Below are 56,334 nucleotides of genomic sequence, written 5' to 3'. Positions count from 1 at the left end.
CGCCGCAGGCTGCTGGGCTGGCTGTTGATCTCAACTGCCGTCATCGGCGTCGTGGCGCTGACCGATACCTACCGCGAGGCGGTGACAACAGCCAATGTTGTGTCGGATCGCGTTCTCGCCGGTTCGGCGCTCGCCATCGCCGAGCGCGTAGTTGTTGCAGAGGATGGGTCGCTTGAAGTCGATATCCCCTATGTGGCGCTGGAGATGCTGACATCTGCGGCGCAGGATCGCGTCTTCTACCGGGTCGATGGTCCTCCAGGACAATTTATTACCGGTTACCAGACCCTTCCTTCCCTCGATGAAGTCCCCGGCAGTTCGACGACCTTTGCCGACTCCTCGTTCCGCGGCGAGCCCATCCGGATCGCGGCACTGCGCCGCTCGGCCTCGACAGGCATCAACTCGGTTCCTTTTGTCGTGACGGTTGCCGAAACGACCATCGCGCGCCGACAGCTGGCGCAGACGATTCTCGTTCGTTCCGCCTTGCGCCTCGGCCTGATGATCGCCGGTGCCGCGGTCATCGTCTGGATTGCCGTTACCTTCTCGCTACGGCCGCTCTATCGCTTAGGCGATGCGATCGCCGAGCGCAGTCCCGACGATTTGCATCCAATCGGCGAGCGCGTGCCCAACGAAGTCCAGGGGCTTGTCGACACGGTCAATTCGTTCATGGGGCGTCTTCAGTCGGCGCTCGACGCGCTGCGCAATTTTACCGGCAACGCCAGCCATCAGCTGCGCACCCCGCTCGCAATCATCCGAACGCAGCTGGCTTTGGCACTGCGCGCAGACTCGATCGAGGACACCAAGAAGGCGGTGAAGAAGGCCGACGAGGCCGTTGCGAACGCCGAGCGCATTCTGACGCAGTTGCTTTTGATGGCAAAGATCGACGCTGCTGGCAAGGACGAGGCGCGCAAGCTGGAGCGGATCGACCTGGTTGAGTTGGCACGCGGTATCACCGCCGAACATGTGCCGGCCGCCGGAGACGCCGGCATCGATCTGGGTTTCGACGGCGAGGGCGAAGCCTTCGTTCGTGCAGAGCCTTTGCTGGTCGGCGAGATGCTGAAGAACCTGATCGGCAACGCGCTGCTCTATGCCGGGCGAGGGGCGGAGGTCACGACGCGGGTGAGCGAAAAGGAAGGCGCCGTATCCCTGGAGGTCGAAGACAGTGGACCCGGGATCAGGCCGGAATTGCGCGAGGGCGTGCTCAGGCGGTTTCAGCGCGGCGCGAGCGAAGCGCCTGGAACGGGGCTCGGTCTGCCGATCGTCGAGGAAATTGCTGCCCTCTACGGTGCGAGAACCAGCCTGACCGATGGAGCAGGAGGACGCGGGCTTAGGGTTGCCATCCTGTTTCCCGCCGGCTGAACAGGGCGGGCCGCTCGGTCTTCATCCAGCACCGACAAATAGAGCGATTCAACAGTTGTAGACCACCGATCCATAGATCGGTGCTCGATCCAGCGAACGGAACGTATCCATCCCAGGATCTGCATCGGCACATCATTCGAGAACCCGCTTCGAGGCTGCGAAGCGAGCTGGCGTTGCGCCATAGTCCCGACCACGAGCAAAGGAGGCGCTATTCAAAGCGGTTCGGAGAGCGCGCCATCAAGTTTTCCCGCGCAACGTGCGGTGCTTGGGGAGGCGCGCTGCATGCGCATAATTTTTGCCTGCACGAAACTGCTTGACATTGCACGAAAATGCACGAATGTTGCCTTACACAAGGATGGCGACTTCTGCTGACCTTGCCACAATGAAGGAGGTCACGATGAGCATTGCACACCGCGTTCGCGTAGAGGATGTCACCATCCTCTCGGACGACTGGTATGTCCTAAAGAAGACGACTTTTTCCTTCCTGCGCGCCGACGGCAATTGGCAGCGACAGTCGCGAGAGACCTACGACCGGGGAAACGGTGCGACGATCCTTCTCTACGATCCGAAACGCCGCACGGTGATACTCACCCGTCAGTTTCGCTATCCAGCCTTCGTCAACGGTCATGACGACCTTCTCATCGAAGCGCCGGCCGGATTGCTCGACAATGCCGAGCCGGAAGCACGCATCCGTGCAGAAACGGAAGAGGAGACAGGCTTTCGTGTGCGCGACGTACGCCTGGCGTTCGACGCATTCATGAGCCCTGGCTCCGTAACGGAGCGGCTGCATTTCTTCGTTGGCGAGTACCAGCCAGGCGACCAGGCTTCGGCGGGAGGTGGCAACGAGGCCGAAGGGGAGGATATTGCCGTCCTGGAAATTGGTATCGACGAGGCGCTTGCGATGGTCGGCTCGGGGGCGATTCGGGATGGAAAAACGATTATGCTGCTGCAGTACGCCGCCTTGAACCTCTTCTCCAATCGCGCGCCAATAGACGTTGGTGCAGCAAGCCCTTCCTGAGGCGGTAGCAGTCACCGGCCGTCGCGGCAGTCTTCAACTATTTGCGATAAAAGTACGACGCAGTCTTCCGTCCGGATTTGCGTCCGACCTGGTGCATCAGCCCAGAGGCTGCACCTTATTTTGCTGGGCGCACGAAACCGCAAACTTGGCCAACACCCCGCGCCGGTATTCGGCCTTAGCTGAAAAAGGGTCCGACGCCGAGGATCTCCTTTTCCGGAAGGTCGAGCTGCAAAAACTGGCATGAGCGTCGATGACGCCGCCGTCTTTGAAGAGCGCGACACGCTCATGCGCTGGAACTACGTCGCCTGAACGGCCCCAGCATGCCGCAAGCGGACAAGGATTGGAGGTGTCCGTCTCTCCGCCGCTTTTACGGACCTTATGGTCCGCATCTTCGCTGATAGGTATAGTATATTCCATATAGTCTCAAAATCCTAGTTGTTTGACAAATGCGTCAAGTAATTTATTTCGGTGCTAAGCAAATAAGTTCGTTGGGGAAAATGTAAAACGGTACTATATAGTTCATACAGATGCATTTGTGGTGGATGCGTCTTTGTTGCGGGGTGGTGCCCGCGAGACCGGAGTAATCCGGAGTAAATTGCAGCTCCTGCTGCAGGCAATGGGTCTTCCGCCTAGACCGGCGCCTGAGGCGTCAAGCAATGTCAACCCGGCCATGGCGCGCCGGTCACCGAACCTTCTCAACATCAACTCTATTGAAATGACGCCGGGATTCCGTGTCCGTGCGTCCGAAAGAGGAGCATCGGGCGAGAAAACAGGATTCTTCGCGCTCGGCGTGGACGTGAAGCAAGGCAAGCACGGTGGCGTCAATCTCGCCGCCCTTGAGGCCGAGCACGCGCCGCTGCCGTCGACCGTTGTTGTGCAGACGGCAACGGGAGGATCCCACTTCCTCTTCAAGCACATCGCCGACGCATCAGCACTGGTCGACGACGTCCGCTTGGCCTACGCAATTTGGCCGGCCGATGATGCGAGGGCGAAGCGAATTTGCAGGGACATCGCCAGGAATACATTGCCAACAAAGTCGTGTTCGGTGGTGTTGTTAAGACCAACGGCCCTGCCAAGAATAATAAGCACGCTTGTTCGCAACGAGTTTGGTCTCCCTGTCGATCGGACTTCGAGCATCGGCGGGCAGCCGCACCTACCCAAAAGGGTCTTCTTGGCGCGCCTGTCGTGGCCGTCGAAGGGGCGGCCGCGTCTGGGCAACCGTTCACAAAGACGGGTGCGACAGGTCTCTATGCCATGTGGGAGCGTCTTCCAGAGGAACTTCGGGCGGTATCGCGCCACCGCCTAGAGGCGCTCGCTGCGAGTGTGATCGAGCGTGGTGCAATCATGTTTTGCCTTGCAAAAGGAACGACGGCGAAGTTTTCGACGTGCCGGGCGGGCGTTTGCAATCGGCCCTGGCGAGTTCAGGAAAGGCGGCGGCAAGGTAGCCATTCCGGCCCGCGTATGCATTTCCACTAATGTCGGAATTCCGGAAATGGTGGAAGTAATTGAAAAAAATGGCATTTCATCCATTTGTTACCCCCTAAAGGGGGGATGGTTATTAGCAACATTCCCCCGCTGGGTGTGGGGATCAACCGAGGAGAACACCATGATCAAGTCGGAAGCATTGAACTCGTGAGTAGGCGGCTGCGATCTGCCGAAGAATCCGCCCGGCGAGAAAGCGCCCTAGCCAAGTCGGCAATGTACACGCTCGCGGCTGACAGCACCGCGCCGCGGGATTCGAGAAGGCGGGGCGATCACTACCGCTCGCGCCTGGCCTATGCACACCGAATAATCGAGGTGCTTCAAATCAGGGTGAAGGAACTGGAGGCCGAGCGCAGGACGCCGAATATTCCCTAAGTCTGTGCGTTACCCGCAGAGAAGCTGAGGAAGAGAGGCTTGCCGCCTTTCGACTTGCCAGAGGCAAGGCCTCGCTCCTCGCGGAACGGCCGCGCGGCATACCAACCATGATGTCTGAGGATATCGACAAGATCCCCGACCCGAAACCCAGGTGGAGCAAGTAAATGGCCAATCCTCAGAAGCATCGCGATCTGTCGGAATTATCCGCACTTCTCGCGTCGCACACCGTCCCGGCATCAGCAAAGCCCAAGGCACGTGTTATCGCGCCAGCGAACGACAACAAACCTGCGCCATCTGTTTTGGCGTGGCCGGCATTTGAGCGTCTTGCCTACAGGGGAGACTATGCCCGCCTTTTCGCACTTCGCCACTGGAAGAACATGTGCTTCCCAGGCTCCGAAGTAGTGGCGTCAGAGGAAGATGGCTTGGCGACTGCGACCAAGTCGGAGATGAGGCCCACTGAAGGAGAACTTCTTACCGCCGCCGGTTGGACTATCATCGGCCGCGAACCATGGCATTGGACGGGCAAGGAGGAGAATGTCTACGAGGCTTGCGAAGTCGCCGGAACACGTCGGAAAAGCAAGAATGGCGGCGAGGATAGCCAACTCGGGGATCTTCTTTTCCGCGACGGTAGGCTCATTGAATGGGGACGAACATCGAAGGGTGCCGCTCTCCGGCCCGTTGAGCGGCCGCGCGGCTCCAAAGTGGGACCACTTCGACTAGGTATGATGCTGCAATCTGGGCGTACTTGAAGCTGCGGGGAGCGTCTCCCTTGACGCCCAAACCCTATTCGAAGCCCCTTTCGGGCGAACCGGCTATCGGCGACATGAATGTGCACCTGCCGCGCGAAGAACCGAACGCGAAAGACAAGCACGGCCGATTTGGCGCGGTCGAGGGACGAGAGCTCCTGCAGAGTTTCGGAGTCGATGGTTCGGTGCCATTTGAGAACTTGCCGGTTCCGGCGACCCGTTGCCCGGATGTGCTTGTTTCAGGTCCACAGTGGGTGGGTGGAGTGAAAAAGCCGAAACCATTGTGCGAAATTTCGACAGCCGCCGGACAAGAGCCAGAGTCAGTGCGGAAGGTCGAAGCTCTCAACTACGTTGAATATCTCCGTCACCATCTCGGGCGGCATGCGCTAGTGCTCGATATGGCGATAACCGACGCAGCAGCCAAAACGATTGGCATCGCAATGGGGCAGGCGCCCGCGTACGCAGAAAAGCGTGGTCTGTCACTCATTGACGCTGCGATCGATGCGCTGATCAATCTTGATGAGACGGCACGAGTGGAAATTGCGCCATTGGAGGAGAAAATCGCGGCCTGATGTCCGGTCAGGCGCATGTTCAAATCGTATTTAATTGAATGGTTGAATTTCCCAAAGGCCGCCATCGTGCGGCCTTCTTACTTTGAGGCGCTGTCGGGCCGCGGACGTTGTAAACTCGCGAGCATTGCCGGGCCTGCCTCAATACCCCATTGCCTCGGTTATCCTCTCGCTGCCTTAGTGATCGAGCGGCTACCTCCCTTCGGGTCGAGGTAGCCGCTCTTTGTTATTGCGCCGGCGTCGTTGTCGACGGCTGAGTAGTGGATGGCTGTGTGGTGGATGGCTGGGTAGACGGCGCCGTCGTCGTCGGCTCTGTGGTCGACGGGGTCGTAGTTGACGGTGCGGTAGTGGTGGTCGATGGGGCGGTGGTAGTCGGCTCTGTCGTCGACGGTTGAGTGGTCGTGGACGGAGTTGTTGTCGGCTCAGTAGTGGTCGCCGGCGGGGTTGCCGTTTCTGTTGTCGCTTCCTTCTTTGGCATTAGAACGACGACGAGGATGATGACAACCACGGCAAGAATTATTCCGAGGATGGTATTTCGGCTCATGCTTCACTCCTCTTGGATGCATCCGACTCGCGAATTGTACCACGGCAACCAGAACCGGAGATGAACAGGCTATCGGCGCTTAAGCCACGGCTCTCGTGTGCGCCTGGCTCCCTTAAGTGGTTGAGCTCGGCGCTTTCCGTTTCATTACAGAGATGAAATTGGCACTCGGTCCTGAAACACGACGCAGAGCTGGCCCTTCGTCTGTTCTGGTAGCGCTTCGAGATCACGCAGGAGAGCGACGTATATGCCTTGGGCATAGCCAGGGATAAGTCCAGCCGCCGCGATGTTATTCTTTAGGTTTTGCATCGCGAGATAGGCTTGATAGGTACCGGGGGCAAATTTCCCGAAGCAAACCACGTTCATTGGTGAGCGCAACGAATGGCCCACGGCTTTTGTGATTGACGGAATAGGTTTCTGGTGCTCGGTCAGAACTTCTGCTTTGCCCGCTTCGGCATAAAGTAGGTTCGGATATTGACGAGTGCCTCGGCGACGTCAGCAGCATCTTGGCTGGTAGCTTTCCGTTTTGCCTCGCCGAGCTTGCGGATGGGTGCGATGATATCCCCAGTGACGGCATGACCTTGAAGGACGGGCCTCCAAAGCTTAGGCGCGTACCCTGTTGCCAGCAGAAAGCAGAGGTCCCAATCGAAGATATCAAAGGTCTGATCATCGATCCTGGTGAACCTTGGCCGGTGGTTTTTCGGTGTTTCGGAAAGGCTCGCCGAGATGCGGTTGTACTCTGCAACGATCGTCTGCACGGCTTGATGTTCGGTCGTTTCCATCGGCAGGTTCAGGGCATCCGGACCGGTCAATTCCGGGATCCATTGGCGTGGGTCGATGAACTTCGGACCGATGATGAGCGCCGTAAGGTAGCCATCGAGACCGCTCATTGACCAAATTGGCGATGCCGGACGACGTCCCCTGATAAAGGCTTCGAACGCCTCGTCGCCGAGCTTTGGTCGTTCCGTCGTCTGCTGACTGTTCAGTGTCATGCCGCCCGTCTCTCCTGCTGTGTCATCGCTTCACGCTCAGTCTTCCAGGTCCAAGGCAGGAGACTTTCCATCTCGTTGGCTTTCACTTTGCCGGAGATGATCCGCTCCAGCACATCGGCAAGCCAGACCTCGGGATCCACGCCGTTCAGTTTACAGGTGTTGACGAGGGATGCGATGACCGCGAAGGTCTTGCCGCCGCCGGGACTGCCTACGAACAGCGAGTTCTTTCTCGTCAGAGCCACCGACTTCATCGAACGCTCGACTACATTGGAGTCTACCTCGACGCGGCCATCATCGAGGAAGGCAGTCAGCCCGCCCCAGTGGTTGAGTGTGTAGGAGACCGCCTTGCCAAGCGCCGACTTCGCCGACACCTCGTTGCTCAATTCCGTGAGCTTGGCCTTCAGCACTTTCATGACGGGAGCGGTATCGCGACGCCTAACGATAAGCCGGGTATCGGCATTTTCCCCGCGCAAGTCCGCTTCGATGCGATAGATTTCGGCGATCCTGGCGAGGATCGACAAAGCCTCCGAAGAGCCGGTCAGTTTGACGACATCGACGAACTTGCGTCGTGCATGGGCAAGACAGAAGGCCAGTCGCATGGGGACGACATTGCTCTTTCCACGACGCTTGACCATGGTTTTATAGGCTTGGTACCCGTCTACCTGAAGCACGCCGGCAAACGACGACAGTTGCCCCTCGACCTCGCGAGCGCTACGGCTTTCGGCAAAAGTGTAGGCCACCGCCGGCGGCGCCGGACCATTCCATGGGCGATCGTCGACCGCTTGCGCCCATAACTGGCAGACCTTGGTTCGTTTGCGCCCCGGATCGAGCCGCGGAAGCGGCGTCTCATCACAGAACACCCTCGGCTGCGAGCGGATGAAGGCGGTGAGCGCATCGTAGAGAAGCTCGAGCCACCAGGCGACCCGCGTGACCCAGGCGCCGAGCGTGCCTCGATCAATGGTCACGCCGCAGGAGGCCATCATCTGCGCCTGGCGATGGAGCGGGAGATGCCAGGCGAACTTCGAAACCGCGATATGAGCTGCGAATGCCGTGGTCACCATGCCGCCATCCATCACGCGTGCTGGTGCGGGCGCTTGGACAATGGCATTCTCGCATGCCCGGCAGGCATAGCGTGGTCGGGTCGTCCGTTTCACCCGGACAACGGCAGGCACGATGTCGAGCGCCTCGCTGACGTCCGTTCCGATGCAATGAAGCTCGAACGAACAGCAGGGGCAGACCTTGCTCTCCGGCTCGATGAGCTCGTCATAACGCGGAAGGTGCTTGGGCAAGTGGCCGATATTGCGAGCTGGCGATCGCCGTGCCTGCGTTTTGTATTCACCGACCGGCGCGACATCGTCATTGGCAGCAACGGGAATGTCGCTCAGATCGCCAAGGTCAAGGATCGCCTGTGTCGGATCGATGGTCGTCATCTTCTCCGATTTCGTCCCAAAAAGCTGGCCCTCAAGGAAGGCCACGCGCGCCTTAAGGTCGGCATTCTCTTCGTTGAGCGAGAGAATGATCCGGGTCAATCGCGCAGCGTCCTGGGGCAAGGAATCGTGTCGAAGCGGCATGACGGATCCTACCACGAAGGCCGGAATCATCAAGCAAAACCAATAGGATCAACCTACTTTCAAGGGGCGTTTTACCGGGTTCTGCTTCACCCTTGTCCAGTCAATGCCGGCCAGCAGAAGCGAGAACTCTTCGCGCGTCATCTGCATGGCGCCACCGCGGATCGGCGGCCAAACAAACTTGCCCGCCTCAAGCCACTTCGTCGCCAGGATCATACCGGATCCGTCCCAATAAATGCAGCGAAGTCGATCGAGACGCTTGGCGCGGAACACGAACACGTCGCCGCAATACGGATCAGCCGCAAGCGCCGATGCCACCAATGCCACCAGGCCATTCATGCCGCGCCGGAAGTCGACAGGCTGCGTCGCAACCATGATCTTCACTCCACCAGGGGAAAGTCCGATCACCGGCGACCCCGCAACGCCGCCACGATCGCTTGCGCCAACTCGGGCGCCACCGTACCGATCACGGTCATGCGCGCGCCAGCAATCTCGATCTCAATCCGACCTGCGGCGAAGTGGGCGGCATCCGATTGAGAGCCCTGGTGGGCCGCTTGATCGCCGACCACCGTTACCGGCACGAACATCGCCTGCTGCGCGCAGACCTTGGCCGAGGGACGAGTGGTCAGCCCAGCATCCCGACGCCAAACATTCAGCAAGCCGCGATTGACGCCCCAGCGCCGAGCAACGGCCGAGATGTTCACATCAGGTTCCGCGCTTTCCGCAAGGATGCGCGCCTTCTCCTCGTCAGTCCAGTTCCGCCGCTGGCGACGACCGGTGATCACCTCGATCCGACGATATTTTCCCTCATGCCTGGCTTCATGCATGTCTTCATCCATGACTCCAAGCATGGCATCAGCGCGATCTCCAACCATCCCGTTCCGCTCCTATCGGTGAAGGAGCTTATCTCGCGGCCTCGATCACAAAAGGAAAGGTGGGCTGTTCGTAGCGCTCACGTTCATTGTATCTAGCGTAGCGGCCGCCGTCCTTGATCGAAGAGCTCGCGGGAGTGTTTTGTCACATATTCCTTACCGGCCGCTTCGTATGGATCGATTGATAGAAGCAGAAACCCTAGGATTATGGGCATGCGGTCTCCGTTGATAAAACCTGAAGTGAAGTATTGGGGTCATATCAACCAGAATTGGAAAAGTGGTTAGCGCGACGCGTGGTTCGGCTTGGCACCACCTGTACGACACCGCACTGTGGAAGCAGCTTCGCCGGCATCAACTGGCGCACGAGCCACTCTGCCGTTTCTGTTTGCTAGTCGAGAACGTGACCGAAGCCAGGGTCGTCGACCATGTCCGCGCGCACAAAGGCAGCATTGAGCTCTTCGGCGACCCCCACAATCTGCAGTCACTCTGCAAACAGTGCCATGACAGCCTTAAGCAACGCATCGATCTAGGCGCGAAAGTCGCGATCACAGGCGTCGATGGCTACCCCATCGAGATCGGGTAGGGGGCGATGACCGGTCTGGCCCGATCGTGCAGCCTACCGGTGGCCTCCAAGAGCGATAGCGCTAACACAGATTTTTCTATGAGGTGAACCATGGCCAAGCGAAAGGCGCGCATCGATAGCGCTGCCGAAGCTGCGCGTGATGGCCAAGGCGACCACTGAAATCGAACCGCCGGCGAACGTGCCGTTGGATGCTGAAGACCTGCCGTTCTTCCGGAATGTGATCGCTGAATATGCGCGGTCGGAGTGGTCTTCCCATCAACTGGAGCTCGCAGCGATGCTAGCCAGGACGATGGCGGATCTAACGCGCGAGCAGAAGTTGCTGCGCGACGAGGGCGGCGTCGCATATTCCGAAAAGGGTATGCCGGTCGCGAACCCTCGAAAATCAATTGTGCAGATGCACGCCAGTTCGATCTTGCCGTTTCGACGGTCTCTGTCGCTTCACGCATCTGCGACGAAGACGTCGCAAGGGCAGGCGGTGGCACAGAGAAGCGCTACGAGTGCAACGGCCGCGACACCCGAAAACGGCCCTAAATCCGGCTGAACGCGATGCTGACGGCTGTGACGGACATCTGGTGACGAGGGGTGACGGTGCCTGCATCCTGACCGTCGGCAAGTTTCGCGAGAGCCGGTGCGTCACACTGTCGGATCGGGGCCACAAACATTCAATACGACGTGCTCTTCGAGGATGAGTGCAATCGCCTCATTCCGAAGTTCACGTACCCCGCCACCGACTACACCACCTCTGACACAGACTACTTCGAGGATGTCGACGCGCAGCTTGAAGCTGGCCGCATTCTTGCGGAGGAAGCCGAATACCAGTGGGGGCAGGCACAACGGCTCGGCAAGCGCGACTGGCTGCGTCTTCGCCAGAAGGTTAAGGGCAGCATCGACGTGCGCCTTTCCGGAAACAACGCGGTCTATTCGCGCTGGGTCAGGCTCGATACGCCGCTGTGACTGTCGCGACTCAACGGCAACGTTATTGAAAATCGTCGATCGATCCTGGCGCTTACTTGTGGCGGGTTCTCGATGGATATCGTTCAGCATCCAGACAACATCGACGCGTGGAATCCCACCGTCGATGAAGGCGTACAGCCGCCTGTGCCGAACGAACCGGATCCCTCCGGCATCGTCACGCCAGTCATCAATCTGGTGCAGGCCAAGGCGAACGGCGGCTCCGTTTACATTCGCGTTGTGATCATCGAGCCGGGTGACGCAAGTTTGACGCCGGTTGTTCAATTTCGCGTCGCTGATATCGGGGCGGGTGTTCCTGGGGCATGGGTTCAACAGAGCTTCCCAGACGCCAATCCGGAGATCGGCTACATCAACCTGAACACCAACACTGTTCCGGTTAACCAGGCCCTCGAAGTGCAAGTCGCCTTCACGAGCCCTGGTGGAGCCTATTCGAACTGGTCAACGACGGAAGACGTTACCTCGACCGCTGATCCGACGCCTCCGGGCGCTGTGACTGGTGTGTCCGTAACGCCTGGCTCTGGCACAGCCACGTTCAACTGGACGGCTCCGAACAGTGCCAACTACGCCGGTGCGAAATTTATTCGAACACGGTCAATACCTTCGGCACTGCGACGTACCTAAGCCCGCCTGAGTATGGCGCTCCTAGTTCAATCGGCGGCGCCTCGCGCACGATATCGGCCGGCACGTGCTACCTCTGGATCGTATCAATCAACAGTTCCGGCATCGAGGGTACGCCCGCAGCGACGGGCAGTTTCATCAGCCCTGCCGTTCGGCGGGTTTTTCTTTTCAGGAGAGCCACGTGGCATTTTCCCCGAACGCACAGACCCTCTATGCGGATGGCCCCGCTGGGTCTCCTCTGCAGCCGGCAAAGTCTGAAATCCGCAAGCTGCTGAAGCAGTATGAGAATGTTATTGAAGCCTTCCTGTCTAACGGCGGGCTGATCTTTGCTTCCCTCTCGTCCTCTCGTCTCTCAATGCCGACCTTGCCCACGGCGCTAACAGCATGGCGTGGGTACTTGGCGATGTGACCGTCGCCAACAACGGCATCTACCGGAAGATCGGCACGAGCGGGGTGGGGAGTTGGCCTCGCGTTGCTGATCTGCCTTACTCGTTCATCATCGCCTCGAATGCGGGGGCAGGCGCGGCGGATGCGATTCAGGCAACGACTTCGGTGCCTGTCTCAAAATCGGCACTCATCTGGGCAAGCATCGCCGAAGCGAACACCGAATCTCCGGTCACAATCAGCTTCAATGGAGGGGCGCCGATGACGATAGAGACGAACAGCGGCAGTAATATCGCAGTTGGTGGCTTTGTTGCGGGGATGATCGTGATGGGCATCGTGTCTGGCACGATCTTCCGACTGATCAGTGATCAAACCAGCGAAGCGCTCCTCGCTCAGGTCGAAGCCGTGGTAGACGGTATCGAAGTTGGGGCGTTCGCCACGGCCGACCAAGGTGAAAAAGCAGACTGGCTGCCGCCGCCGCTCACTTCCTTGAAGGGTCAGGTTCTCGCCGTGAGGTCGGATGGTTCGGGTTACGAGCCTACCGGGACACCCACCGGCCAATTCTTTGCGGAGGATGGTGCTCGAATTGTCCGACAGGCAGAGCGTGTATTTATCGGTGACGCGGTCGAAAACCTGGGTACGAATACGGGTTCGCAACCCGATTGGCTTACCCAATATCTTCTTAGCAAGGGCCGCACGTTCGCCTTCCAGCAGGTCACCCAGCAGGCCGTGTTGACGACTGATGATGACTACTCTGCAAACGCCTTCCTCGCCGGCGGCCGGACCTCGACGCTGGGTATCCCTGGCAACGCCATTGGCGTCTTGGGTCTTGCAGTGAACGATAACACAACCTTGCAGACGGGCGCTTACGGTGGATACTTCGAAGGCTTCCAGAACACCGGAGCCCTCGGCCCCGCTTACGGCACGGAGGTCGACATCATCAATTTTGATGACCCGATCGCAATCGACCCCTTCACTCAGAACGCTAAGCAAACGATCGGCCAACAGATGGCCTCGGGTGCGGAGTTTGCCGGGGCGGAATCGGCGTCTGCCGCCTACAACATCCGAAACAACGGCGCGAACTTCCTGCGAGGCATTGTCGTGGGGAACGATGCGATTGCTGGCACCGATGGAACCACCGGCCGCGGCGCGTGGGCGCTGGTGGCAACCGGGCATACGGAGCAAACGTACTCCGCCTCTGGCCTGATGGCTTGGGAGCGAGGTGCAGAACCGGGTTTGAACGGTGACTATTTCATCGAGAGTCAAGGAACCGGCTCCGTTAAGGTAAAACGCCTCAAGGAAACTGATGGCAATGCCTGGGACAGTTATACGCCCTCCGCCACGCCAGCATCTGGGACTTTCACGACAGCGACGGCGACAGGTAGGTATCGCGTTCGCGGCAAGTCGGTCGAGTTCAGCGCCTCGCTTAGCATCACGACCAATGGAACGGCCGCGGGGGGCATCAACATCAGTCTGCCTTTCCAGGCCGCCGCAGGCGTGGGCTATGCACTAGCGGCGGATGAGCGCGCCGCATCCGGTGTGCTTTGCAGAGCCTCCGTCGCCGCAAGCGGATTGACGGCACAAGTCTTCCGCTACGACAACACCTACCCTGGTGGCAACGGCGCTGTCATCGTCATCTCAGGCGTTTACCAGCGGGTTTAGGGGTGCTTTCTCGAGATCGAAAGTGCAACCTCGTTCACGCCCACGCGTTTACCTCAAAATGGCGAAGCGAGGTGCCAAATGTCTATCCACATGAGAGATATCGGTGACGCGGTCTTCGGCTTGTTCCATTTGCATCATGCCGAAGACGAGCCCGAGCTAAATGACGATCAGCGTTTGCTCGTAGAGGCTTACCGATCCGGTCAGGTCCCGGAGGCCGCTTGGCAGGAGCACCTGCAGCACGACCCAGAGCTTGCAAGATACTGGCGGATGACGCCGCGGCCGTAAGCAGGGCTCTTGCCATCAAGTGGCCGATGGAATCAGATCGCTGATACAATGACCTTCTGCGGGCTGAAGCGGTTAAGCGGCGCCTACCGTTCGTGGACGTCAGCGAAAGCTTCATCGACCGACACTATAGCGAGATCTTCCGTCATCCTGATCCGCTGGATCATCACCTGGCGCCGGAAACCGCCGTCCCCGTTTGGGCCGAAGCGCTAAATCGAACGACGGCGGTAGCGCCCTTATTGATGGAGGCCGCACTGATGCGGCGCACCCTCAATCGGTTGTCTAAATAAGGCCGACAGTACGACCGCGCCGAGCCGTTGTATTGAAAATGGATTGGCTTGCCGGAACGGCTGATCTGCGGATCTTTATCATATGAGGGCTGACTTCAAAGTCCTGGATGAGCGGGCCAAGCGCCATCTCCTCCATGAGATCGACGACAAGGTTGGCTAGAGCATGGACGTTCTCCCACGGATGCCCTTGCTCTTGGTAGGGTTCTTGGAAGCTCCAGGCCCAATCTTCAATGATGTAGAGCCCGCCGGGCCGAACGCGAGGGAACGCGACCCTGAAGGTAGCTTTGGTCTGATCGTAGAAGTGCGATGCATCATCTACGACGAGATCGATTTCCCCACCAAGGAAGTCGTTGATGATCGTCTGCACCGCGGCTTCGTCATCCTGAGATGTGCCCCAGAAAACCTTCAACCTTTCGGCGTCGCGCGACGTGTAGGTTTCAAGAGCCTGAATTGGTATGTCACTTAGTTCGATGGCAGCCATTCTATCCGGCTGGAATAGTTGGTCGAGAAACACGAACGAACCACCTTGATAAACGCCAACCTCTAGGATTCGCCTAAAGTGTTCGTCCCTGTTTTCGAGGTACTTATCAAGGAATGAGCGAGACTTCATCATTGTAAAGTCAGATGATCCCGAGAGCCTTTTGCTCCCGCCCATTTCATAATCCATGGTGATCTTGTGGCCTCCCATCTCGAAAGTGGCCTGATCAACCCAGCGAAGTCGGTTTGAAGTTTCGGAATTATACACTTCTCGCGCCCCTCAATCTTAGTGTTCGGCGCGCAAAGCTAACTGTAAGTCGTATTCAGAGTCCATACACGAAGCGGGGCTATAGTTGAGATTGAAGTACGACGCTGACGGCGCACCGCGCGTCAGTCCTTCCAACCGCAAAAAACCAAAAGTTAAAGCACATGGCTCGGGAAACTCTTCCCGTCGCCCCTACGGCTCTTACATAGACCCGCCAACGCCACGGCAGTTCCAAATCTCGCCACCTTCATCCGGCGCCAGCGTGCGCCATCCCAATCATAGCCCGTCTGCCCGCTCCGACGGTTTCATGCCGTTGCGGTGATGATCGGCTATGCCCTTTAACAAAGAGGAAAAGCACCGTGGACAAGAACGTGTTCGCGGGCGCGGCTGTGCTAACGTGCGGCCATTCTCGTCGTGACAGTGCGAAGCAACCGATCCACATCCTGTTCAATCTCGTCGCAGATTGCCTCAAATTCGTGCTATCGACGCCGGATGATCGGCGTAGTCGGTCACGGAACATCGCCGCTTTCGCATATGCTCGGCACAGTTCTCGCAAAGCAGGGCTTCGGACCTCCGACAATTGCTGCCGGCGCTCTGGTATGATCTTCAATCGAGAGCGGCCGATTTTCTCAAGGTCCATATGCTATCTCCAGATCTGCCTTACGTTAGATGTTCGCAGCAGTCGATCGACATCTCTTTCGATTTCAGCGCAGACGGCGTTCAAACTGTCGAGATCGACGGGTTTATGACGGAGCGCAACGATCAAGTCATATCGGGCCATGGCGGCGAGTGCGTACTCTTCACATAACGCACGAAAGGCCGGGCTCCGTTGTGCTTCGATCATCGCTCGCGGCGCTGGGAGCCGTTTTTCAATTGGGATCTGCCGATCCTTTCAAGGTCCATACCAAAGCGACGTCGCGCTATCCCCGCCTGCGTGCTGCGCGCGAGCCTCCGCACGGTCGCTGAAACTCAGTGGCGCGTAAAAAACAATCATGTAATACAAGCCTCTCAAACGAGGGGGCAACATCAATGCGTGATGACGCAAACGCCAGCACTTCGGATCTGCTTCAGCAGACCTTGCAGGTGGCGGTCCAAGACCAGCGGACGGTGGACGAACAAAGGCGGAGCACCGCGCCCCTTTTGGATGGCATGTCGTTTCACGAGAGTGTCCGGCATGATGACGATCGAGGAAGCGTAACCGAGATTTTCGACCCTCGATGGGGGTGGCATCCCGATCCGATCGTCTTTTCCTACGTCTTCACGATCCGGCCTGGAATGGTGAAGGGGTGGGGATTGCACAAGCAACACGAGGACCGGTACTTCGTCTTGAGTGGCGAGTTGGAGCTCGTACTGTACGATCCGAGGCCAGAGTCAAGCACGTGCGGCAAAATCTGCAAGGTCTATCTGTCCGGTAGCCGGCCCCGGCTCGTCAACGTACCTAAGTTCGTTTGGCATGCTGACCGCAACATCGGATCGTCGGATGTCGTGGTCGTGAATTTTCCGACCATTCAATACGACCATTCGAAGCCTGATAAATACAGGCTTCCGCTGGATACTGACTTGATCCCGTATAGTTTCGGGAATGCCAAGGGATGGTAGACGGGCCGCTCGTTTCGATTCTGATGCCGACGCATAGCCGGGTAGATGTTATCGGTTTCGCGATCCAGTCGGTGCTGGCCCAGACGATGGGCGATTTCGAACTACTGGTGGTCGGTGACGGATGCGTGGCGGGCACCGCGGAAGTCGTCGCAGGATTCAACGATCCGCGCATCCGCTTCTTCGACCTACCGAAAGCACCACACTTTGGCTACGCGAATAGAAACGTAGCGCTCCGAGAGTCGCGCGGAAAATACATAGGATTCGCCGCTGACGACGACCTCCTGTTCCCGGATCATTTGGAGAAATTGTTGAGTGGTCTGGAAGCGGGCGGCGCGCTTGCCTACAGCCAGGCGCTTTGGGTGTCTACCGACGGTATCGCCGCACCATTCATGACGAACCTAACGGCCAGCGATGAGCTGGACACGTTTTTGGAACGCCGGAATAGCATACCCGCAAGTTGCTTTCTGTACCGCGCCGATTGTCTTCCGGCACGAGATGTTTGGCGTGAGGAAGTTGAGTCGGCTGCTGACTGGCTCCTCTGGCGCAGAATAATACAAGAAAACTCTAGTCGACCCATCTTCTATTGTCGCGCACCAACCGTCCTTCACTTCAGCGCAAAGCGAATGGCATCTAGGTATGCACTGATGCCGGAGTTCGCGACAGCGCTGCATATCGCCGATTACGCCTGCTGGTGGCCAAGGCCGCTGCGCGTTTCAATTCCTGACGGGAAAACTGAACAGAATATCTTTGCAGATCTCATGCTTGCGGATCCGATTGGTTGGAGCGCCACAATTCGTAGCTCGACGACCGACTTGATCTCGAGGCTCGCCTGGGAAGACATTCAAATGGTGCGGCCTGAATATGCGGAAATTGCGGGGCAATTATCAACCACACGCGGGGAACTTAAGGAGACGTGGGAGCTTGCTAACTCTTTGAAGCATGACATCTCGTTCCTGCAAGATAAGTCTCATGCCACCGAGCTCGCAAATCAGCAAACGAATGAGCTTCTTGCGGAGGCCAATGCCAGGGTTGAGGAACAGTCGCGCGATATTGATGCAATGCGGTCAACCCTGGCCTGGAAGGTCCATCAGTCGCTCCAGCGCGCGCTCTATCGCTTTCGTTGACGGGTCAAGATTGTTACATATCCGCGTTTCGACACATCATAGCGCATGGGATTGATCGGTTTTGCCGACCGCATCACCGGCCCCCCCATCTTCGATGTCATGAACGCCGGCTTAAGAGTGATTGCGAGCCGGGTCGGAATTTCTGTTCCATCTCGACGTCTACCGTGCAAGTGCGAAGTTGGGCTGGCCTTGGCTCAACGGTCCTCACGGGTATGCCATACGCGCAGAACATAGATGATCGACTGTTGAATCTCGTATCGGATCTCATAATGCCCAACGAGGATTCGGCGGACTTCGCGAGGCGCAAATTCGTCGAGCTTCTCGCAAAGTCGAGGCTGTTCAACTAGGCGAGTCGGTGCAGTCGTCAACGATTGAACCGTGCGTGCAGCGGCTCGCCGATTAACGGGAGCTAGAAATTCGAAAAGGCGCGCGAGATCACCAAGGGCCTTGCTTGTCCATTTAACCTGCATCAGAGCGGAACAGAGAGCGGCTTGTCGTTGTCCAGACTATCGGCCCAGGCTTGCACGGCCTGATGGTCAATAACTTGACCGGCGTCCACTTCCGCGAGCGCCTCAAGTGTGAGCAGGCGTCGTTCATCCTCTTGATCTACCCAGGCAGTGAGTGCCTGCTTGATGATCCAGCCGCGCGAACGTTCCAGCCGGATAGCCAACTGATCTACCCTCTCCGCAAGCGGCAGCGGAACATGCGCTGTCAGTACTTTGGTTTCCATCGAACGCTTCCTGTGTAATCGATCTTCATCATAGTGATTAGATTTGATTAAGTCGAGAGGCTGTGAGTGTCGAATGCACCAACCGACCTCGGACAACTAAATCCGGACAATCCATTGTGATGCACATATTTGGCAATTGCATTGTCGCTCACCTTTCATCAAAGGCCGAGAGCACAGTGCTTGCCGTCCTCCTGATCACGCCGGTAGCATCATAAATACAAAGACCAACGAGCATCGCCGCTGCCCACTACGAAATCTTCTTCAAGGAAGCAGACGAGAGGGGGGCGTTTGAACCATACGTGACGACGCGGGCTTCCCGACTTCGACAAACCAGTCCAACGAAGCCGCCATGCCTTCCTAGTCGTCAGAAACGCGGGCTCGGCGCATTCTTGAGACTGTTCCATCCTATCGCGACTTCATGCTACACGCGCTGACCTTCGAGGTTTTTCGCGATCGTCGGTTGGTAAGGGAAAAGGATGCTATCAGGGTTGGCATAAACTGGAGCGGTGAGCGTGTGACTGGCTTCGATGTCGCACCTGCTTACGTTCGCAGAAGGCTGACATCCGGCTCGTAGAGAAATGCACTCAAAATTCAGAGCGGCCGAAGCCGCCCTTTTTAGTTTCACTATCTCATCGTCTTTCCACCAGTCTGCGCGCCGCCCTTGGCCGAGCTCTTCTTGCCAGGGTCGGTGTTTACGTTCTTGGTTGATGCGGCAAGGCCGCGCGACGATCCGAAGGCCAATTCAATCTGACCGGCTGTTTTGACGGTGGACTGCTTTTCGGCTGGCATCGACGGCACAGCAGCAATGGCGGAAGTCGCAAACGCGAGCGACGCCAGGGCGGCAATAATGATCTTCATTGGTAGTCTCCTAGGTTCGAACCTCCCGCCAAGGAGTGCGGGAGACTTTGCCTAAGGCTATTGCCGAGCCGGCGACATACGGCAGGTGCCGTATTTCGACAGCGCGACAGCCCGCTAAGTCGAAGCATGGTTACCGAGAGCTTCAGTTCCAGCGCTGCTCCAACAGCGTCAAGCTGCCAACCGCCGGAGAGGTGGATGAATCCGGCAACAATTTCCGTAGGCAGGGCAAACTGTAAACCGTGTGGCTCATAACCACGAAGAACCGGGTTCGATTCCTGGGCATGTAACCGAATTTGCGGGGCCGCCTCAAGTGCGGTAGGCAAACTCCCAACGGCCGGCGCTATTTAGCTTTAACGCCAGCGCGTCCCATGTCTTCGCTTCTGTGTTCTCGCACAGGTTTCGAAGGTAGGCATCGAGTTCAGAACGATCGTACGACGGCATGATCAGCACGCCCTGTGCGGAAGAGATAGTGGCCGCATACTTCTTCAAGAAACGGGCCGGCGAGCAAACGACTGCTGTAAAAGCATCCGCTCCGCTCTCGCTGCCTGCATAAAAATCGACGCTGAACTCGAAGTCCCTAGGATTTTGAGGCCGCCAGCCTTCAGCTTGCTTGTCGTGATCCAGAATCCGGTGGCCGTAATAACGGGCCTTCATGGAGTGTGCTCGATTCGAGGGCGATATGTGTAAGCTCTACCCGATTGAAGGGTTCAACGGGAGCCCGGAGGCGATCGATAGAAGCGGTCCTAAATTCAGATTGCCCGGTAGTGCTGCTGGAAAATGCAGATAGACCCAGACTGGGCAAGCGCGACCACCCAATGACCGCCGTCTGTGCGGCAGGGTGGTCGCCTTCAGATCCAACCCCATCCCCGGAAGGGCTCAATGGACACGCCGGTGAGCCTGGCCACTGCCGTGGAAACGGTGAAATAGGTCCAGGCCCCGCATCCCCAGAAGCCGTTCGCCGGATAGTCCACGTAACCGGAAGGAAGGATCGCGGATAAGCCACCCGCAGCCCGAGACACCAGAGCACCCAAGCCCGCAGTAAGCCCTCGGGGCGAAACGAGAGGCGGAGGTCTGCAAGCCTTGTGGCGTGCACTTGGCGTTGTACCATCCACACATATCCATTTTGGCTTGGCCTCCATCCCTCGAACCTCGCGACTATCACAACGTGCAGAGTTAGTCGCCACTGCCCGTCGAGTTCGAGCAGAAGACGGCCGGTTTTGGCACTCTGCCGGAAGTGCGCTGTCGTTCCTGCAGATCGTTTCGGACGCAGCCGACATTCCGGCGACCCGACTTCTCGGCCAGTCACCGGCCGGCATGAACGCCACTGGCGAAAGTGACCTGCGCAACTACTACGACCGCCTGCAGGCCATGCAGGAAGTCGAGATGACCCCGGCCGTGATGCGACTCGACGAGTGCATCATCCGCAGCGGTGCCGGCTCACGTGACGCCGACATCTATTATGAGTGGGCGCCCCCTGGGGCATGTCCGAGAAGGAGAAGGCCGACGTCTTCAAAACGAGAGCCGACGCTGCGCGCCAGTTGGTGGGTACTTCGCCGGGTCAGGAAATTATTCCTCGCGAAGCTGTGTACGACGCTCTGGTCAACGCGCCCGTCGAGGATGGATCGTTGCCTGGGCTCGATGCGGCGATCGAGGAATATGGCAAGCTGAGCGAGCAGGAGCCCTCCGAAGACGAGCATGCGGCCGCGGCAGCCGCACAGTCAAGTCAGGAGCGATGAACCCGAGCGGCTCATCAAGAGGCCGAGAATATCACCATAAAAAGTGCGGCCCAGAGTAAGGCCGACAACTCGGCCGCCAACAGAAACCCAAATGTGGTGTCGCTCATGCAATCCTCCGTAGGCAACCTCCATTGCCGGGAGGAACTATAGGGGAGGGACGACGATCCTGCTACTCATTAAAACGCAAGCAGCGAGTAAATCAGAACGCCGACAGAACCCCAGAAGCCAACCATTACCAGCGCCATCGCGGCAACCAGAACCTTTGTCACTACAAAACTCCACGACTGTTGTACGGGTCCAAAACCTAGCCCAGCGCTGAAATTTTTGTATCGGACCATGGTCTGATCTCGCTGCTTTCGTTGACGGTGTGTCGAACCGCCATCGCCGCAGGTGGCTTTTCTTTTGAGGCACTCGTCATGAAATTCACAGACACTGCACCGATCGCGGGAACGCGATGGACCGCCGACGGCTACCTTGTTGCTGAGCTTCGCGCCGCGCGCACTGGCATCCAGGATTACGCCGGCCATGAGGTTGGCAAGCCTGAAATACCGGTCGTGAAGGTCTACCGCCCGGCTGATCAGGTTTTCGCATGCGACGGCCTTGGCTCCTATTATGCCCACAAGCCGGTGACGAACGATCATCCGGACGAGGCCGTCAGCGCTGCCAACTGGAAAGACTTGGCTGTCGGCCAGATCGGCGACGAGGCCGCCCGCGACGGCGCGTTCGTCCGAATACCGCTGTTCGTGATGGATGCCGCGGCAATCAAGGCCGTCGACGAGGGAAAGCGCCCAATGAGCGATTGCCGGTGTCCCGGTCCGGCGCACAGTTTGCGCTCAGCTGCTTGAATAAAAGAAGCCGGGATGATTTTCATCACCCCGGCCAGTTGGCTCACTGGGAGAACAGGTCTTCTTTGGAGGATCAGGCCTTCTTGCGGTTCTTCTGTCGATAGACGTCGATGACGACGGCGGCGACGATAATCAGGCCCTTGACGATTTCCTGATAGTAAGCGTCGACCCTGAGGAAGGTGAAGCCGGAGGTCATGACGCCGAGAATGATGGTGCCGATCACTGTACCGGTGATGCGTCCGACGCCACCGGTCAGCGACGTGCCGCCGATGACGGTCGCGGCGATCGCGTCGAGTTCGTACATCACTCCCATACCGGCCTGCGCCGTCTGAGCGCGGGCTGCAGTGACGACGCCAGCAAGGCCTGCCAGCATGCCGGCAATGGCATAGACCTTGATCAGATGCGCCTCGACATTGATACCCGAGACGCGGGCTGCCTGAACATTGGCGCCGATCGCGTAGGTGAACTTGCCGTAGCGGGTGTAGCGAAGGGCAATGTGGAAGATGATCGCAACGACCAAGAAGACGATGACGGGCCAGATGCCGGTGCCGATGAAATTGAACTGCTCGGTGAGGCCCGAAACCGGCTGACCCTTCGTGTACCACTTGGAGATGCCGCGTGCCGAGACCATCATGCCGAGCGTGGCGATGAAGGGCGGGATCTTCGTTCTGGCGATCAACTGACCGTTGATGACACCAGCGAGCAGGCCGACGCCGATGCCGAGCCCGATCGGAACGATGGCCGGCAGGTCTGTCAGCGACGGATAGAGCGCACGCGGCCAAGTGGAGGCCTGCGCCACACTTGCCGAGAACATCGCGGTCATGCCGACAACGGAGCCGGAGGACAGATCAATGCCGCCGGTGATGATCACCTGGGTCACGCCGACGGCGATGATGCCGATAACGGCAACCTGCAGGATCATGATCGTCAGGCGCTGTGGGTTCATGAGGAAGCTCTGCCCGACGAAGATCCAGCCAAGGATTTCGTAGACAAGCGCGATGCCGATCAGCACCAGGAAGATGCTGAATTCGGGCGGCATCCGACGCTTCGCACCCGGAAGGGCCGAGCCGGTGCCTTGTGCTGCGACATTGGTTTCCATTGTTCGTTCCTCCCTGTGGTCCGTTCGGTTCGCGCTCAGCTGGCGGCGAGTTCCATGACCTTGATCTGGGTTGCTTCGGCTCGGTCGAGGATGCCGGTGACGCGACCTTCATGCATGACCATGATGCGATCGCTCATGCCCAGCACCTCCGGCATTTCCGAAGAAATCATGATGACGGCAACGCCGTTGCGGGCGAGCTCGGTGACGAGGCGATGGATCTCTGCCTTGGCCCCGACGTCGATGCCGCGCGTCGGCTCGTCGAGGATCAGGATGCGCGGGTTGGTCAGCAGCCAACGGCCGATCAGCACCTTTTGCTGATTGCCGCCGGACAGGTTCTCGATCCGCTCCTGCAGATTGGGCGTCTTGACCCGAAGCTTGCGGCTCATCTCCTCGCAAGCCGCGGTGATGTCCTTTTCCGAGACAAAGCCGGCCTTGACGAAACGGTCCTGCAGTACGGCGATCTGCATGTTTTCAAGCACGTCAAGGATCAGCAGACAGCCGGTGTCCTTGCGATCTTCCGTCAGGAATGCCATCCGGTTGCGGATGGCGGTGTTGGGGCTATCGATCGAAACGGTCTTGCCGTCGATGGCGATCGTGCCGGAGCTTGCCGGGGTGACGCCAAAGAGCGTCTCGGCGACATTCGAGCGGCCGGAGCCGACCAGCCCGGCGATCCCCAGGATTTCGCCGGCACGCACGTCGAAAGAGACGTCGTGGAACACGCCGTCAAGCGTCAGATTGTTGACCGAAAGCATGACGTCGCCGATCGGCACCTCTTCCTTCGGGAACATCTGGGTGATTTCGCGACCGACCATCATGCGAATGATGTCATCGCGGGTGACTTCGCTTGAAGCATGCGTGCCGATATATTTGCCGTCACGGAAGACCGAGAACTCGTCGGCAATCTCAAAGAGCTCGTTCATCTTGTGGGTGATGTAGACGATGCCGATGCCCTGCGAACGCAGATCGCGGATGATCTCGAACAGGTGCGCGACCTCACGCTCCGTCAAGGCCGATGTCGGCTCATCCATGATGAGCACGTCGGATTCGTAGGAGACCGCCTTGGCGATCTCGACCATCTGGCGGTTGGCAACCGAGAGGTGGCGGACCTCGATTTCAGGGTCGAGCTTGATCTTCAGGCGATCGAACAGCCGGGCGGTAATGCGGCGCATCTCGCCATGATCGACAAAGCCGAAGCGGTTTTTCGGTTCGCGCCGGATCCAGATGTTTTCGGCGACGGTCATGAACGGCATCAGGTTCAGTTCCTGATGGATCATGGCGATACCGTTTTCGAGCGCGTCGAGCGGCGACTTCAGCCGGATGTCGGCGCCCTTCAACCGCACCTCACCCTTATCGGGCGTATAGATCCCGGCCAGGATCTTCATCAACGTCGATTTGCCGGCGCCATTCTCGCCCATCAGCGCATGGACGGTGCCGCGCCTCAGACGGAAGGACACGTCGTCGAGCGCGACGACGCCCGGAAATTCCTTGCGAATGCCTTCAACGTTGAGAAGGTATTCGGCGTTGGGTACGGCGCCGCTGGCGCGCACGGCGGCCATCGTTGTCGGACTGAGCGTCATTGTCATTGCCTCCCCGTCAATTCCGGCTTTCGCGGAAAAGTCCTCGCAGCTGGTGGGTCAACCAGCCATTCTCCTCGCAGGCGCCAATCTACAGGATCAGCGCACCTGCTGCGGGACTGTTTTGGTTGGGAGCGCGAGATATCCCGCGCTCCCAATGCAAGCATCAGTTCTTCGCCTGATAGCTGGCCATGTTTTCCTTCGTGACAAGTTCGAAGGGGATGTAGACCTTCTTCTCGACCGGTTCGCCCTTGGCGAGTTTGAGGGCTGCATCGACAGAGCCCTTGCCCTGGCCGGCGGCGTTCTGGAACACTGTCACGTCGAGGTCACCGGCGGCCAGGGCTGCAAGCGCATCCTGTGTCGCATCGATGCCGCCGATGACGACGCTGTCCATCGGACGGCCAGCAGCCTTCAGCGCCTGGATCGCGCCGATCGCCATTTCGTCGTTGTTGGAGATCACGGCGTCAAACTCAAGGCCGGCAGAAAGCCAGTTGGTGAGCAGGTCCGAGCCTTGTGTGCGCGACCAGTTGGCGGTCTGTTCCTCGACAATCTCGATACCCTTGCAGGCTTCGGTCGCGAGCACGTCATGGATGTCCTTGGTACGCATGCGGGCAGCCTGGTTGGAAAGCTCCCCCATCATGACGACGGCCTTGCCCTTGCCGCCGAGCATCTTGCAGATTTCCTGGGTCTGCAGCGTGCCGGATTCCTGTTCGTTGGAAGCGACGAAGGCCTGCTTTTCCGGCAGGGTGTCGACGTTGACAGGCTCGCGGTTGACGTAGACGAGCGGAATGCCCGCGTCAGCGGCGATCTTCGACATCGCGGCCGTTGCGTCGGTATCAACAGGGTTGACGATGATGGCGGTGACGCCGGCTGCGATGAAGTTCTGGATCTGGCTTTGCTGCTTCGAAACGTCGTTCTGTGCGTCTTCGATCTGCAGGTCGACGCCGTCGAGCGTCTTGGCGTAGTCGGACATGCCGTTGCGCAGGACCGTCAGGAAGTTGTCGTCGAACTGCGCCATGGAAACGCCGATGGTTTCGGCGTGCGCTGCCGTCGACATCATCACCGCCATGGCTGTACCCAGCAGGAATTTCTTCATTGTCTTTCTCCTCCACATTTGGTGCCCGGCCACACCTTCTCCAGCCGGGAACGCTGACCATATCTGGTCGCGCCCATCTCTGATCGGAAGCGGTACTCCCGCTGCGCCCCAATCAAAACGGAATAAAAGAACCAGTGATTTGCAATGACGGAATATGTATTCCATTTTATGCGGACGCCGTCAAGGGTGTCTTTCGACGCCTCGCTTCGTTTTCCGGTGCTCGGTCGGCTTTGCCGGTCAGATATTGGCTTCGATGTAAGCCGTGCTGGTTTTGAGGGCGGCGGCCGGATCGGCGACACCATGGACTTCATCGGCGAAAGGTTCGAACGAGAAGGGGCCGGAATAACCTGCAGCCTTCAGGCGGCGGATCTGCCCGATATTGTCGAGGGTGTCGTTTTCGTCGACCAGAACACGATGCGAGTCGCGCAGATCCGCGATCGCAAGGTCGCTGTCAGTGACCCCCGATATATGAACGAGGCCGGTCATCTCGGGATGGATTGCTTGCTCGCCGGCGAGATGGTGGTGGAAGGTGTCGTGCACAACGCGGAACGTAGCCTCGCCGCCGATTGACCTTATGCCGTCAACAGCCTCCGTCTTGGAGCGAAGCGAGCAGATCTCGAAGCCTAGTGGCTCGACAAGGCCGATGATGCCAGCCGCATCGAGCATCGGCTTCAGCCCCGTAAGGGCTTCCTTTAGGTTGGCCTGACGCTCACCATCGGCCTGGCCGCTGCCATCATTGACGGGAACAAGAACGAGCGCTTTTGCCCCGCAGTCCCTCGCGTAGGAAATCAGGTGCGCGGCCTCGGCGGCACGGGTCCCGTTCCATTCATTGAACCGCTGCAGGGCGTTGATGGAGATGATTGTCAGCCCATGTTCTGCTGCCAGCGACGCAACGTCTTTTGCGGGCGTGCCATCCAGAATGGCATTGCCGGTCAGGTCGTTGCGGATCTCGACGGCAGTCATGCCGAGCGATCGCGCAAGAGCAAAGAAAGCGTCGAGCGGCAGGCCGGGGGTTGTCATGTGATTAAGCGCGAAGGGTAGGGTGGTCATAGGAATGTCTCCTCCAGATGTGGTTCGTCGGTAGCTATAAATGGAACGTTCATTCCATTTATAGCTACCCGTGCAAATCACCAATGGCTAGGAGGTTGTTGACGAGTGTCCGGTCAAAGCACTTGCATTGTTGCAAGATTGTCTTTTCCAGATGATGGAATCCAATCAGATTCCAGGTGGCCTCAGTGCAGATCTACCGTCCGCGTGCTACTGCCCTTGAGCTCTTGCTCGGTTGGCTTGGATCGAGAAAGCTGTCTTCAACCGCCCGACGTATCGCAAGTTCGGTTTGCATTTGCCTTTGCAAGGTGATTTCTGGCGAAGCGCGCCGTGATGGCTGGCAGAGTGAGAATATGGACGTGCTCGACAATCCCGCACCAACCGCGACGCAAGTCCAACCCTGGCACCCGAAATGGGGGGCAAGGCTCGGGGCGACTTATTTCGTGCACAAGGCGTTCCCTTGGTTGGGTCACTATTTCGGCGATGCACCGCTTCGCTCGACGCTTGCTCCTCGACTCGATGGTATCGTTTCCTGGGGCGGCCGGCTGCCGGCACAGACAGCGATGCGAATTGCGCGATTGCGTCACCTTCCGCATTGGCATCTCGAGGATGGTTTCCTTCGCTCCGTCGGTCTCGGCAAGGATGGAAGTATTCCGATTTCGATTGTCGTCGATGATAAAGCGCTGCCGGTCGACGCCGGTCGCATCTCTCGATTGGAATTGCTGATCCGCGATGCGGCTGGCGGCTTGGCGCATGATGTTGGTGCCCCGATCCGCGAAGCCCTGGTGGCGCACAAGCTGTCGAAATACAACAACCTCCCTCACAGCGAACCTCGTCTCGAGCCCTCGACACGGCGCCGGATCCTGCTGGTCGATCAGGTGTTTGGGGATGTTTCCGTTGAAAAGGCCCTAGGCTCGCCTTCATCCTTTGACCGCATGTTGGATGATGCGCTTGCAAGCGGCGCGCAGATTGTCGTTCGCACGCATCCAGACGTCATTGCCGGTCATCGCAAGGGCTATATGACCGAACGCGCATCGAAGTTACCAGGCGTAACGCTGATGGCCGACAAGGTGTCTGCTGCGGCCATTCTCGCTGTCGTCGATGAAGTATGGACCGTCTCCAGCCAAATGGGTTTCGACGCCCTTTTGCGTGGCCTTCCCGTTCGTTGTTATGCGACCCCATTTTATGCGGGCTGGGGGCTGACAGTCGATCACGGGGAAGATCGTGCTCAATTGGCCCATGCGAGACGGACAATTGCACATCCCACCCTCGATCAGCTTACTTTCGCAGCGTTCGGCCTCTACCCTGTCTATCGTCATCCAAAGACATGGGAGATGTTGGAGCCCCTCCAGGCAATCGATTATCTGGTCGAAGAAATCGCCACAACTGGACGGAATGCCTGATTTTTTTGATCGCCTCGATTTCTTAATCAGCGAGTCCACGGTTCGAGTCCGTGATTACGCGCCATTCCAATTTTTCTGCTCTGTTAAAAGTTGCCAGTTTCCAATTCACGTTGCGTTCTTGTTCTTGAAAAGTAGCCGGTTCAATAGCGCTCCAACGAGCCTCCGTCAGCTTCATGTCGCCCTTCGCCAGTGCCGCAGCGCGACCACTCGCGCTGATGTAAGAGCAGCCTTCAGTTGGATTGCAGATGACGCGGTAAGAGACTGTCGTCCATGATGGTCACTTCATTTTCTCGGCAAAAAGCGATGCGGGGAAAGTTGCAATAGACCCTCGGGGAAAGTGTCAATAGGAAGCAGGGGAAAGTGTAAATAAGTCTTGGGGAAGTGACGAAGCCAAAATCGGTCACCGCAGGTTGTGCTGTTTCCCGACCGTCATTTCCGCAGTGCACACCTGGTCTACGATACGTTTCGCCGCGCCCCGCCAGTAGCAGCAGAGCTTCTCTGGCACCGTGCGGGTGGGTAACGGTGCGCGGTACGTCGGCCAGCGTAAACCCATGTGGCGGGTGTTCTCCTTCCAGGCGACCATGATGCCACAGTCCAGGTACTTCACCGAGAAGCGGTGGTGCGTCCACGTTGATGCGCTAGGCTGTGCTTCACGCGCCGAAGGATCGCCAGCCCAACCCGATCGTCGTAGGAGCCGTGTTCGTCAGCCGTCAGCACCGACTTCGGCGCCCAGGCAGTCTTCGGGCTCTCGTCGGAGACGACACGGGTGATCGTGCGGTTCGGCGCATCGGGATTGTGTTCGCGCAGGGAAAGCACCGCTTGCCGTTCTGGTTCTCCTTGCGGCGGCGGTCGATGCGGTCCAATTTCTTGTACTCCGGTTTGATGTGGCCACCGACATACTTCGTCAGATGTTCTCCGGCGTAATAAGATCGAAAGGCAGGAAGGTCTGGCCTGGCGCGCCCGTCGGGCCTTTGCCGATTGCCTGCACCATAAGATTGATTGTTTCCCGTGCAAGGGCGCCCGTCGGCGTCGATATCGCCAGGGTCACGACATCGTCGGCGAGTGCCGAGCGCGATTCCGGGGTCAATTCGTTGACAACGGCGATCAGTTGGCCTTCGAGTTTCTCCTCGCGGATCGCTGAGATTGCTCCTTCCATACCGCCGCCGCAGACATAGAAGCCGGTCAGATCCGGGTGGCGTTGCAAGAGGTTGAGCGTCGCTTCGTGGGTAATCTCGGCTGTGTCGAGATTGACCATGGTGTCGAGCACCTCGAAATCAGGCGCGTGCTCGCGAAAATAGGAGCGGAAACCGATCTCGCGCAGCTCATGGCCAAGAAAGCGATGGCTGCCGACGAACGCTGCGACCTTGGCCGGTTTCTTCGCAGCCTTGGCAATCATCCAGGCCGCTGTCCTGCCGACCTTGTGATTGTTCAATCCGATGTAACCTTCGCGGATGCCGGCTGCAAAGTCGGAAAGCAGGGAGAAAACCGGGATCCCGCGTTCCTTCAGTTCTTCGACCACCGCGGTCACTGCCGGATAGTCCGGCGCTACGAGCGCAATCGCCTGATTGCGGGCAGCCATTGCCTTCAGCTTCTCGGTGATCCCCGTCGGCGTGGAGTTGGCGACGAATTCGATCTGGGGCAGGACGCGGACATTTGACATCGCCAGTGCCGCATTCTCGATCTCTTTGGCCACAGTTTGGTAGAAGGATTGTTGCGGCTTTTGCAGGAGAAAGCCGAGGCGGTATTGCGGAAGGTCCTCGAAGACCCGCTGACGAAGCAAGCCGACCGCGTGGTAGCCAATGGACTTAGCCGCATCATAGACCCGTCGCGCCGTCTCTTCGCGCACCGGATGTCGGCCGTTGAGTACGCGGTCCACGGTGGCAACGCTGACGCCCGCGGCGCCGGCAAGATCGGCAATGGTCGGTCTGTTGCTCATCGACTGCCCCTGAAATTATTCCATCATTCATGAAATGCAAGATCTGATGGTATTTGATAGAATATATCATAACTGCATTGAGGACTTGCAAAAGTCAACCTATCGTCAGTTCCAAGAGATGAGGAACGGCCGCCGGCGTGTGGTCGATTGCGGGAGGAGAAAACGGATGGCGATGGTTCCGACGAAGCGAGACTACAGTCTGCTTGGACGCGACGCTCACGCGGCAGTCGCCAACGGTTTGTCGGCGGCGGAGTGGTATCACACCGAGATCCCGCGCAAGCAGATGAAGGAACTGATGAAGCGCGTGGATGGCCCGGCGATCCGCGATACGGCCATCTGGTTCGGCAGCCTCATCCTCTTCGGCGGCCTCGGCGTCTATTTCTGGGGGACCTGGTGGGCCGTGCCCTTCTTTCTCGCCTATGGCGTCCTTTATGGCTCGGCTTCCGACAGCCGTTGGCATGAATGCGGTCATGGCACGGCGTTCAAGACGATGTGGATGAATGACGTCGTCTATCAGGTCGCCTGTTTCATGATCATGCGCAATCCGGTGACCTGGCGCTGGAGCCACACCCGTCACCACACCGACACTGTCATCGTTGGGCGGGACCCTGAAATCGCCGTCATGCGGCCGCCGGATCTGCTTCGGCTCGTCTTAAACTTCTTCGGCATCTTGGATGTCTGGCATGCCGTCATCGACATGGTGCGCAATGCCTTCGGCGTCATCAGCGCCGCCGAGAAAACCTTCATTCCGGAAATGGAGCAGCCGAAAGCAATACGGATCGCGCGGATCTGGTTTGCGATCTATCTCGCAACCATCGGCCTGTCGTTCTATCTCGGCTCGATCCTGCCGATGATGCTGGTCGGCCTGCCGCGCCTCTATGGCGCCTGGCACCATGTGCTGACGGGCCTCCTGCAGCACGGCGGGCTTGCCGACAACGTCACGGACCACAGGCTGAACAGCCGCACGGTCTACATGAACCCGATCAGCCGCTTCATCTATTGGAATATGAACTACCACGTCGAACACCATATGTTCCCGATGGTGCCCTACCATGCGCTGCCGCGGCTTCACGCCATGATCAAGCACGATCTGCCGGCGCCGAATCCATCCATGCTCCACGGCTACCGCGAGATGATCCCGGCCTTCCTGCGCCAGCTGAGGAACGAGGACTATTTCCTCAAGCGCGACCTGCCGCCAACGGCAAAACCCTATCGCGAAGAGTTTCACAGCGATGCCCTGGTAGATGCTGCCGAATAGGCACGCCAGCAAACAACAGCATTTGGAGGAACAAGCATGAGTGGAAACTGGATCGAGGTCTGTGCGGCCGACGAGATCGACGAAGTGGATGTGATCCGCTTCGACCATGACGGACGCACCTTTGCCGTCTACCGCAGCCCCGACGACGAGTATTTCGCGACCGATGGGCTCTGCACCCACGAGCATATCCACCTCGCCGACGGACTGGTGATGGACGACATCATCGAGTGTCCGAAACACAATGGCCGCTTCAACTACAAGACCGGCCAGGCCAAGGGCGCCCCCGTCTGCGTCAACCTGAAGACCTACCCGGTCAAGGTCGAGGCCGGCAGCGTTTTCATCGCCGTCGCCTAAGCGGATGCTCAAGGCATCCAACGAAACATTGGGAGAGGCACATGAACAGGATTGTCATTGTCGGCGCCGGCGAGTGTGGTGCGAGGGCAGCTTTTGCGCTGAGGGAAAAGGGCCATGAGGGTGACATCACGCTGATTGGTGCCGAACCGCATCTGCCATACGAGCGGCCGCCACTCTCGAAGGAAGGTCTGGCTGGACAGCTTGAGCCCAAATTCGTCGCCGACGCCGAACGCTATCAGGCTGCCGGGATCCAGGTGCTCACCGATACGCCGGTGGAGGCCATCGATCGCGATGCGAAAACAGTACGGCTCGCCGATGGGCGGCAGCTCACCTACGACAGGTTGTTGCTGACAACTGGTGCGAGACCAAGGTCATTGCCGGGCTTGTCAGAGGCATCACCACTTATCCGGATGCTTCGGACGCATGCGGATGCTGCTGCCATCCGCTCAAAGCTCGCACCGGGCAAGGTGCTTGCCATTATCGGTGGCGGGTTTATCGGCCTGGAACTCGCAGGGACCGCCCGCAAGCTCGGCGCAGATGTCGTTCTCCTCGAGGGCCTGCCACGGGTGCTTTCCCGCGGCGTGCCGGAAGAGATCGCCGCCGTCGTTGCCGCGCGGCATCGACTGGAAGGTGTGGACATTCGCTGCAATTCCAGGATCGCCGGCATCGAAGAACGCGAAGAGCAGGTTGAAATTCGGCTTGCCGACGGAGACATTCTTGTCGCCGACCTGGTCGTAGTCGGCATTGGAGCCTTGCCGAACACCGCCTTGGCCGAGGCTGCCGGCCTTACCATCGACAACGGCATCGCCGTGATGAGACGCTTTGCACCGCAGACCCCGACATTTTTGCGGCCGGTGATTGCTGTTCCTATCCTCTCGGGCACTATGATGGCCGGCGTATACGGCTCGAAGCCTGGCGAAACGCGCAGGACCAGGGAACACTTGCGGCGGCCAACCTGCTCGGTGCCGCCGAGACGATTGTGAGCGTGCCCTGGTTCTGGTCCGATCAATACGACCTGACCCTGCAGATCGCCGGCCTTGCCGATTGTGCTGTGATGACGGTGCAGCGGGACCTTGGCGATGGCGCCTTCATTCTCTTTCATCTTGACGCCAGCGGTCGACTGATCAGTGCGAGCGGTATCGGCACAGGAAACGCGATCGCTCGCGACATCCGCCTTGCCGAGATGCTGATTGCTGCCGGGAAAAGGCCGGATCCGCAGGCGCTCGGTTCCATCGACACCAAGCTGAAGGCGTTGCTCGCCTCCTGAGGCGCGATGTTTTTCCACCTAACATAACAACAACCGAGATCCGGAGATCCTGATGCGAAACCGCCGCCCAACCGTGGCCGACCTTCTTTCAATGAAAGGCAAGAGACAGTTGACGATGCTGCGGGTCGAAGCGCTGGATGAGGCCGAGGCCGCCGAAGCCGCTGGCATCGACCTGGTCTCCGTGCCGCCGGCACTGCTTGGGCCGGAGTTTCGCGAAGTGGCCCCGACCTGTTTTGCCTTTCCGGGCCTTGAATATGGCGATTTGGTCACGGCCGACGAATATATCCGCGCCGCATTCAAGGCGCTCAAAGCGGGAGGCGACGCAGTTTACTGCGCGGCAAGCCTCTCTACCGTTCGCCGCATGCGCGAAGAGGGCATCCCGGTCTGCGGCCACGTCGGCCTCATCCCGTCGAAGGCCACCTGGACCGGCGGGTTTCGCGTCGTCGGCAAGACGGCGGCAAGCGCCATCGAGATCTGGCGCCAGGTAAAAGCGCTGGAAGGGGCAGGTGCCTTTGCCGCCGAAATCGAAGTGGTGCCCGGCGAGGTCGCCGCCGCGATCAACGCGAAGACATCGATGCTCATGTTGTCGATGGGCGCCGGCACGGGCTGCGACGCGCAGTATCTCTTCAGCGATGACGTGCTCGGTGCCAATCGTGGCCACGTTCCCCGTCACGCAAAAATCTATCGCAACTTCGCCGCTGAGTATGAGCGGCTTCAACGCGAGCGCGTCGCTGCCTTCTCGGAGTTTGCCGAAGAGGTGCGGTCCGGCGCCTATCCCGACAAAGCCCATCTCGTCGGGATAGACGAAACGGAACTGAACGCGTTTCTGTCGGATCTTGAGCGGGTTTGAGCCGGGGCTTGCCTTGCCTTGCTCGGTCTGGTTGGTGTATTCAGCGGGTCTGATTATTTCCCACGCAGCAGCACCGGATTTCCACTTGAACGCGTTCGTCCAGGGTACCCTGACTTTCCTCGCCATTCTTGCGGTCATCTACGCCGCGACGGTGCTCGTTTATTTTGCGCTCGGCTACGGCATCACCTGGCTCAATGATCGCAATCCGGAGCGGCGCATCCAGAAGGGGCGTCGGGGGGAGAAGCGAAAGGCGGTCGAGATCCGCCAGAGCATGGCGTCGATCCTCGTGACCTGCACATCGGTGGCGATCGGTCTCTTTGCCCAGTATCAGGGCTGGACATTGTTCACGCCCTGGGCCTTCAGCTGGTGGACGGCGGTACCACTCTTCCTGCTCTGCATGGTGCTGTTCGACGCCTGGTTCTATTTCGCGCACCGGCTGCTGCACACCAAGCTGTTCTACAAATATCACCTGCTGCACCATCGAAGTGTCGCCCCGACCGTGTGGAGCAACGATTCGATCGGTCTCGTTGATACGGCCCTGTCGCAGGGCTATTACGCCGTCATCGTCTTCCTGGTACCGTTCCCGCCGCTGATCCTGCTGGCGCACAGGCTGTTCGACCAGATCAATGGAACCTTCGGCCACGCGGGGTTCGAGTATTTTGCCTCGCCGACGGCGCGCTATCCGTGGCCGCTGTTGTGCACGACCTATCACGACCAGCATCACGCCGAATTCAATTACAACTACGCCAACTATTTCTCCTTCTGGGACCGCGTTCTCGGTACGATCTCGCCGGTCTATGACCGCCGGGTGGAGATGTTCGAAGGCGAGGCGCCGGCCATCAGTCTCAAGCGATCGTCGCAATCGACCCCGACGCAAGAGGCGTCGTCGGCAACCCCCGATAGGTAGTTCGTGGGCCACAGCCGCAACGCCATTTTCTCTGATATCCGAATTCGTTAGGCGATTTTTCTCGTTCGGGACACAAGCGAAGATCATGGTGCCTCGTCGTCTCCGATAGCGGCCGTTAGGTTTCATCCAACCTGCCGCCTCTATTCCACCGGAGATACCCATGAAGAAACTGCTGATCGCCGGCGCTGCCTTTGTTGCGCTCCTGAGCGGACCGGCCCTTGCCGAAGCGCCGACCTCCCTTCTCAATGCCTCCTACGATGTTGCGCGGGAAGTCTTTGCGGCCGAGAACGAAGCCTTCGTCAAGGCGCATCCGGGTATCACCGTCGACCAATCGCATGCCGGCACATCGAAGCAGGCGCGCGCGATCGTCGAAGGTCTGGAAGCCGATGTCGTCACCTTCAACCAGGTCACCGACATCGACTTCCTGGCAAAGAACGGTTTCGTCGCCGAGGGCTGGCAGAAGGAGTTTTCGAACAATGCTTCGCCGTTCTATTCCTTCCCGTCCTTCCTCGTGCGCGCCGGCAATCCGAAGGGCATCAAGGATTGGGGCGATCTCGCGCGTGACGACGTCAAGGTGATCTTCCCGAACCCGAAGACATCGGGCAATGCGCGCTACACCTATCTGGCGGCAACGGCCTATGCCAAGGAAGCCTTCAAGGACGACCCGGCCAAGGTCACCGAGTTCGTCAAGAAGATCTTCGACAACGTTCCGGTCTTTGATACCGGCGGCCGCGCGGCAACGACAACCTTTGTCGAGCGCGAAATCGGCGACGTGATCATCACCTTCGAGGCGGAGACCCGCTCGATCGCCAAGCAGTATGGCACCGACAAGTTCGAAAGCGTCGTGCCTTCCGTCAGCCTGCTTGCGGAATTCCCTGTTGCCGTGGTCGACAAGGTGGCCGAGAAGCGCGGCTCGCGCGAATTGGCAAAGTCCTATCTCGATTTCCTCTACACCGAGGAGGGCCAGAAGATTGCCGCTGAATATGGCCACCGCGTCCACAACGAGAAAGTAGCGGCGGAATTCAAGGATCAGTTCCCGGAGATCCGCCTGGTAACGGTCGAGGACGTGTTCGGCGGCTGGGGCAAGATCAAGAACGAGCATTTCGCTTCGGGCGCTGCACTCGACCAGATCTACGGCAATCGCTGAAAAAGCGATATCAAACCGATCCAATTTACCCGGCGGGTTCTGCTCGCCGGGTTCTGCCATGAATGAAAGTTATGCCGCCGTGGAGGCGATCACTTGAAACGCAATGTCCTGCCCGGCCTGCCCCTGTCGTTGGGCATCACCCTTTTATATGTGGGGCTGATCGTCGTGTTGCCTTTGGCGACACTGGTCTTCAAGGCGGCGAGCCTTGGGCTTGCCGAATACTGGGCGATCGTCTCTTCACCGCGCGCTGTCGCCAGCTACCGCGTCACCGTGCTTTCGGCCCTTGTTGCCACCGCCTTCAACCTCGTCTTCGGCCTGGCGCTTGCCTGGGTTCTCGTTCGCTACCGCTTCCCCGGGCGCAGGATCATCGACGCGATCGTCGATCTGCCTTTTGCCCTGCCGACCGCGGTTGCCGGCATTGCCTTGACGACGCTGTTTGCATCGAACGGCTGGTTTGGCGCCTCGCTGGCGCCACTCGGCATAAAGGTGGCCTACACTCCGCTTGGCATCATGGTGGCCATGTGCTTCACCAGCCTGCCCTTCATCGTCCGCACTGTACAGCCGGTGCTTGAGGATCTCGATCCTGCACTGGAGGAGGCGGCCCAATCGCTCGGCGGATCGGACGGCTCCATTTTCGTGCGCGTCATCCTGCCCTTGCTGATGCCGGCGCTGCTGGCGGGTCTATCACTGTCCTTCGCGCGGTCGCTGGGCGAGTTCGGCGCGATCATCTTCATCGCCGGCAATCAGCCGATGGAAACCGAAATCACCGCATTGCTCGCCTTCATCCGGCTTGAGGAATACGATTATCAGGCCGCCGCCGCCATTGCGTCGGTGCTGTTGATCACCGCCTTCCTGATGTTGGCAGCCACCAATCTCCTGCAGGCCCGTGCCTTGCGCTACACCGCGAGGTCTTGAGCATGATACCGACCAGACGCAAACCGCCGCGCGTCGGCGATGGGCCGATCATACGCCGTGTGTTGATTGGCACGACCCTGTTCTTCGGTGCCATTCTGGTGCTCGCTCCGCTGATCGTGATTGCCGTCGAAGCATTCGGTCAGGGGCTCAAAGCCTATGCGGCTACCATCGCTCATCCCGATACACGCCACGCCATTTTCATGACGGTCGCAACCGCGTTGATCGCCGTTCCTATTAATACCGCCTTCGGTCTCGCGGCCGCCTGGGCAATCACCAAGTTCGATTTTTGGGGACGACGCTTCCTTCTCGTTGTGATCGAGATCCCGTTTTCGATCTCACCGATCGTTGCCGGCGTCGCCTATCTCTTCGTCTATGGTCTGCAAGGGCTTTTCGGCCCTATGCTTGAGGCTGCGGATATCAAGATCTTGTTCACGTTGCCGGGAATTGTGCTTGCCTCGATGTTCGTAACAGCACCTTTCGTGGCGCGTGAACTCATTCCATTGATGCAGGCGCAGGGCAGGGACCTCGAAGAGGCGGCAACCTCGCTTGGCGCGTCAGGCTGGCGCACGTTCTTCTCCGTCACGCTTCCCAATGTGAAATGGGCGCTGCTTTACGGCGTCGTTCTCTGCAACGCCCGTGTCATGGGTGAGTTTGGCGCGGTGTCGGTGGTGTCCGGCAATATTCGCGGCCAGACCAACACGCTGCCGCTCCATATCGAACTGCTTTATCACGACTACCAGGCGGCAGGCGCCTTTGCCGCCGCCTCAATCCTTGCGACGCTCGCCGTCGTCACCATCATTGCCAAGGTCGCGCTTGAGCGTCGCGGCGCAGGCCGCAGGCCGGCGCTTGCCGCCGCCGCCAAAGAACAGAATGCAGGAACCCGACCATGAAGATCCGTCTCGACCAGGTCGTAAAGACCTTCGACACGTTCCGCGCCGTGCGTGGCGTCTCGCTCGACATCGAGAGCGGACAGTTGGTGGCGCTGCTTGGCCCTTCCGGTTCCGGCAAGACGACAATCCTGCGCATGGTGGCCGGGCTCGAATATGCCGACGGCGGCCACATCTATTTCGGCGATCAGGATGCGACCGACATCCCGGTGCGTGACCGCGGCGTCGGCTTCGTCTTTCAGCATTACGCACTCTTCCCGCATATGACCGTTGGCGAGAACATCGCCTTCGGCATGAAGGTCTCCAAGACCAAGCGCAGCAAGCCCGAAATCGCCACACGCGTTTCCGAACTCCTGCGGCTGGTAAAGCTCGAAGGACTTGGTGAGCGTTTCCCCGGCCAGATTTCTGGCGGTCAGCGTCAGCGTGTGGCACTTGCCCGCGCCCTTGCCGTCGATCCGAAGGTGCTGCTTCTCGACGAACCTTTCGGTGCGCTCGATGCCAACGTTCGCCGGGATCTCCGCCGCTGGCTTCGCGAGATCCACGACGAACTCGGCATTACGACCTTGTTCGTGACGCATGACCAGGAAGAGGCGCTCGATCTCGCCGATCGCGTCGTTATCCTGGATCAAGGTAGGATCGTGCAAGAGGGATCGCCTGCCGAAGTCTGCCGCGCGCCGAACTCGGCATTCGTGATGCGGTTTTTGGGGGATGCGAACCGCATCGCAGCGACCGTTCGGGACGGGCGAGCCTATATCGGTGAGACCGTGATCGACGCGCAGTCATCGAGCGATGGCCCGATCGACATGTATTTGCGCCCAGGCGACGTCGACTGGAATCCCGTGGGCGACGGCATACCTGCCACGATCGTCAGGGTTCTCGATCGACCCGGCGGTAGACGGGTTCTTGCCAATGTCGAAGGTGGAACAGCATTGGAGTTCGATGTGGCACCCGAGACCGATGTAGAGCCTGGGCAGGTGGGAAGTCTGACAATCAAACGGGCACGCCTTTACCCGGCCTGAAACAACACTGGGTTCATGGATATTCGGTTTGCGCAGATAACTGGAATTATGAGTTAAATTTCATTCAAAGCTCTGGCATAAGCGGCATACCGACTCCGGTTTCGCTGAATTGCAAGATAGAGAATGATGGCTGACGCTTTACAGGTCGAATTCAAGGTGCCGCTCGAGGCTGAGCCGGGAGATTATGCCGCTCGTCCTGTCGTTCTAACGGTTAAGGACCCAGGGCACCGTTTGGGTCTGCGCCCGCGCTTGGCGTTGCATCGTAAGGGCGGAGTACTAGCTACGGTTTTCCGCTCTTTCCTGGTGAACAGCAAAGGCCACGGACGATTTTATGGATGGCTGCCGGTGCAATTCGAAGGTGCAACGCTTGTCGCCGATGACGCAACAGCGGAAATATCGGCGGACGTTACCCCGGAGATAAGCGTGCGGCGGCTGTCGCTGCTCGAAATCGGGACTATCCTGGTTCTGCAACGACCCTTGTTCATTCTTCGTATTCTTCGTCTTCTCATGGCGCGCAACGTGAAAGGCGCCACGTTTCGCTTTGCCAGGCAAGTCGACGCTTTGTCGGCGCCGAGCTATGACGAATGGATCGACGCCCAGCAGGCAGCGGAGCGCGCGGAGGTGCCTGACTCTCTGGGAGATTGGCCAACAAAACCTTTCGTCTTCGTTTCGATTGGGCGCGGCACTGAGCAGGCCGTCGCCGAAACACGCGCTTCACTGGCCACACAAACCTGGCTCGACTACGCCGAGATGCCTGCCAGTGAAGTTGCAGGTATGAAAGACGGGAACGCAGCCCGACCGCAACTATGGATGCGACTTCCCGCGGGCATGCGCCTGGCGGCGCGCGCTTTAGAGAGGCTTGCGCGGCCCTTCGCTTTCTCGTCTTCGGTGACTGCAGTTTATAGCGACGAGGATCGTGTCAATAAGCGTGGTCGCCGGACCGACCCGTTCTTCAAGCCGGCCTGGAACCCGCCTCTTGCGCAATCCGGTTGGCTCCCATTGGACGGCGCACTTGTCCGCTTGGCTGACCTGCCGGAGGGCTTGGATCTCGAGAATCGGCCGATGGGTGAGGTGATCGCCAAAGCTGCAAAGGGCCGCCGTGGTGCGGTTCTTCATGTGCCGCGGGTGCTTTTGCACAGAGACGCCCCATACCAGCGAATGATGGGGCCTGTCCGGCTCAATGCGGATCCGGTCGACGTGCGCAAGGTAAGTGTCATCATTCCGACGCGGGATCGAGCTGACCTGCTAGAGGCATGCCTAAGGGGCCTTTTTGAAAGCACTGGTGGTGTTGATCTGGATGTTATTGTCATCGACAATGACAGCAGCGATCCCGCAGCTCTGGCCCTTATGGACCGCTATGAGAAGGCTGGGCGTATCCGTCGTCTGCCGCTGCCAGGTGGATTCAATTTTTCACGGGCCTGCAATCTTGGTGTCGAAGCATCGCGCAACGAATTCATCCTTTTGCTCAACAATGACGTCGAACCATTGCAGCCGGGATGGCTTTCGAATCTTGCGCGGGAGTTGGATGATCCCGATGTTGGCGCCGCGGGCAGCCTACTGTTTTTCCCCGATGGCTACGTGCAACACGGCGGTGTTACGCTCGGGGCGGGGACTGTTGCAAGGCACAGCTTTCATTTCCTGCACCCGCAATCAGGTGAGGACAATGGTCTCTTGAGTGAGCGGCGGGAGATCTCTGCAGTCACCGCAGCTTGCCTGCTGACACGCAAGAGCCTATGGGCGCAAATTGGTGGCATGGATGAGAGCAATTTGACCGTTGCGTTCAACGATGTCGACTACTGCGTCAAGGTGCGGCAAGCGGGATGCACGATTGTCTGGACACCCGATAGCGCCATGCTGCACAGGGAATCGGTCTCTCGAGGTGCGGACAATACACCTGAAAAGCTGCGCCGTTTCGCGCGCGAGGAACAGACGGTGTATCGGAGGTGGGGCAAAATTTTGCGGGATGATCCGTATCACAACCCGAACCTCTCCCTGATCGCGGAGGAACTTGTTCTCGAGGCCTGCCCGCGCGATCTATCTCCGAGGTCATCACGATGACCGACATGCGAGAGTGGCTTGCCCTTAGGATCGAGCAAAAGCTGCCGCGGCCGCAACTGAGGCAAGGAGCTACAGGGCGCCCACGGCGGCCGGTGAAGCGCATTATCGTCTTCGGGCGCATGCCGAACCCGACCTTTGACTATTATTTCGCGGCGCGTCTTGAGGCGCCCGGCATGCCGCCTTCGCAGGTCGTCGACATCAGGCATGGCAATCTTGCAGAACTCGATCCGGAAGGCGCCTTCATCATCATCTGTCGGTATGCTTCACCGGACGTGCTGAGTTGGATGGACGCCAAAGCGGGTCGGCTGTCCGGCGTCGGCCTTTTTATCGATGATGACATACCGGCTGTGGTTACGGGGAGAGACGCGAATCTACGGTATCGTCTCCTTTTGTACTTTCGAGCGCTTTGGCCGCTGCGCCGTCTCAATAGCCACCTCGATATTGTTTGGGCTTCGACGCCGCATCTAGCTTCCACATTACAGTTGGAGAACGTCTATGTGTTGCCGCCAGCGCCTCCTGAAACATTGTGGAGGCCGCGACCGGATCAGCCTGACCGCGTTGCAAAACCGATGTCAGATCGGGTCTTGATTGCCTACCACGCAACTGGCGTTCACCTCGAAGAACATCACTTTCTGCGTCCAATTATAGAAGATGTCCTCGCCCAACGCCCACAGGCACTATTTGAGGTCTTCGCCGACGGACGAGCGGCGTCTATCTGGCAGGGCCTGGAACGTGTGTCGATCCGATGGCCCATGCCCTGGAACGACTATCTCGCAGACGCAGATAATCGCGTCATTGATGTGATGCTCGTTCCGCTTCATCCGTCGCGTGTGAATGATAGCCGGGCGCCAACGAAGCGGATTGATGTCGCGCGATATGAAGCAGCGGGTGTGTTTGCAGAGGGGACAGCCTATGGCTACCCCTGCGAGGGCGCTGAACTGCTGCTACCTTACAGCGCCCGGATTTGGCGCGAAACGATCGTCCGACTTGTCGACGATCGGGACACGCGTAGTACAATTGCTGCGGCGACGCGCAGGGCCGCCTTGCAAATGACGCTCGTAGCAGATACGGGATTGGAGGCCCTAAGGGCCTGACAAAACGCTTAGTCAACCTATTTTGGTTTGACCACAATTTTGAACGATTGCAATACGGGTCCGTTCTAATGACTTTCAAGGTCTTATTGCTTCGTCCCAAACGATTTGGTGACGATCGGGGTTGGTTCTCGGAAGTTTACAACGAGAAGGTTTTTTCTGGGTACGGAATAACCGACCGCTTCGTTCAGGACAATCACTCACTCTCGGTTCCAATTGGGACGCTAAGAGGATTGCATTTTCAGACCCCGCCTTTTGCGCAGTCGAAGCTGGTTCGCTGCATCCGCGGACGAATATTTGATGTGGCTGTCGATATCCGTCGCGGTTCGCCCACATTCGGGCGATGGACTGGCGCCGAACTTTCCGCCGAGAATGGCCACCAACTTTACGTACCTGTGGGTTTCGCTCATGGTTTCGTGACGCTCGAACCGTCAACCGAAGTTACGTACAAAGTGTCGACTCCGTATTCGCCGGAGAATGACCGCGGTATTCTCTGGAGCGATCCGGACATCGGTATCGAGTGGCCCTTACCCGAGGGGATCGATCCAATTTTGAGTCCCAAGGACGGAAGACAACCGGTGTTACGTGAATTCGACAGCCCATTTAATTACGACGACACGCCCCTCGAACTGGTCGAAGTGTAAATTTCTGAAGGAGTGAATATGCGCATTCTTGTCACCGGCGGCGCCGGGTTCATTGGATCGGCTCTTGTTCGACATCTCATCGAGAACACCCAACATGAGGTATTGAACTACGACAAGCTGACTTATGCTGGCACGCTGACGTCCCTGTCTTCCGTAGCTTCCTCGTCGAGGTATCGTTTCAGGCAGGGGGATGTTTGCGACGAGCAGTCGGTGGGCGCTGCCCTTAATGACTTTCAGCCTGACGTGATTACACACTTGGCGGCAGAATCTCATGTCGACCGGTCGATTGATGGACCGGGCGCGTTCATCCAGACAAATATTGTCGGTACCTACACGATGCTAGCGGCCGCATTGGCCTACTGGAGCAAGCTCACGGAGGAACGCCAAGCCCAATTCCGCTTCCACCATATTTCGACTGATGAGGTTTTCGGTTCGCTCGGCGAGACAGGCTATTTTAATGAGACGACGCCTTATGATCCTCGCTCGCCCTATTCGGCTTCCAAGGCAGGATCTGATCATCTCGTCTCCGCCTGGGGGCACACATTTGGCTTGCCGGTGTTGATCACCAACTGCTCGAACAATTACGGACCCTATCACTTTCCGGAGAAACTCATTCCGCTGATGATCGTGAAGGCGCTCGCTGGTGAGTCACTTCCGGTATACGGAAATGGCGTAAACATCCGCGACTGGCTGTATGTCGAGGATCATGTTCGGGCCCTGCAATGTGTGTTTGAGAAAGGTGTTCCCGGTCAGACCTACGCTGTAGGTGGTAATTCGGAACGTCGGAATATTGATGTCGTGAATACTGTTTGTGAGATTTTGGATCGCTTGCAACCGCGTCAGGGTGGCCAATCCTATAAAGGGCTGATCACTTATGTTGCCGATCGACCAGGTCACGATCAGCGCTATGCGATCGATGCGACCAAGATTACAACCGACCTTGGCTGGAGGCCAGCTGAAAGCTTCGAAACCGGTATCGAAAAGACAGTCTCTTGGTATCTTAGCCACCGGGACTGGTGGGACGAAATCCTTGGCCGGACAAAAGCGGCCAAGCGGCGTGGTTTGGGTGTTTGAACGTGAGACGGATTTTGATCACGGGCGGAACAGGGCAGATCGGGACCGAATTACTCCGTTGCCGCTGGCCGTGCGACATCGAATTGATCGCACCCACCCGGCAAGAGCTCGATCTTAGCGACGGCGACAGTATTGAACGTTACATCGATAAAGGGGCCTTCTGTGCGGTTATCAACTCGGGCGCTTATACGGCCGTTGATCGAGCCGAAGGCGATGTATTGACGGCTTGGAAAGTCAATGCTTTAGCCCCGGCCGCGATGGCATGGGCGACGAAGAAATGTGACATCCCGATCGTACAAATCTCGACGGATTATGTGTTCGATGGGGTCAAAAATACCCCATACATCGAAGACGACCCAGTAGCGCCACTGGGTGTCTATGGGGCTTCCAAGGAAGCAGGCGAGCAAGCCGTTCGAACGGCAAATCCTCGGCATGTCATCTTGCGGACAGCTTGGGTTTTTAGTGCTCATGGCACAAATTTTGTTAGAACAATGCTGCGGTTGGGGGCGGAAAGAGACGTAGTGAGCGTCGTCGATGATCAAGTGGGTTGTCCGACCGCGGCATCAGATATTGCGGCTGTATTGGCTACTATCACTTGTCGATTGATCGAGGATACGAGTGCGCCTGTTGGAACCTATTGTTTCGTTAACGCCGGCGACGCGACTTGGTACGATTTTGCGCGTGAGATATTCCAGCAGCGCAAACGCGCCGGATACTCAATTCCGACTTTGGAGGCAATTGGAACAAGTGAATACCCTACGCCGGCACGGCGCCCTGCGAACTCTCGACTTTCATCTGACAAGTTGAAGCGTGACTTCTCGGTGGAGCCGCGCCATTGGCCCGTAGCATTAAAACAGGTGCTAGAGTCTCTTTCCAGTGGAACCCTCCGAAACAACGATCAATGCAGCTAGGACTCCATCTACGATCGATCCAGTCCACGCACTAGGGTTGCAGCCTCTACCGCGTCTAAGCAGCTTTGTGAAGTTCATCGATTTAGATCTGTCGTGAGATCTTTCGACACTTCGGGGGTAGGAATACTCAGATCGACTGTTGGAGCCGCGATGATCCCGGTTCCAAGCGGTGTGAAGGCCTGGGCTGGCGACCGCGATACCGACATGAAAAGCATGGCGGGGATCACCGAGACGCTGGAAGTGATTGCTACGGCCGCAATTGCCTCACCAACAATGCCGCCGAACGGCCGCTGTGCGGCTTTACCTCGGCAGGAAGTCATGGCTCTTCGCTGGCTCCGACCGTGGTGCCGATCGCGCAGCCTTCTTGGCGACGCTGATCATGACGGCCTTATACCGCGCGCGGCATAAGGCCGTCATGATCAGCGTCGAACTAAGCCGAGCACCTCTTCCAACCTTCCAACCTACCCGTTGAGACGCGCTTCTCTCGCCGTTTCGGTTGGAGACGTGTCATTGATACTCGGCATAGTTCTCGTGCTCGGATGGCAAGCCCGTGGTCTGAAGCAGAAGATGCGAGATTTACCGAAGAAGTCGCCCGCCTTGCCTACGATTTAAGGCAGGAAATCGCCCCCGATTTATGAAATCATCAACAAACATTGGCCCATCTATTGAATCCTGTTGAAGGAACGCAGCAGTACACATCAGCACGACTAGAGTAAAGCTGCTTGGATCGGGTACAACTACCTGTAGTTCTCGCCGGATGGATATAGTCCAGTTGACACCAATTGGGTTTCTCCCATAAACTCAAAGCATTCCGAGGGGAGCACTTCACAGTGCTGAGATGGCGGTGAGCCGGACCCTTGAACCTGATCCGGGTCATGCCGGCGTAGGAACGGGAAAAGAGCCAGTTTCGGCAAACTAATCGCGTCTTCGCTCTCACCTGGATCTCCGTGATGTTTTGTCTGGAGATCGATCGATGCTGTCTTTTGCCAAGTTGCCGCCGGATGGCGGGTTTGCGGTTTGCCCGGGTCGCTGCGTCGGCTGACCGGCGATGCGCGTGTCTTTCACATTTGTTCGTAGCCTTGTTGTGCTTGCTGTCCTCTGGCAAGGGGCGGTCGTCGTCTTTGCGCTGCCGCGCTATCTGTTACCAACACCGATCGAGGTACTGGCCGTCTTTGCGCGACAGCCAGAATTTCTGCTTGAGCAGAGCTTGGTGACGATCGTCGAAATGCTGGCCGGGCTCGCGGTAGGCACGGCGTTCGGCGTTGCGACGGCAATCGGGCTGGCGGCTTTTCCGCGGTTCGGAAAGCTCGTCTGGCCTTTTGTGCTCGTCCTTCAGGCCTTTCCCGTTTTCGTCATCGCACCTTTGCTGGTGCTGTGGTTCGGCTTCGGTATGGTTTCGAAGATCGTGATGGCGGCGATCATTATCTTCTTTCCCGTCGTTTCCGCATTCTCGGACGGTCTACGCCGTACCGACGCGCAGATCCTCGATGCCGTGGCGCTCACCAAGGCGAGCCACTGGCAGGCGCTGATGCTCGTGCGACTGCCGCTGGCATTGCCGGGGCTCGTCACGGGCCTGCGCGTGGCGGCTCCCTTGGCGCCGCTGGGCGCTGTCGTCGGCGAATGGGTCGGCGCCTCGGCCGGCCTCGGCTTCGTTATCGTCCAGGCAAATGCCCGCATGCAGACCGATGTCGTCTTCGCTGCGATGGCCATTCTTGCTGTGCTTGCCGTTGCCCTCAGGCTGCTCGTCGATGAGGCAACCCGTCCACTCGCGCACTGGGAGCGGGAAACCTGAATTTCTGAGATCAATTGGGAGAGTTCATAACATCATGATCCGCAAATCTCTGCTTTCCGCCAGCCTCGCGCTCGGCGTCGCCCTTTCAGCCGGTTCGGCAACTGCCGCTGAAAAACTGACGGTGATGCTGGAGTGGTTCGTCAATCCCGACCATGCGCCGATCGTTGTCGCCAAAGAACTCGGTCTGTTCGAAAAGGCTGGGCTCGAGGTCCAACTCGTACCACCCGCCGACCCATCAAGCGTTCCGCGTCTCGTCGCTGCGGGGCAGGCGGATATCGGCGTGCACTACCAGCCGAACCTTTACCTCGATCAAGCCGCGGGCCTGCCGCTTGTTCGCATTGGCACTCTGGTCGAGACGCCGCTCAACACCGTCACCGTCCTTGACGACGGTCCGATCCGGAGCCTTGCCGATCTGAAGGGCAAGAAGATCGGCTTTTCCGTCTCCGGTTTCGAGGATGCGATGCTCGGCCGAATGCTCGCCTCGGCCGGTCTCAAGAAAGAAGACGTCGAGCTCGTCAACGTCAACTTCGCCCTGTCTCCGTCGCTAATCGCCGGTAAAGTCGATGCAACGATCGGCGGCTTCCGGAATTTTGAACTGACGCAGATGCGTATCGAGGGGCATGAGGGCCGGTCCTTCTTCCCAGAAGAGCATGGCGTGCCTGTTTATGACGAGCTCGTGTTCGTCACCGACAAGGCAAAGGTTGCCGACAAGCGCTTGCCGCCCTTCCTCGCCGCGGTGGAGCAGGGGGCGATCTTTCTCACCAATCATCCGGATGAAGCCTGGAAGCTGTTTGTCAAGGCCTACCCGAACCTGGATGACGAACTCAACCGCAGCGCTTTCACGGACACGCTGCCGCGCTTCGCCAAAAGGCCGGCGGCGCTCGATCGCGGTCGATACGAGCGGTTTGGGGCGTTTCTCGCCGAAAGCGGGTTGATCGGCAAGGCACCTGCTGTCGACGATATCGCGGTGGAAATCCGATGACAGGTACATCGGACTTCGTCGAAAATGCTGCTGCATCGCTGACGCTTGTGCGGCAGCGCCGCCCCCGCGTGCATTGCCTGATGAACACGGTGGTGCAGAAGTTCGTAGCCGATGGGTTAGCGGCTCTGGGTGCGATCCCCTCGATGACATCCTCGCCGGAAGAGGTCGAGGCTTTTACCCGGCGAGCCGATGCGCTCGTCGTCAATCTTGGCACGCTTGATGACGAGCGGCGCGCGGCGATCCGTCTGGCAACCGCTGTCGCGCGCGATGCCGACAAGCCGTGGATCATCGATCCCGTACATTGCGACTATTCCCCGTCGCGGCTCGCCTTCGCCCGTGAACTCATCGCGTCCGAACCTTCCGTTGTTCGCGGCAACGCCAGCGAGATGGACCTTTTCGGGGAGGTCAATGGCGCGCTGAAGATCAAGACCGGGGCAGTCGATGAACTCACACTGGATCTACATACGATCCGGGTTGAGAACGGCCACCCCCTCATGGCGCAGGTCACGGGTACCGGGTGCCTCTCCGGCGCCTTGATCGCAGCTTTCATGGCCGTCGAGCCGGATCGCCTGAAGGCCGCCACGGGTGCACTGCTGACGAGCGGCATCGCCGCCGAAATCGCTGCGGAACGATCGAGCGGCCCCGGCACATTCGAGGCTGCCTTCCGCGATGCGCTCGCAGCGCTCCGCTCCCAGCATATCATTGCCAACGCCAGGATTTCCCATGCCGAAGGTTGATTATCGCCTGAATGCCCTTGTCGACGCGCGTCTTGGGGACAAAGCGAGTTTGGCAGATCTCGCGCGTGTCACCGCGCTCAATGGCGCGACGCTGATCCAGTATCGCGACAAGACGAGCTCGACACGGGAAATGATCGAACAGGCCCGGGCGATCGGCGCTGCTCTTTCAGACACCGGAGTGCCCTTCGTCGTCAATGACCGCACCGATGTGGCGCTCGGATCGGGCGCTGATGGCGTCCATCTCGGTCGGGACGACATGGACGCAGCCACGGCGCGCTCGATCATGGGCGATACCGCGATCATCGGCCTGACGGTCAAGAACGAAGCGGACGCTGAGACGGCGATTGCCTCGCCGATCGACTATGCTTGCATCGGCGGGGTCTATGAGACGCTGTCGAAGCACAACCCCGATCCGCCTGTTGGCCCCGAAGGGTTCGCCAGACTTCGTGCCACGCTTCTGGCGGCCAAGCCGAACCTGCCTGTCGGAGCCATTGCCGGTATAAATGCGCAGCGCGCCGCGGACGTCGTTGCCGCGGGCGCGGATGGTGTTGCGGTTATCTCCACAATCTTCGTCGCTGTGGATCCAGCGGCGGCCACGCGCGAATTGCGCGCTTGTATCGAGAAGGCTCTGGCGGAGGCTTCGCGATGACCGCCATTGCTGTCACCATAGCGGGCTCAGATTCCGGCGGCGGGGCTGGCATCCAGGCAGACCTCAAGACCTTTTCGGCTCTCGGCGCCTATGGCGCGAGCGTTATCACCGCGATCACGGCGCAGAACACCAGGGGTGTCACGGCGGTCGAGGATATCTCGCCGGCAATTGTCGAAGCACAGATCGATGCGGTGTTTTCGGATCTCGCCGTTGGCGCGGTAAAGATCGGCATGGTGTCCCGCGGCGAGACGATCGCGATCATAGCCGACGGACTCCGCCGATACGGCAAGATGGCCGTGCTCGATCCTGTAATGGTCGCCACATCTGGCGACGCGCTGCTACGCCCAGATGCAATTGCTGCGTTGAGCGACCAACTGCTGCCTCTAGCGCTGATCGCCACGCCCAACCTGCCGGAGGCGGCATTGCTGACCGGGCGCGCGATCGCGACGGACGAGGCCGAGATGGGCCGCCAGGCCGAGTCTATTCTGAAGGCCGGCGCGCGTTCGGTGCTAATCAAGGGCGGACACGGGCACGGCCCCGAGGCGACGGATATCTTTTTCGACGGAGGAGACCCCGTCCGATTGACGGCGTCGCGCATCGAAACGACGAATGATCACGGCACGGGATGCACGCTGTCGGCGGCGATCGCTGCCGGGCTTGCAGGCGGAATGTCACTCGCAGACGCCGTCATTGCCGCCAAGGATTATCTACAAGGTGCCATCGTTGCCGCCGGCGATCTCAAAGTCGGGCAGGGGCGGGGACCAGTCCACCACTTTCATCGCTGGTGGCAGCCCGATGTTCGCTAGCGCGGCGCAGGCGTTTTCGCTGCAACTGGAGCGAACGCTAGAGCTTGCCGGAGCGTTTCTGCTTGCGCTCCTGCTCGTCACCATCACCTGCTCGGTTGTCCTCCGACACGTGGCGGCAAGCAGTTTTACCGGGGCAGAGGAAGCGGCGAGCTGGTTGCTGGTGGCACTTGTCTCGATCGGGTTGCCGATTGCCTCGACCGCTAGGGGATTACGGATCGATCTGTTTGACGGAGGACTGGCGTCTGGTCATGGCCACGATAATGCGCAAGTTTTACGCCGCTCGTCGCAGTTCGTTGGGGGTGGCAACGCCGAATCGTGGCTCTGGCCAAGGCGCATCGCACTTCGGGATCTGCGCGCATTGTTCTCCGGCACCATCATTCTGCTTGCTTGCATCATCCTGATGTCCGGCAGCGGTAGAGCGGCGCTCAATCTTGGCGGCGTTTCGCCGTCGCTCGGCCTTTCCGAAGGGCTGCGTCCGGCGGTGCTGAGCGCCGGGGGCGTGCTGGCGATTGTTGCGGTTCTGCTCCACCACCTCGCAGAGCGCCGCTTTCTGGCATTCGTTTCGATGCTGGTGGTTGCCGCCGGAGCGCATTGGGCGGTCGGCGCCGCGCCGATCTTGAGCCTGGCATCGCCCAGCGTCATCCTTTGCTGTCTTGCACTTGCGGCAATTTTCGCGGGAACGCCGCTCCCTCATGCCTTTATCGCCGCGGCCTATATCGCTGTCGCTTTTGGCGCGCCGATGCCGGAGGAGGCGATGGCGGCGGCCACTTTGTCCGGCATGTCGCATTATCTGCTGACCTCTATTCCATTCTTTCTGCTCGCAGGCGCGCTTTTGACCGCGTCCGGGATTGCGAGCTGCGCTGCCACCTTAAAGGTCCAAGTTGCAACCAGCTGCCCCCCAGCGCGGGCGCTACCTCATTGAGGGGCTTTGCCCGCGCCGGAGCTCGGCGGACATCAGGGGCAGCCGGAGACGGGATGGGCCGCGGTGGGTATTCCTGGCGATCCTATGTGGCTGGACATCAGAATCCAACGCCCGACTTCTAGACAGGGATGGCCAAGACGAATTACGGAAGTGCGGTACTCAACCCGCGGATAAGAGCTGGATCAACCGTCGTCTGAAGGCCCATTCCGCCCCCGCGGTGCCCCATCAACGGTAACAAATGGGTGTCAAAGACATGCGGCGCATAAGTTCGCATATCACCCTTGACCACGGTCATAAGAGGGTTCTCATTGCCCTAGCATCGGTCTACATTGCCGCGAATCATATGCCACAAGTTGACGAATGCAGGGCCCACAACATGGTCACGCGCCGATGAAGTCGAGTATTGCTCATCTCCCTGAGCGTAAGCAGCGTGAGCTCGCGCGCGTTGTCGAAGTGTTGCACGAGGAGTTCGAAGATGCGCTCAAGGACGGTACTGCCGACTTCAAAAAACGTGGTCGCATACTGAAGGTAATTCTGTTCGGCTCCTACGCACGCGGAAACTGGGTGGATGAGCCGCATACCACGAAAGGCTATCGTTCGGACTACGATATCCTTGTCGTTGTGAACAATAGCAAGCTGACTGACTTCGCGCGCTATTGGTCGAAGGCACAGGACCGCTTGCTGCGTCACTCCGGAATTGAAACACCCACTAGTTTGATTGTTCACTCGCGCCGTGAAGTGAATACCGCGCTTTATGACGGTCGCTATTTCTTTGTCGATATTCGGCGCGATGGCATTGTGCTCTACGAACTCGATGATGAGCCGTTAGCAGTCGCCAGGCCTCTTTCAAAAGTGGACGCATTGCGGATCGCGACGGAGTACTTCGAAGACCGTATGCCGCATGCTCGAAAGTTCGCTAAGGGCGGCGGCTTTTACGTGTCGGAAGGGGATCTCAAGGAAGCTGCCTTCCTCCTGCACCAGTCGATCGAACAATCCTACGCCACGCTTCTTCTGGTACTGACCAACCACAGCCCAGCCTCCCATAACCTGAACTTCCTGCGCGGTCGCGCGGAAGAGCAGCATCGCGAGCTGGCGGAGATCTGGCCGCGCGATCAGCAGCGCTTCACTGCGTGGTTTAACATTGTCAACGAAGCCTATGTAAAAGCGCGTTATTCAAGGCACTTTGAAATCACCGAGGAAGCCCTGTTGTGGCTACTGAGCCGGACCGAGGCACTCATCGCTCTCGTCGAAAAAGCCTGCCGCACCCACCTTGAATCGCTCAAATCAGAAGCTGGAAGCCCCAAAGAACCAAGCGAATAAAGCCCGATACCAGGTGTCTGGCGGTATCTTGATCATTTATCAGTTTATGTGATGGGGCGCCAACGGATCCGGGTTGCACCATTGTGTGCTCGCGGCTTGCGGCGTCTCCTGGGCAAAGGGGTAGCGATGAAGGCAGAGACGATACGGCGGCCGCGTTGACGGCTGCGCCAACACACTGCGCATGAAATGCACCCGGTGCCTTTGCGCCATGTCGCGCACAGGTGAGGGCCGCTTTGAGGCCGTCCTGCGCATCGGAAAAGACGAGCTTGACGGCGCGCTGAACTGGCCTCGTCCAGGAATAGAGGGCCGGATCTTAGATCATAATTCGTCCCTACTACGCCTCGCCCCGCTCCATCGCCAGTTCTGCCTCGAGGCTCTCGATGTCGCGGAAGATCGTGGCCACCGCCAGCACACGTCCGCCGCGCCTGAAGCGCAGGAGGCAGTCCCTGGCGGGAATGTCGCCCTCGACCTCAATCTCGTCCCATCCTTCGGCATGGCCGACATAGTTGATCGGAACGTCATAATGTTGGCTCCAAAAGAACGGCACATCCGTGAACTTCTTCTGGCGTCCGAGCATGTTGAGTGCAGCCGCAGCACCTTGCCGCTGCGCCACCACCCAGTGCTCCACCCTGATGCTCTCGCCACTATGGTGATCGGGCCACCGGGCAATATCGCCGGCCGCATATATGCCCGGCACGCTGGTCTCAAGATATGCATCGACCAGAACGCCCCGATCGGTGGCAAGCCTGGCGGCTTCGGCGAGACCGACCCGCGGCCGCACGCCGATGCCGGCAACGACCATGTCTGCGACTACGATGCCGCCGCTGCTCAGCTGGATCTCCTTTGCACCGATGCTCGTCACGGTATCCCCAAGGTGGAAGATGACGCCATTTTCCTCATGCAGGGCGCGGATGAAATCGCCGATCTGCGGCCCCAATATCCGTTCCATCGGCCGTTCGTCGGGCGCCACCACATGGACTTGGACGTCGCGGGTCCGAAGGGCGGCGGCAACTTCGAGGCCGATGAAGCTGGCGCCCAAAACAACGGCGCTGCGTGCAATGCCGGCTTGCGCGATGATCTTCTGGCTGTCGGCAAGCGAGCGCAGCGTGTGGACATGAGGCTGGTCGGCACCGGGGATGGTCAGGCCAACCGGTTCGGCACCTGTCGCCAGCAACAGTCTGTCGAAGGCGACCCGAGCCCCATCGGCGAGCAAGATTTCGTTGGCGCGGACATCGATGCGGGCAACCTTGGTTCCGAGGCGCAAGTCGATGCCGTTCTTGGCATAGAAGCCCTCCTTGCGCAGCGGGATCCAGTCCTCCGGAGCCTTACCGGAGAGATAGTCCTTCGAAAGGTTAGGGCGGTCGACGGGCAGCGCCTCGTCATCGCTGATCATGACGATGGCGCCCTGAAACTGTTCGCGCCGCAGCCTCTCGGCGGCGGCAAAGCCGGCGGCGCCACCACCGATGATGACGATCTTTTCGGGAGCCGCCCCGGCATCGCCTTCGCGTGGGGCAGGCGTGTGCTTCTTGCGCTTCTCGCCAACGATTATTTTGTCGCCGCGCTGTTCAACCGACCAGCATGCGAGCGGCGATAACGCCGGAGCACGCAGGGCCTCTCCGGTGCGCAGGTGAAAGCAAGCGTGATGCCAGGGGCAGCGGACGGTGTCGTTGGCAACGAGGCCATCGACTAGCGGCCCACCGTAATGCGAGCAGTTGGCGGTTATCGCGAATATCTCGGATCCGCGGCGCAACAGAAGCACCGGCTCGCCATCGCGATGACCGACCAGCTTGCCGCCATCGGGAAGATCGGTGAGCGCAATGCCGAGGGCGAGGTCGGGTCCGGTCGGGCCTGAATGGTTGGCGGCCATCTTCTCCTCCGTCGAAGGGCAGCTGCCGGTATCGTCACTGCGACGCTGGGCTTACCTACCCAACAGGCAACTCCTCTGGGATTGTCCGCCATTCCGGCTCCCAGGCAAGTGAATTTGACCTGCAGTTGCGTGCAATTTTTGCGATATGTCTAATGGGAGCCAAGCGCGGTCGTTCCCGCGCCGGGGCAGTCGCTAGAGCGTTTCCGATTTAGACGGAACCGAACAAACGTTCTATCTCTTTGTTTTTACGCATTTCCTGACGGAAAACCGCTTCGCACTTTTCCTGGAAATGCTCTAGGTGCGGGGCGTATCAACCAGGAAATCCTGGCGCGTCAGTGCGATGTCGGCAAGCGTGTAACGGTCGAGGGTGTTCTGGAACGACGACAGCGCGTCGCGCAGCATGCCTGAAAGCTTGCAGCAACGCGTGATCGTGCACTGGTTGCCGGTGGCAAAGCATTCGACCAGGGCGAAATCCGGCTCGGTCAGCCGGATCACGTCACCTATGCGGATGTCTTCCGGACGACGTCCGAGCGTCAGTCCGCCCGATCTGCCGCGAACCGCCGTCAGGTACCCGGCGCGGGTCAGCGTGTTGGCCACCTTGTTGAGATGCGCCTTCGAAACGCCGAAGGCGCGCGCCGTTTCCTCGATCGTGAACAGCCGGTCCCCAGCGGACGCCGCGAACATCAGCATGCGCAGCGTGTAGTCGGAAAAGTTCGTCAGCCTCATTTCGCTCCAACCTTTGCGCATGCCGATCCTGCCGGTTGCCCCGGAAGGTCATAGGCTGTCGGCCGTGATCGGCTCGACGGACAACGTGTTTTCATCGCGATTGTAGGCCAGTGCAAGGCGGAAGGAATGCGCAATGCGCAATGCCCGTTCCATGAATAGCGCCGCAATCTCCGGCGGGCAGAGTTTTTGGACTGTAGCGCGAAACAAACCCAGCCATTGGCGGAAATGCTGTTCGCCAAGACCAGGAAGCGCCAGATGCGGCGGCAGCGGGCGGCCGTCATAGCGGCCGCTGCGAAGCATCAAAGACGACCAGAAGTCGCACATTTTCGTCAGATGCTGTGGCCAGTCATGCCGCGCGATGGCGCTGTTGAACACCGGCCCGAGCAGGGCATCCTTGCGGATCTCGTCGTAGAAGCCGTGAACTACGTCGTGGATCATCTGCTCGTCTAACTGCTCGGGTAGCACCCGGCCGTCGATAACGATAGTTGATTTGTCCATTGCGCCTTTGCTCATGCCTGGATTCAGCCCTCAGTCAGGCCGATGCGGCCCTTTGTCGTCCAACGACGATGGGTGTGTGATGAGAATACGCTTCACTATGCGGATCAAAACATATATCGTCAATATATCTTTAAGCTGCATAGCGGCGTACATTCGATGAGGGAGGCCAGATGAGGCTCGAGCTTGACCAGACCGGAGATTATGTTCTGGACCCGGCATTCCTGGCGGTGCGGCTTTCGATTGAGGCGAGCGAACTTCGGCGCCGAATGCGTCTTGGCCTTGTGACCAGCATAGTGGAGCGCGGCGTCGACAGCGACGCAGGCCGCAAGCGCCTGACTGTGCGCAACGGCAACTCGGTCTGGCGGGGCATTGTCGACGCCGACAACTGCATTGTCAGCGAGGAGTCCCTTGACCTCAGGCGACCTTCGACCTTGGGAGGCTAGCTGCGTTCGTCGACCATCCTCGTCGTCCCGCAGAAAGCGCTCGGCAGGGCCCGACCAAAGTCAGTTAGCCAAGACACGAAACCAACAAATAGGCGGAATAGCAACATGAACGATCGTCAGTCGGAAAGTACACTCGTGCCAATGCTGGTCGTTGGCTTATTGCTCGTTATCGTGGGCTACATGGTCGTTATGATGTTCGTGTAAGTGAAACTGCTGCGCTGTTGGCGAGGCTTCTAATCGATTGATTTCGCTCATCCGGGATTGGCGGTCTTGTCCCGCAGTTCCACTGGAGCTTTCCACCCCGAATTGACTCCGTTCATGTTCGGAAGCTCATGGGGGATAGAAGGTGTTCGTGAAGGTATTGACCAGAAGCCAGAAAGAAAGTTCGTTCGTGATGTAATCGGTGAGATTTCCTCGACTTACGCGCCAATCCGCTTTGCTGATCGACGATCGCCAGCAACAAGTAACGGTGCAGGTCAGCCACTTCATCGGGCATTCGTCGATCGCTCAGATCGAGCTAGCGAACACGATCGGCCATCAACTGGGCTGGAGGGCGTAAGACGATATCGTGTCTGCAAGGGCCCTCAGTTTGGTACTGATTTCGCGAGCCTGATGCTCAGTCAGTGCAAATTGGAGTGCTGATACGTCGGTGTTATCGGGATTGACGCTGAACTCGAGCCTGAAAACGTCGGCTTCGTTGTTGATCAGCGTTGCGGCCTTCCAGCCGACGACCGGTGATACTCTGACGCTGCCGCGCCCGTCCTTGTTCCAACCATTCATCGTGTTGCAATCCTCCGGCTGAGGAAGTCAGATTAAATCAAAACAATGACAGGTTGTCGACTGTCGCCACGATTTCATGGCAAGGCAGGCTGATGCTCTGGCCGCCTGGCCGCACCGATCGTTGCCACTTGGACCTTTTGTCGCTCACTGCGTGCGGATTCCGGGAATTAACCGGACGGGATTCCGATCAATATCCGGACAGCGTGGAATGCACCCCTCAACTGAGACATATTAAGTAGCGGACAGTTTCTCGAATACAGGAACTGGAAATGGTTGGAAGAAAGCCGAGATTTAGCGAAGAAGAGAAGCTCTCCATGCTCGTGCGGATGCA

General features: G+C 58.8%; 55 protein-coding genes, 5 pseudogenes and 1 riboswitch (1 of these 61 only partly in view). Of the genes and pseudogenes, 40 read left to right on the top strand and 20 right to left on the bottom strand.

The window, feature by feature from the left end; genetic code table 11:
* The 3 genes from BKP54_RS21620 to BKP54_RS21610 form a co-directional block, all read left to right on the top strand.
* Positions 1 to 1,356 carry the 3' portion of a sensor histidine kinase gene (locus tag BKP54_RS21620; RefSeq protein ID WP_084814884.1) on the top strand. 24 nt of this gene lie to the left of the window's left edge, so only the last 1,356 of its 1,380 coding nucleotides appear in the window; its start codon lies beyond the left edge, outside the window; its stop codon occupies positions 1,354 to 1,356.
* Between the two features lie 397 nt (positions 1,357 to 1,753).
* The gene (locus BKP54_RS21615) at positions 1,754 to 2,374 is read left to right on the top strand and encodes an NUDIX domain-containing protein (protein WP_084814938.1); all 621 of its coding nucleotides are present in this window, start codon (positions 1,754 to 1,756) and stop codon (positions 2,372 to 2,374) included.
* Positions 2,375 to 2,969: 595 nt separating this feature from the next.
* Positions 2,970 to 3,680 (top strand): bifunctional DNA primase/polymerase, encoded by a 711-nt coding sequence (locus BKP54_RS21610; RefSeq protein WP_128090471.1) that lies wholly within the window; start codon positions 2,970 to 2,972, stop codon positions 3,678 to 3,680.
* On the opposite strand, the gene BKP54_RS35275 is transcribed toward BKP54_RS21610, so the two are convergent.
* Positions 3,677 to 3,904, bottom strand: a complete 228-nt coding sequence (locus BKP54_RS35275) for a hypothetical protein (protein ID WP_128090470.1) — start codon at positions 3,902 to 3,904, stop codon at positions 3,677 to 3,679. The genes BKP54_RS21610 and BKP54_RS35275 overlap by 4 nt on opposite strands.
* Positions 3,905 to 4,395: 491 nt before the next feature.
* Here BKP54_RS35275 and BKP54_RS36670 point away from each other — a divergent pair, with 491 nt between their 5' ends.
* Positions 4,396 to 4,980: a hypothetical protein gene (locus BKP54_RS36670; protein WP_245317879.1), complete on the top strand. Its 585-nt coding sequence runs from the start codon at positions 4,396 to 4,398 to the stop codon at positions 4,978 to 4,980.
* 20 nt (positions 4,981 to 5,000) lie between these two features.
* Positions 5,001 to 5,549: a hypothetical protein gene (locus BKP54_RS36665; RefSeq protein ID WP_245317878.1), complete on the top strand. Its 549-nt coding sequence runs from the start codon at positions 5,001 to 5,003 to the stop codon at positions 5,547 to 5,549.
* Positions 5,550 to 6,515: 966 nt separating this feature from the next.
* Here the strand turns inward: BKP54_RS36665 and BKP54_RS21585 are convergent.
* The 4 genes from BKP54_RS21585 to BKP54_RS21570 are packed head-to-tail and all read right to left on the bottom strand — an operon-like array spanning position 6,516 to position 9,522.
* Complete coding sequence (locus BKP54_RS21585) at positions 6,516 to 7,079, bottom strand: UPF0149 family protein (protein ID WP_084814880.1); 564 nt, start codon at positions 7,077 to 7,079, stop codon at positions 6,516 to 6,518.
* Positions 7,076 to 8,650, bottom strand: a complete 1,575-nt coding sequence (locus BKP54_RS21580) for an IS66 family transposase (RefSeq protein WP_084814937.1) — start codon at positions 8,648 to 8,650, stop codon at positions 7,076 to 7,078. The genes BKP54_RS21585 and BKP54_RS21580 overlap by 4 nt, the downstream gene beginning before the upstream one ends.
* Positions 8,651 to 8,698: 48 nt before the next feature.
* Positions 8,699 to 9,055, bottom strand: a complete 357-nt coding sequence (tnpB, locus tag BKP54_RS21575) for an IS66 family insertion sequence element accessory protein TnpB (RefSeq protein WP_057220208.1) — start codon at positions 9,053 to 9,055, stop codon at positions 8,699 to 8,701.
* A complete protein-coding gene (locus BKP54_RS21570; RefSeq protein WP_084814879.1) occupies positions 9,052 to 9,522 on the bottom strand; it encodes a transposase in 471 nt (156 codons plus the stop codon). Before BKP54_RS21570 ends, tnpB begins: the two co-directional genes overlap by 4 nt.
* A gap of 274 nt (positions 9,523 to 9,796) precedes the next feature.
* Between BKP54_RS21570 and BKP54_RS21565 the strand changes: the two genes are divergently transcribed.
* The 7 genes from BKP54_RS21565 to BKP54_RS35270 all read left to right on the top strand — a co-directional run bounded on the left by BKP54_RS21565 (position 9,797) and on the right by BKP54_RS35270 (position 14,310).
* The gene (locus BKP54_RS21565) at positions 9,797 to 10,102 is read left to right on the top strand and encodes an HNH endonuclease signature motif containing protein (protein ID WP_084814878.1); all 306 of its coding nucleotides are present in this window, start codon (positions 9,797 to 9,799) and stop codon (positions 10,100 to 10,102) included.
* Between the two features lie 139 nt (positions 10,103 to 10,241).
* Entirely contained in the window at positions 10,242 to 10,643 is a 402-nt protein-coding gene (locus tag BKP54_RS21560) for a terminase small subunit (protein WP_198956859.1), read from the top strand.
* Between the two features lie 131 nt (positions 10,644 to 10,774).
* Entirely contained in the window at positions 10,775 to 11,056 is a 282-nt protein-coding gene (locus BKP54_RS37345; RefSeq protein ID WP_084814877.1) for a hypothetical protein, read from the top strand.
* A 72-nt stretch (positions 11,057 to 11,128) separates the two neighbouring features.
* Entirely contained in the window at positions 11,129 to 11,695 is a 567-nt protein-coding gene (locus BKP54_RS37340) for a hypothetical protein (protein ID WP_084814876.1), read from the top strand.
* A gap of 178 nt (positions 11,696 to 11,873) precedes the next feature.
* Positions 11,874 to 12,101, top strand: a complete 228-nt coding sequence (locus BKP54_RS21545; RefSeq protein WP_084814875.1) for a hypothetical protein — start codon at positions 11,874 to 11,876, stop codon at positions 12,099 to 12,101.
* A complete protein-coding gene (locus BKP54_RS21540) occupies positions 12,077 to 13,738 on the top strand; it encodes a hypothetical protein (protein WP_084814874.1) in 1,662 nt (553 codons plus the stop codon). Before BKP54_RS21545 ends, BKP54_RS21540 begins: the two co-directional genes overlap by 25 nt.
* 377 nt (positions 13,739 to 14,115) lie before the next feature.
* Positions 14,116 to 14,310: a hypothetical protein gene (locus BKP54_RS35270; RefSeq protein WP_128090469.1), complete on the top strand. Its 195-nt coding sequence runs from the start codon at positions 14,116 to 14,118 to the stop codon at positions 14,308 to 14,310.
* Here BKP54_RS35270 and BKP54_RS21530 read toward each other — a convergent pair.
* The gene (locus BKP54_RS21530; protein ID WP_245317877.1) at positions 14,303 to 15,055 is read right to left on the bottom strand and encodes a class I SAM-dependent methyltransferase; all 753 of its coding nucleotides are present in this window, start codon (positions 15,053 to 15,055) and stop codon (positions 14,303 to 14,305) included. The two genes, BKP54_RS35270 and BKP54_RS21530, sit on opposite strands and share 8 nt — an antisense overlap.
* Before the next feature lie 1,026 nt (positions 15,056 to 16,081).
* On the opposite strand from BKP54_RS21530, the gene BKP54_RS21520 reads away from it, so the two are divergent.
* Both BKP54_RS21520 and BKP54_RS21515 read left to right on the top strand, forming a co-directional pair.
* Positions 16,082 to 16,651 (top strand): dTDP-4-dehydrorhamnose 3,5-epimerase family protein, encoded by a 570-nt coding sequence (locus BKP54_RS21520; protein WP_245317876.1) that lies wholly within the window; start codon positions 16,082 to 16,084, stop codon positions 16,649 to 16,651.
* Complete coding sequence (locus BKP54_RS21515) at positions 16,645 to 17,775, top strand: glycosyltransferase family 2 protein (RefSeq protein WP_084814870.1); 1,131 nt, start codon at positions 16,645 to 16,647, stop codon at positions 17,773 to 17,775. The genes BKP54_RS21520 and BKP54_RS21515 overlap by 7 nt, the downstream gene beginning before the upstream one ends.
* A gap of 194 nt (positions 17,776 to 17,969) precedes the next feature.
* On the opposite strand, the gene BKP54_RS21510 is transcribed toward BKP54_RS21515, so the two are convergent.
* The 4 genes from BKP54_RS21510 to BKP54_RS21495 all read right to left on the bottom strand — a co-directional run bounded on the left by BKP54_RS21510 (position 17,970) and on the right by BKP54_RS21495 (position 20,017).
* Positions 17,970 to 18,245 carry a type II toxin-antitoxin system RelE/ParE family toxin gene (locus tag BKP54_RS21510; protein WP_084814869.1) on the bottom strand — a complete coding sequence of 92 codons (276 nt, stop codon included), beginning with the start codon at positions 18,243 to 18,245 and terminating at the stop codon, positions 17,970 to 17,972.
* The gene (locus tag BKP54_RS21505; protein WP_084814868.1) at positions 18,245 to 18,505 is read right to left on the bottom strand and encodes a ribbon-helix-helix domain-containing protein; all 261 of its coding nucleotides are present in this window, start codon (positions 18,503 to 18,505) and stop codon (positions 18,245 to 18,247) included. Before BKP54_RS21505 ends, BKP54_RS21510 begins: the two co-directional genes overlap by 1 nt.
* Positions 18,506 to 19,129: 624 nt before the next feature.
* Entirely contained in the window at positions 19,130 to 19,363 is a 234-nt protein-coding gene (locus BKP54_RS21500; RefSeq protein ID WP_084814867.1) for a hypothetical protein, read from the bottom strand.
* A gap of 306 nt (positions 19,364 to 19,669) precedes the next feature.
* Entirely contained in the window at positions 19,670 to 20,017 is a 348-nt protein-coding gene (locus BKP54_RS21495; protein ID WP_084814866.1) for an Imm8 family immunity protein, read from the bottom strand.
* Positions 20,018 to 20,512: 495 nt separating this feature from the next.
* Between BKP54_RS21495 and BKP54_RS21490 the strand changes: the two are divergent.
* Positions 20,513 to 21,099 (top strand): annotated as a pseudogene (locus tag BKP54_RS21490) (phage portal protein); the annotation flags it as partial.
* A 416-nt stretch (positions 21,100 to 21,515) separates the two neighbouring features.
* A pseudogene (locus BKP54_RS21485) lies at positions 21,516 to 21,896 on the top strand (DUF2213 domain-containing protein); the annotation flags it as partial.
* 121 nt (positions 21,897 to 22,017) lie between these two features.
* On the opposite strand, the gene BKP54_RS21480 reads toward BKP54_RS21485, so the two are convergent.
* The 4 genes from BKP54_RS21480 to BKP54_RS21465 all read right to left on the bottom strand — a co-directional run bounded on the left by BKP54_RS21480 (position 22,018) and on the right by BKP54_RS21465 (position 26,763).
* Positions 22,018 to 23,043 (bottom strand): ABC transporter permease, encoded by a 1,026-nt coding sequence (locus BKP54_RS21480; RefSeq protein WP_057204556.1) that lies wholly within the window; start codon positions 23,041 to 23,043, stop codon positions 22,018 to 22,020.
* Between the two features lie 35 nt (positions 23,044 to 23,078).
* Complete coding sequence (locus BKP54_RS21475) at positions 23,079 to 24,620, bottom strand: sugar ABC transporter ATP-binding protein (protein WP_084814864.1); 1,542 nt, start codon at positions 24,618 to 24,620, stop codon at positions 23,079 to 23,081.
* A 163-nt stretch (positions 24,621 to 24,783) separates the two neighbouring features.
* Positions 24,784 to 25,713 carry a sugar ABC transporter substrate-binding protein gene (locus BKP54_RS21470; protein WP_053250057.1) on the bottom strand — a complete coding sequence of 310 codons (930 nt, stop codon included), beginning with the start codon at positions 25,711 to 25,713 and terminating at the stop codon, positions 24,784 to 24,786.
* A 237-nt stretch (positions 25,714 to 25,950) separates the two neighbouring features.
* On the bottom strand, positions 25,951 to 26,763 hold the full coding sequence (locus tag BKP54_RS21465; protein ID WP_084814863.1) for a TIM barrel protein: 813 nt from the start codon (positions 26,761 to 26,763) through the stop codon (positions 25,951 to 25,953).
* Positions 26,764 to 27,113: 350 nt separating this feature from the next.
* Here BKP54_RS21465 and BKP54_RS21460 point away from each other — a divergent pair, with 350 nt between their 5' ends.
* Positions 27,114 to 28,163, top strand: a complete 1,050-nt coding sequence (locus tag BKP54_RS21460; protein ID WP_084814862.1) for a capsular biosynthesis protein — start codon at positions 27,114 to 27,116, stop codon at positions 28,161 to 28,163.
* 798 nt (positions 28,164 to 28,961) lie between these two features.
* On the opposite strand, the pseudogene BKP54_RS36655 reads toward BKP54_RS21460, so the two are convergent.
* A pseudogene (locus tag BKP54_RS36655) lies at positions 28,962 to 29,062 on the bottom strand (IS1595 family transposase); the annotation flags it as partial.
* 5 nt (positions 29,063 to 29,067) lie between these two features.
* Complete coding sequence (locus BKP54_RS21445; RefSeq protein ID WP_084814859.1) at positions 29,068 to 30,099, bottom strand: LacI family DNA-binding transcriptional regulator; 1,032 nt, start codon at positions 30,097 to 30,099, stop codon at positions 29,068 to 29,070.
* Between the two features lie 166 nt (positions 30,100 to 30,265).
* Between BKP54_RS21445 and BKP54_RS21440 the strand changes: the two genes are divergently transcribed.
* From BKP54_RS21440 to BKP54_RS21340, 22 genes and pseudogenes are all read left to right on the top strand, one after another.
* A complete protein-coding gene (locus tag BKP54_RS21440) occupies positions 30,266 to 31,357 on the top strand; it encodes a fatty acid desaturase family protein (RefSeq protein WP_084814858.1) in 1,092 nt (363 codons plus the stop codon).
* Between the two features lie 36 nt (positions 31,358 to 31,393).
* Complete coding sequence (locus BKP54_RS21435) at positions 31,394 to 31,711, top strand: MocE family 2Fe-2S type ferredoxin (protein WP_084814857.1); 318 nt, start codon at positions 31,394 to 31,396, stop codon at positions 31,709 to 31,711.
* 41 nt (positions 31,712 to 31,752) lie between these two features.
* Positions 31,753 to 32,978, top strand: a pseudogene (locus BKP54_RS21430) (FAD-dependent oxidoreductase).
* Between the two features lie 52 nt (positions 32,979 to 33,030).
* On the top strand, positions 33,031 to 33,828 hold the full coding sequence (locus BKP54_RS21425) for a 3-methyl-2-oxobutanoate hydroxymethyltransferase (protein WP_084814856.1): 798 nt from the start codon (positions 33,031 to 33,033) through the stop codon (positions 33,826 to 33,828).
* Between the two features lie 85 nt (positions 33,829 to 33,913).
* A complete protein-coding gene (locus tag BKP54_RS21420; protein ID WP_084814855.1) occupies positions 33,914 to 34,735 on the top strand; it encodes a sterol desaturase family protein in 822 nt (273 codons plus the stop codon).
* 160 nt (positions 34,736 to 34,895) lie between these two features.
* Positions 34,896 to 35,882: a sulfate ABC transporter substrate-binding protein gene (locus BKP54_RS21415; RefSeq protein ID WP_084814854.1), complete on the top strand. Its 987-nt coding sequence runs from the start codon at positions 34,896 to 34,898 to the stop codon at positions 35,880 to 35,882.
* Between the two features lie 93 nt (positions 35,883 to 35,975).
* Positions 35,976 to 36,797: a sulfate ABC transporter permease subunit CysT gene (cysT, locus tag BKP54_RS21410; protein WP_084814853.1), complete on the top strand. Its 822-nt coding sequence runs from the start codon at positions 35,976 to 35,978 to the stop codon at positions 36,795 to 36,797.
* Positions 36,794 to 37,687 (top strand): sulfate ABC transporter permease subunit CysW, encoded by an 894-nt coding sequence (cysW, locus tag BKP54_RS21405; RefSeq protein ID WP_084814852.1) that lies wholly within the window; start codon positions 36,794 to 36,796, stop codon positions 37,685 to 37,687. Before cysT ends, cysW begins: the two co-directional genes overlap by 4 nt.
* Entirely contained in the window at positions 37,684 to 38,703 is a 1,020-nt protein-coding gene (locus BKP54_RS21400) for a sulfate/molybdate ABC transporter ATP-binding protein (RefSeq protein WP_084814851.1), read from the top strand. The genes cysW and BKP54_RS21400 overlap by 4 nt, the downstream gene beginning before the upstream one ends.
* Before the next feature lie 123 nt (positions 38,704 to 38,826).
* Complete coding sequence (locus BKP54_RS21395; RefSeq protein ID WP_084814850.1) at positions 38,827 to 40,761, top strand: glycosyltransferase family 2 protein; 1,935 nt, start codon at positions 38,827 to 38,829, stop codon at positions 40,759 to 40,761.
* Positions 40,758 to 41,855, top strand: a complete 1,098-nt coding sequence (locus tag BKP54_RS21390; protein ID WP_084814849.1) for a hypothetical protein — start codon at positions 40,758 to 40,760, stop codon at positions 41,853 to 41,855. The genes BKP54_RS21395 and BKP54_RS21390 overlap by 4 nt, the downstream gene beginning before the upstream one ends.
* A gap of 68 nt (positions 41,856 to 41,923) precedes the next feature.
* Positions 41,924 to 42,496, top strand: a complete 573-nt coding sequence (gene rfbC, locus BKP54_RS21385; protein WP_084814848.1) for a dTDP-4-dehydrorhamnose 3,5-epimerase — start codon at positions 41,924 to 41,926, stop codon at positions 42,494 to 42,496.
* 18 nt (positions 42,497 to 42,514) lie between these two features.
* Positions 42,515 to 43,570 carry a dTDP-glucose 4,6-dehydratase gene (gene rfbB / locus BKP54_RS21380; protein ID WP_084814847.1) on the top strand — a complete coding sequence of 352 codons (1,056 nt, stop codon included), beginning with the start codon at positions 42,515 to 42,517 and terminating at the stop codon, positions 43,568 to 43,570.
* A gap of 2 nt (positions 43,571 to 43,572) precedes the next feature.
* Entirely contained in the window at positions 43,573 to 44,481 is a 909-nt protein-coding gene (gene rfbD, locus BKP54_RS21375) for a dTDP-4-dehydrorhamnose reductase (protein ID WP_084814935.1), read from the top strand.
* A gap of 251 nt (positions 44,482 to 44,732) precedes the next feature.
* Positions 44,733 to 44,869 (top strand): annotated as a pseudogene (locus tag BKP54_RS35665) (transposase); the annotation flags it as partial.
* Between the two features lie 416 nt (positions 44,870 to 45,285).
* Positions 45,286 to 45,388, top strand: a riboswitch (TPP riboswitch).
* A gap of 141 nt (positions 45,389 to 45,529) precedes the next feature.
* Positions 45,530 to 46,273 (top strand): ABC transporter permease, encoded by a 744-nt coding sequence (locus BKP54_RS21370; RefSeq protein ID WP_084814846.1) that lies wholly within the window; start codon positions 45,530 to 45,532, stop codon positions 46,271 to 46,273.
* A 37-nt stretch (positions 46,274 to 46,310) separates the two neighbouring features.
* Positions 46,311 to 47,255, top strand: coding sequence for an ABC transporter substrate-binding protein (locus BKP54_RS21365; RefSeq protein WP_084814934.1), 945 nt, complete (start codon positions 46,311 to 46,313; stop codon positions 47,253 to 47,255).
* Entirely contained in the window at positions 47,252 to 47,992 is a 741-nt protein-coding gene (locus BKP54_RS21360; RefSeq protein ID WP_084814845.1) for a hydroxyethylthiazole kinase, read from the top strand. Before BKP54_RS21365 ends, BKP54_RS21360 begins: the two co-directional genes overlap by 4 nt.
* The gene (gene thiE / locus BKP54_RS21355; protein WP_084814844.1) at positions 47,979 to 48,641 is read left to right on the top strand and encodes a thiamine phosphate synthase; all 663 of its coding nucleotides are present in this window, start codon (positions 47,979 to 47,981) and stop codon (positions 48,639 to 48,641) included. The genes BKP54_RS21360 and thiE overlap by 14 nt, the downstream gene beginning before the upstream one ends.
* Positions 48,638 to 49,447, top strand: a complete 810-nt coding sequence (gene thiD / locus BKP54_RS21350) for a bifunctional hydroxymethylpyrimidine kinase/phosphomethylpyrimidine kinase (protein ID WP_084814843.1) — start codon at positions 48,638 to 48,640, stop codon at positions 49,445 to 49,447. Before thiE ends, thiD begins: the two co-directional genes overlap by 4 nt.
* Positions 49,437 to 50,369, top strand: coding sequence for a hypothetical protein (locus BKP54_RS21345; protein ID WP_084814842.1), 933 nt, complete (start codon positions 49,437 to 49,439; stop codon positions 50,367 to 50,369). The genes thiD and BKP54_RS21345 overlap by 11 nt, the downstream gene beginning before the upstream one ends.
* Before the next feature lie 390 nt (positions 50,370 to 50,759).
* Positions 50,760 to 51,689 (top strand): nucleotidyltransferase and HEPN domain-containing protein, encoded by a 930-nt coding sequence (locus BKP54_RS21340; protein ID WP_084814841.1) that lies wholly within the window; start codon positions 50,760 to 50,762, stop codon positions 51,687 to 51,689.
* A 334-nt stretch (positions 51,690 to 52,023) separates the two neighbouring features.
* Here BKP54_RS21340 and BKP54_RS21335 read toward each other — a convergent pair whose 3' ends face one another.
* The 3 genes from BKP54_RS21335 to BKP54_RS21325 all read right to left on the bottom strand — a co-directional run bounded on the left by BKP54_RS21335 (position 52,024) and on the right by BKP54_RS21325 (position 54,780).
* Positions 52,024 to 53,556, bottom strand: a complete 1,533-nt coding sequence (locus tag BKP54_RS21335) for an FAD-dependent oxidoreductase (RefSeq protein WP_084814840.1) — start codon at positions 53,554 to 53,556, stop codon at positions 52,024 to 52,026.
* A 294-nt stretch (positions 53,557 to 53,850) separates the two neighbouring features.
* On the bottom strand, positions 53,851 to 54,282 hold the full coding sequence (locus BKP54_RS21330) for an Rrf2 family transcriptional regulator (RefSeq protein WP_057215310.1): 432 nt from the start codon (positions 54,280 to 54,282) through the stop codon (positions 53,851 to 53,853).
* Between the two features lie 48 nt (positions 54,283 to 54,330).
* Positions 54,331 to 54,780 (bottom strand): group III truncated hemoglobin, encoded by a 450-nt coding sequence (locus tag BKP54_RS21325; RefSeq protein ID WP_245317875.1) that lies wholly within the window; start codon positions 54,778 to 54,780, stop codon positions 54,331 to 54,333.
* Between the two features lie 170 nt (positions 54,781 to 54,950).
* On the opposite strand from BKP54_RS21325, the gene BKP54_RS21320 reads away from it, so the two are divergent.
* Complete coding sequence (locus BKP54_RS21320) at positions 54,951 to 55,223, top strand: DUF6522 family protein (protein WP_084814838.1); 273 nt, start codon at positions 54,951 to 54,953, stop codon at positions 55,221 to 55,223.
* 537 nt (positions 55,224 to 55,760) lie between these two features.
* On the opposite strand, the gene BKP54_RS21315 is transcribed toward BKP54_RS21320, so the two are convergent.
* Positions 55,761 to 56,003, bottom strand: coding sequence for a hypothetical protein (locus tag BKP54_RS21315; protein ID WP_084814837.1), 243 nt, complete (start codon positions 56,001 to 56,003; stop codon positions 55,761 to 55,763).
* Positions 56,004 to 56,334 lie beyond the last annotated feature (331 nt).

The organism is Ensifer sp. 1H6 (genome assembly GCF_001976035.1).
Taxonomy (GTDB): domain Bacteria; phylum Pseudomonadota; class Alphaproteobacteria; order Rhizobiales; family Rhizobiaceae; genus Ensifer; species Ensifer canadensis.
The sequence above is the reverse complement of the archived record's forward strand: the minus strand, read 5'-3'. Positions and strand labels throughout refer to the sequence as shown.

Bases quoted from the DNA above. Each gene is read 5' to 3' on its own strand.
- rfbB (WP_084814847.1), top strand. From the start codon at position 42,515: ATGCGCATTCTTGTCACCGGCGGCGCCGGGTTCATTGGATCGGCTCTT.
- BKP54_RS21400 (WP_084814851.1), top strand. From the start codon at position 37,684: ATGAAGATCCGTCTCGACCAGGTCGTAAAGACCTTCGACACGTTCCGC.
- BKP54_RS21360 (WP_084814845.1), top strand. From the start codon at position 47,252: ATGACAGGTACATCGGACTTCGTCGAAAATGCTGCTGCATCGCTGACG.
- BKP54_RS21560 (WP_198956859.1), top strand. From the start codon at position 10,242: ATGGCCAAGGCGACCACTGAAATCGAACCGCCGGCGAACGTGCCGTTG.
- BKP54_RS21445 (WP_084814859.1), bottom strand. From the start codon at position 30,099: ATGAGCAACAGACCGACCATTGCCGATCTTGCCGGCGCCGCGGGCGTC.
- BKP54_RS21505 (WP_084814868.1), bottom strand. From the start codon at position 18,505: ATGGAAACCAAAGTACTGACAGCGCATGTTCCGCTGCCGCTTGCGGAG.
- BKP54_RS35275 (WP_128090470.1), bottom strand. From the start codon at position 3,904: ATGGATGAAATGCCATTTTTTTCAATTACTTCCACCATTTCCGGAATT.
- BKP54_RS21580 (WP_084814937.1), bottom strand. From the start codon at position 8,650: ATGCCGCTTCGACACGATTCCTTGCCCCAGGACGCTGCGCGATTGACC.
- BKP54_RS21510 (WP_084814869.1), bottom strand. From the start codon at position 18,245: ATGCAGGTTAAATGGACAAGCAAGGCCCTTGGTGATCTCGCGCGCCTT.
- BKP54_RS21480 (WP_057204556.1), bottom strand. From the start codon at position 23,043: ATGGAAACCAATGTCGCAGCACAAGGCACCGGCTCGGCCCTTCCGGGT.
- BKP54_RS21520 (WP_245317876.1), top strand. From the start codon at position 16,082: ATGCGTGATGACGCAAACGCCAGCACTTCGGATCTGCTTCAGCAGACC.
- BKP54_RS21345 (WP_084814842.1), top strand. From the start codon at position 49,437: ATGTTCGCTAGCGCGGCGCAGGCGTTTTCGCTGCAACTGGAGCGAACG.
- BKP54_RS37340 (WP_084814876.1), top strand. From the start codon at position 11,129: ATGGATATCGTTCAGCATCCAGACAACATCGACGCGTGGAATCCCACC.
- BKP54_RS21370 (WP_084814846.1), top strand. From the start codon at position 45,530: ATGCGCGTGTCTTTCACATTTGTTCGTAGCCTTGTTGTGCTTGCTGTC.
- BKP54_RS21320 (WP_084814838.1), top strand. From the start codon at position 54,951: ATGAGGCTCGAGCTTGACCAGACCGGAGATTATGTTCTGGACCCGGCA.
- BKP54_RS21395 (WP_084814850.1), top strand. From the start codon at position 38,827: ATGATGGCTGACGCTTTACAGGTCGAATTCAAGGTGCCGCTCGAGGCT.
- thiD (WP_084814843.1), top strand. From the start codon at position 48,638: ATGACCGCCATTGCTGTCACCATAGCGGGCTCAGATTCCGGCGGCGGG.
- BKP54_RS21470 (WP_053250057.1), bottom strand. From the start codon at position 25,713: ATGAAGAAATTCCTGCTGGGTACAGCCATGGCGGTGATGATGTCGACG.
- BKP54_RS21335 (WP_084814840.1), bottom strand. From the start codon at position 53,556: ATGGCCGCCAACCATTCAGGCCCGACCGGACCCGACCTCGCCCTCGGC.
- BKP54_RS21540 (WP_084814874.1), top strand. From the start codon at position 12,077: ATGGCGTGGGTACTTGGCGATGTGACCGTCGCCAACAACGGCATCTAC.
- BKP54_RS21460 (WP_084814862.1), top strand. From the start codon at position 27,114: ATGGACGTGCTCGACAATCCCGCACCAACCGCGACGCAAGTCCAACCC.
- thiE (WP_084814844.1), top strand. From the start codon at position 47,979: ATGCCGAAGGTTGATTATCGCCTGAATGCCCTTGTCGACGCGCGTCTT.
- BKP54_RS21475 (WP_084814864.1), bottom strand. From the start codon at position 24,620: ATGACGCTCAGTCCGACAACGATGGCCGCCGTGCGCGCCAGCGGCGCC.
- BKP54_RS36670 (WP_245317879.1), top strand. From the start codon at position 4,396: ATGGCCAATCCTCAGAAGCATCGCGATCTGTCGGAATTATCCGCACTT.
- BKP54_RS21495 (WP_084814866.1), bottom strand. From the start codon at position 20,017: ATGAAGGCCCGTTATTACGGCCACCGGATTCTGGATCACGACAAGCAA.
- BKP54_RS21390 (WP_084814849.1), top strand. From the start codon at position 40,758: ATGACCGACATGCGAGAGTGGCTTGCCCTTAGGATCGAGCAAAAGCTG.
- BKP54_RS21425 (WP_084814856.1), top strand. From the start codon at position 33,031: ATGCGAAACCGCCGCCCAACCGTGGCCGACCTTCTTTCAATGAAAGGC.
- BKP54_RS21615 (WP_084814938.1), top strand. From the start codon at position 1,754: ATGAGCATTGCACACCGCGTTCGCGTAGAGGATGTCACCATCCTCTCG.
- BKP54_RS21435 (WP_084814857.1), top strand. From the start codon at position 31,394: ATGAGTGGAAACTGGATCGAGGTCTGTGCGGCCGACGAGATCGACGAA.
- rfbC (WP_084814848.1), top strand. From the start codon at position 41,924: ATGACTTTCAAGGTCTTATTGCTTCGTCCCAAACGATTTGGTGACGAT.
- BKP54_RS21585 (WP_084814880.1), bottom strand. From the start codon at position 7,079: ATGACACTGAACAGTCAGCAGACGACGGAACGACCAAAGCTCGGCGAC.
- BKP54_RS21340 (WP_084814841.1), top strand. From the start codon at position 50,760: ATGAAGTCGAGTATTGCTCATCTCCCTGAGCGTAAGCAGCGTGAGCTC.
- BKP54_RS21500 (WP_084814867.1), bottom strand. From the start codon at position 19,363: ATGAAGATCATTATTGCCGCCCTGGCGTCGCTCGCGTTTGCGACTTCC.
- BKP54_RS21570 (WP_084814879.1), bottom strand. From the start codon at position 9,522: ATGGTTGGAGATCGCGCTGATGCCATGCTTGGAGTCATGGATGAAGAC.
- BKP54_RS21465 (WP_084814863.1), bottom strand. From the start codon at position 26,763: ATGACCACCCTACCCTTCGCGCTTAATCACATGACAACCCCCGGCCTG.
- BKP54_RS21325 (WP_245317875.1), bottom strand. From the start codon at position 54,780: ATGGACAAATCAACTATCGTTATCGACGGCCGGGTGCTACCCGAGCAG.
- BKP54_RS21315 (WP_084814837.1), bottom strand. From the start codon at position 56,003: ATGAATGGTTGGAACAAGGACGGGCGCGGCAGCGTCAGAGTATCACCG.
- BKP54_RS21330 (WP_057215310.1), bottom strand. From the start codon at position 54,282: ATGAGGCTGACGAACTTTTCCGACTACACGCTGCGCATGCTGATGTTC.
- BKP54_RS21515 (WP_084814870.1), top strand. From the start codon at position 16,645: ATGGTAGACGGGCCGCTCGTTTCGATTCTGATGCCGACGCATAGCCGG.
- BKP54_RS21415 (WP_084814854.1), top strand. From the start codon at position 34,896: ATGAAGAAACTGCTGATCGCCGGCGCTGCCTTTGTTGCGCTCCTGAGC.
- BKP54_RS21440 (WP_084814858.1), top strand. From the start codon at position 30,266: ATGGCGATGGTTCCGACGAAGCGAGACTACAGTCTGCTTGGACGCGAC.